The sequence below is a fragment of the Algoriphagus marincola DSM 16067 genome (assembly GCF_000429405.1).
GTDB lineage: Bacteria > Bacteroidota > Bacteroidia > Cytophagales > Cyclobacteriaceae > Algoriphagus > Algoriphagus marincola.
On sequence record NZ_AUBU01000003.1, the window covers coordinates 461,372 to 519,042 of the forward strand.

General features: G+C 41.0%; 51 protein-coding genes (1 of these 51 cut by a window edge). 33 read left to right on the forward strand and 18 right to left on the reverse strand.

Annotated features, from left to right (window positions below):
* Positions 1-58: 58 nt before the first annotated feature.
* The 14 genes from G457_RS0107785 (at position 59) to G457_RS0107855 (ending at position 17,290) form a co-directional block, all read left to right on the forward strand.
* On the forward strand, positions 59-1,126 hold the full coding sequence (locus G457_RS0107785; protein ID WP_248602833.1) for a bifunctional 3-deoxy-7-phosphoheptulonate synthase/chorismate mutase type II: 1,068 nt from the start codon (positions 59-61) through the stop codon (positions 1,124-1,126).
* A 385-nt stretch (positions 1,127-1,511) separates the two neighbouring features.
* On the forward strand, positions 1,512-2,612 hold the full coding sequence (locus tag G457_RS0107790) for a chorismate mutase (RefSeq protein WP_026945970.1): 1,101 nt from the start codon (positions 1,512-1,514) through the stop codon (positions 2,610-2,612).
* A gap of 77 nt (positions 2,613-2,689) precedes the next feature.
* Complete coding sequence (gene aroB, locus G457_RS0107795) at positions 2,690-3,724, forward strand: 3-dehydroquinate synthase (RefSeq protein ID WP_051260752.1); 1,035 nt, start codon at positions 2,690-2,692, stop codon at positions 3,722-3,724.
* A 13-nt stretch (positions 3,725-3,737) separates the two neighbouring features.
* Complete coding sequence (locus G457_RS0107800) at positions 3,738-4,961, forward strand: 3-phosphoshikimate 1-carboxyvinyltransferase (RefSeq protein ID WP_026945972.1); 1,224 nt, start codon at positions 3,738-3,740, stop codon at positions 4,959-4,961.
* Positions 4,958-5,782 carry a prephenate dehydratase gene (locus tag G457_RS0107805; protein ID WP_026945973.1) on the forward strand — a complete coding sequence of 275 codons (825 nt, stop codon included), beginning with the start codon at positions 4,958-4,960 and terminating at the stop codon, positions 5,780-5,782. The genes G457_RS0107800 and G457_RS0107805 overlap by 4 nt, the downstream gene beginning before the upstream one ends.
* Entirely contained in the window at positions 5,779-6,921 is a 1,143-nt protein-coding gene (locus G457_RS0107810; protein ID WP_026945974.1) for a pyridoxal phosphate-dependent aminotransferase, read from the forward strand. The genes G457_RS0107805 and G457_RS0107810 overlap by 4 nt, the downstream gene beginning before the upstream one ends.
* Positions 6,922-6,927: 6 nt before the next feature.
* Positions 6,928-7,779: a prephenate dehydrogenase gene (locus G457_RS0107815; protein WP_026945975.1), complete on the forward strand. Its 852-nt coding sequence runs from the start codon at positions 6,928-6,930 to the stop codon at positions 7,777-7,779.
* 242 nt (positions 7,780-8,021) lie between these two features.
* Entirely contained in the window at positions 8,022-9,017 is a 996-nt protein-coding gene (locus G457_RS21200; protein ID WP_035483407.1) for a Kelch repeat-containing protein, read from the forward strand.
* A 103-nt stretch (positions 9,018-9,120) separates the two neighbouring features.
* On the forward strand, positions 9,121-9,336 hold the full coding sequence (locus tag G457_RS0107825; protein ID WP_026945976.1) for a heavy-metal-associated domain-containing protein: 216 nt from the start codon (positions 9,121-9,123) through the stop codon (positions 9,334-9,336).
* 66 nt (positions 9,337-9,402) lie between these two features.
* A complete protein-coding gene (locus G457_RS0107835; RefSeq protein WP_155847105.1) occupies positions 9,403-9,807 on the forward strand; it encodes an HYC_CC_PP family protein in 405 nt (134 codons plus the stop codon).
* A gap of 80 nt (positions 9,808-9,887) precedes the next feature.
* Entirely contained in the window at positions 9,888-13,721 is a 3,834-nt protein-coding gene (locus G457_RS0107840) for an efflux RND transporter permease subunit (protein ID WP_026945978.1), read from the forward strand.
* A gap of 4 nt (positions 13,722-13,725) precedes the next feature.
* Positions 13,726-15,129: a TolC family protein gene (locus G457_RS22210; RefSeq protein ID WP_162142693.1), complete on the forward strand. Its 1,404-nt coding sequence runs from the start codon at positions 13,726-13,728 to the stop codon at positions 15,127-15,129.
* A gap of 10 nt (positions 15,130-15,139) precedes the next feature.
* A complete protein-coding gene (locus G457_RS0107850) occupies positions 15,140-16,828 on the forward strand; it encodes an efflux RND transporter periplasmic adaptor subunit (RefSeq protein ID WP_026945980.1) in 1,689 nt (562 codons plus the stop codon).
* A gap of 27 nt (positions 16,829-16,855) precedes the next feature.
* The gene (locus G457_RS0107855) at positions 16,856-17,290 is read left to right on the forward strand and encodes a CHY zinc finger protein (RefSeq protein ID WP_081701398.1); all 435 of its coding nucleotides are present in this window, start codon (positions 16,856-16,858) and stop codon (positions 17,288-17,290) included.
* Here G457_RS0107855 and rfbB read toward each other — a convergent pair whose 3' ends face one another.
* The 5 genes from rfbB to G457_RS0107880 form a co-directional block, all read right to left on the reverse strand.
* On the reverse strand, positions 17,291-18,343 hold the full coding sequence (gene rfbB / locus G457_RS0107860; RefSeq protein WP_026945982.1) for a dTDP-glucose 4,6-dehydratase: 1,053 nt from the start codon (positions 18,341-18,343) through the stop codon (positions 17,291-17,293).
* Positions 18,344-18,348: 5 nt separating this feature from the next.
* The gene (locus G457_RS0107865; RefSeq protein WP_026945983.1) at positions 18,349-19,401 is read right to left on the reverse strand and encodes an NAD-dependent epimerase; all 1,053 of its coding nucleotides are present in this window, start codon (positions 19,399-19,401) and stop codon (positions 18,349-18,351) included.
* Between the two features lie 125 nt (positions 19,402-19,526).
* The gene (locus tag G457_RS0107870; RefSeq protein WP_026945984.1) at positions 19,527-20,693 is read right to left on the reverse strand and encodes a glycosyltransferase family 4 protein; all 1,167 of its coding nucleotides are present in this window, start codon (positions 20,691-20,693) and stop codon (positions 19,527-19,529) included.
* A gap of 126 nt (positions 20,694-20,819) precedes the next feature.
* Positions 20,820-21,026 (reverse strand): helix-turn-helix transcriptional regulator, encoded by a 207-nt coding sequence (locus G457_RS0107875; RefSeq protein WP_026945985.1) that lies wholly within the window; start codon positions 21,024-21,026, stop codon positions 20,820-20,822.
* A 100-nt stretch (positions 21,027-21,126) separates the two neighbouring features.
* Entirely contained in the window at positions 21,127-21,546 is a 420-nt protein-coding gene (locus G457_RS0107880) for a hypothetical protein (protein WP_026945986.1), read from the reverse strand.
* Between the two features lie 180 nt (positions 21,547-21,726).
* On the opposite strand from G457_RS0107880, the gene proC reads away from it, so the two are divergent.
* Positions 21,727-22,527, forward strand: coding sequence for a pyrroline-5-carboxylate reductase (gene proC, locus G457_RS0107885; RefSeq protein WP_026945987.1), 801 nt, complete (start codon positions 21,727-21,729; stop codon positions 22,525-22,527).
* 341 nt (positions 22,528-22,868) lie between these two features.
* On the opposite strand, the gene G457_RS0107890 is transcribed toward proC, so the two are convergent.
* Complete coding sequence (locus tag G457_RS0107890) at positions 22,869-25,142, reverse strand: TonB-dependent receptor (RefSeq protein WP_026945988.1); 2,274 nt, start codon at positions 25,140-25,142, stop codon at positions 22,869-22,871.
* A 139-nt stretch (positions 25,143-25,281) separates the two neighbouring features.
* Between G457_RS0107890 and G457_RS0107895 the strand changes: the two genes are divergently transcribed.
* The gene (locus tag G457_RS0107895; RefSeq protein ID WP_026945989.1) at positions 25,282-25,941 is read left to right on the forward strand and encodes a metal-dependent transcriptional regulator; all 660 of its coding nucleotides are present in this window, start codon (positions 25,282-25,284) and stop codon (positions 25,939-25,941) included.
* A gap of 1 nt (position 25,942) precedes the next feature.
* Here the strand turns inward: G457_RS0107895 and arfB are convergent, their stop codons facing one another.
* From arfB to G457_RS0107915, 4 genes are read right to left on the reverse strand one after another with little or no spacing between them, the layout of a single operon-like run.
* The gene (arfB, locus tag G457_RS0107900) at positions 25,943-26,374 is read right to left on the reverse strand and encodes an alternative ribosome rescue aminoacyl-tRNA hydrolase ArfB (protein ID WP_026945990.1); all 432 of its coding nucleotides are present in this window, start codon (positions 26,372-26,374) and stop codon (positions 25,943-25,945) included.
* 4 nt (positions 26,375-26,378) lie between these two features.
* Positions 26,379-27,095: a LytR/AlgR family response regulator transcription factor gene (locus tag G457_RS0107905; RefSeq protein ID WP_026945991.1), complete on the reverse strand. Its 717-nt coding sequence runs from the start codon at positions 27,093-27,095 to the stop codon at positions 26,379-26,381.
* Positions 27,096-27,098: 3 nt separating this feature from the next.
* Positions 27,099-28,160, reverse strand: coding sequence for a sensor histidine kinase (locus G457_RS0107910; protein WP_162142694.1), 1,062 nt, complete (start codon positions 28,158-28,160; stop codon positions 27,099-27,101).
* A gap of 7 nt (positions 28,161-28,167) precedes the next feature.
* Positions 28,168-29,040: a TraB/GumN family protein gene (locus G457_RS0107915; RefSeq protein WP_026945993.1), complete on the reverse strand. Its 873-nt coding sequence runs from the start codon at positions 29,038-29,040 to the stop codon at positions 28,168-28,170.
* 237 nt (positions 29,041-29,277) lie between these two features.
* Here G457_RS0107915 and G457_RS0107920 point away from each other — a divergent pair, with 237 nt between their 5' ends.
* Positions 29,278-30,306 (forward strand): sugar phosphate isomerase/epimerase family protein, encoded by a 1,029-nt coding sequence (locus G457_RS0107920; RefSeq protein WP_026945994.1) that lies wholly within the window; start codon positions 29,278-29,280, stop codon positions 30,304-30,306.
* A gap of 59 nt (positions 30,307-30,365) precedes the next feature.
* Here the strand turns inward: G457_RS0107920 and G457_RS0107925 are convergent, their stop codons facing one another.
* On the reverse strand, positions 30,366-31,520 hold the full coding sequence (locus G457_RS0107925; RefSeq protein ID WP_026945995.1) for a methionine aminotransferase: 1,155 nt from the start codon (positions 31,518-31,520) through the stop codon (positions 30,366-30,368).
* An 86-nt stretch (positions 31,521-31,606) separates the two neighbouring features.
* On the opposite strand from G457_RS0107925, the gene G457_RS0107930 reads away from it, so the two are divergent.
* The 3 genes from G457_RS0107930 to G457_RS0107940 are packed head-to-tail and all read left to right on the forward strand — an operon-like array spanning position 31,607 to position 33,804.
* Positions 31,607-33,064, forward strand: a complete 1,458-nt coding sequence (locus tag G457_RS0107930; RefSeq protein WP_026945996.1) for a hypothetical protein — start codon at positions 31,607-31,609, stop codon at positions 33,062-33,064.
* Positions 33,061-33,573, forward strand: a complete 513-nt coding sequence (locus G457_RS0107935; RefSeq protein ID WP_026945997.1) for a YdeI/OmpD-associated family protein — start codon at positions 33,061-33,063, stop codon at positions 33,571-33,573. Before G457_RS0107930 ends, G457_RS0107935 begins: the two co-directional genes overlap by 4 nt.
* 6 nt (positions 33,574-33,579) lie before the next feature.
* On the forward strand, positions 33,580-33,804 hold the full coding sequence (locus G457_RS0107940) for a hypothetical protein (protein WP_026945998.1): 225 nt from the start codon (positions 33,580-33,582) through the stop codon (positions 33,802-33,804).
* Between the two features lie 30 nt (positions 33,805-33,834).
* Here G457_RS0107940 and G457_RS23155 read toward each other — a convergent pair whose 3' ends face one another.
* On the reverse strand, positions 33,835-33,963 hold the full coding sequence (locus G457_RS23155) for a 30S ribosomal protein THX (RefSeq protein WP_081701399.1): 129 nt from the start codon (positions 33,961-33,963) through the stop codon (positions 33,835-33,837).
* Positions 33,964-34,083: 120 nt separating this feature from the next.
* Here G457_RS23155 and G457_RS0107950 point away from each other — a divergent pair, with 120 nt between their 5' ends.
* Genes G457_RS0107950 through G457_RS0107960 form a run of 3 tightly spaced genes read left to right on the forward strand, consistent with a single transcriptional unit; the run spans position 34,084 to position 36,343 of the window.
* Positions 34,084-34,797: a LamB/YcsF family protein gene (locus G457_RS0107950; protein WP_035483411.1), complete on the forward strand. Its 714-nt coding sequence runs from the start codon at positions 34,084-34,086 to the stop codon at positions 34,795-34,797.
* Positions 34,791-35,483: a 5-oxoprolinase subunit PxpB gene (gene pxpB, locus G457_RS0107955; RefSeq protein ID WP_026946000.1), complete on the forward strand. Its 693-nt coding sequence runs from the start codon at positions 34,791-34,793 to the stop codon at positions 35,481-35,483. Before G457_RS0107950 ends, pxpB begins: the two co-directional genes overlap by 7 nt.
* Entirely contained in the window at positions 35,480-36,343 is an 864-nt protein-coding gene (locus G457_RS0107960) for a 5-oxoprolinase subunit C family protein (protein ID WP_026946001.1), read from the forward strand. Before pxpB ends, G457_RS0107960 begins: the two co-directional genes overlap by 4 nt.
* Before the next feature lie 15 nt (positions 36,344-36,358).
* Here the strand turns inward: G457_RS0107960 and G457_RS0107965 are convergent, their stop codons facing one another.
* The 4 genes from G457_RS0107965 to G457_RS0107980 form a co-directional block, all read right to left on the reverse strand.
* A complete protein-coding gene (locus G457_RS0107965; RefSeq protein WP_026946002.1) occupies positions 36,359-37,435 on the reverse strand; it encodes a hypothetical protein in 1,077 nt (358 codons plus the stop codon).
* Between the two features lie 405 nt (positions 37,436-37,840).
* Entirely contained in the window at positions 37,841-38,392 is a 552-nt protein-coding gene (locus tag G457_RS0107970; RefSeq protein WP_026946003.1) for a hypothetical protein, read from the reverse strand.
* A gap of 64 nt (positions 38,393-38,456) precedes the next feature.
* Positions 38,457-39,119, reverse strand: coding sequence for a hypothetical protein (locus tag G457_RS0107975; RefSeq protein ID WP_155847106.1), 663 nt, complete (start codon positions 39,117-39,119; stop codon positions 38,457-38,459).
* Between the two features lie 82 nt (positions 39,120-39,201).
* Entirely contained in the window at positions 39,202-40,032 is an 831-nt protein-coding gene (locus tag G457_RS0107980; RefSeq protein WP_035483413.1) for a hypothetical protein, read from the reverse strand.
* A 361-nt stretch (positions 40,033-40,393) separates the two neighbouring features.
* On the opposite strand from G457_RS0107980, the gene G457_RS21210 reads away from it, so the two are divergent.
* From G457_RS21210 to G457_RS0108010, 4 genes are all read left to right on the forward strand, one after another.
* Positions 40,394-41,560, forward strand: coding sequence for a histidine kinase (locus G457_RS21210; RefSeq protein ID WP_051260754.1), 1,167 nt, complete (start codon positions 40,394-40,396; stop codon positions 41,558-41,560).
* Positions 41,557-43,371: a sensor histidine kinase gene (locus tag G457_RS22215; RefSeq protein WP_051260755.1), complete on the forward strand. Its 1,815-nt coding sequence runs from the start codon at positions 41,557-41,559 to the stop codon at positions 43,369-43,371. Before G457_RS21210 ends, G457_RS22215 begins: the two co-directional genes overlap by 4 nt.
* Positions 43,368-44,123 (forward strand): LytR/AlgR family response regulator transcription factor, encoded by a 756-nt coding sequence (locus G457_RS0108005; RefSeq protein WP_026946006.1) that lies wholly within the window; start codon positions 43,368-43,370, stop codon positions 44,121-44,123. Before G457_RS22215 ends, G457_RS0108005 begins: the two co-directional genes overlap by 4 nt.
* A 96-nt stretch (positions 44,124-44,219) precedes the next feature.
* Positions 44,220-45,731 (forward strand): DUF4301 family protein, encoded by a 1,512-nt coding sequence (locus G457_RS0108010; RefSeq protein ID WP_026946007.1) that lies wholly within the window; start codon positions 44,220-44,222, stop codon positions 45,729-45,731.
* A 30-nt stretch (positions 45,732-45,761) separates the two neighbouring features.
* On the opposite strand, the gene G457_RS0108015 is transcribed toward G457_RS0108010, so the two are convergent.
* Positions 45,762-46,925 (reverse strand): THUMP domain-containing class I SAM-dependent RNA methyltransferase, encoded by a 1,164-nt coding sequence (locus tag G457_RS0108015; protein WP_026946008.1) that lies wholly within the window; start codon positions 46,923-46,925, stop codon positions 45,762-45,764.
* A gap of 160 nt (positions 46,926-47,085) precedes the next feature.
* Between G457_RS0108015 and G457_RS0108020 the strand changes: the two genes are divergently transcribed.
* The 4 genes from G457_RS0108020 to G457_RS0108035 all read left to right on the forward strand — a co-directional run bounded on the left by G457_RS0108020 (position 47,086) and on the right by G457_RS0108035 (position 54,831).
* Positions 47,086-48,471 carry a 3-keto-disaccharide hydrolase gene (locus G457_RS0108020; RefSeq protein WP_026946009.1) on the forward strand — a complete coding sequence of 462 codons (1,386 nt, stop codon included), beginning with the start codon at positions 47,086-47,088 and terminating at the stop codon, positions 48,469-48,471.
* Between the two features lie 12 nt (positions 48,472-48,483).
* Positions 48,484-49,833 (forward strand): Gfo/Idh/MocA family protein, encoded by a 1,350-nt coding sequence (locus G457_RS0108025; RefSeq protein ID WP_026946010.1) that lies wholly within the window; start codon positions 48,484-48,486, stop codon positions 49,831-49,833.
* Between the two features lie 279 nt (positions 49,834-50,112).
* Positions 50,113-53,136, forward strand: coding sequence for a SusC/RagA family TonB-linked outer membrane protein (locus G457_RS0108030; protein ID WP_026946011.1), 3,024 nt, complete (start codon positions 50,113-50,115; stop codon positions 53,134-53,136).
* Between the two features lie 18 nt (positions 53,137-53,154).
* A complete protein-coding gene (locus G457_RS0108035) occupies positions 53,155-54,831 on the forward strand; it encodes a RagB/SusD family nutrient uptake outer membrane protein (RefSeq protein WP_035483415.1) in 1,677 nt (558 codons plus the stop codon).
* Positions 54,832-54,896: 65 nt separating this feature from the next.
* On the opposite strand, the gene G457_RS0108040 is transcribed toward G457_RS0108035, so the two are convergent.
* Complete coding sequence (locus G457_RS0108040) at positions 54,897-55,919, reverse strand: LacI family DNA-binding transcriptional regulator (protein ID WP_026946013.1); 1,023 nt, start codon at positions 55,917-55,919, stop codon at positions 54,897-54,899.
* Between the two features lie 152 nt (positions 55,920-56,071).
* Here G457_RS0108040 and uxaC point away from each other — a divergent pair, with 152 nt between their 5' ends.
* Positions 56,072-57,511 (forward strand): glucuronate isomerase, encoded by a 1,440-nt coding sequence (uxaC, locus tag G457_RS0108045; protein ID WP_026946014.1) that lies wholly within the window; start codon positions 56,072-56,074, stop codon positions 57,509-57,511.
* Positions 57,512-57,513: 2 nt separating this feature from the next.
* A protein-coding gene (locus G457_RS0108050) for an SDR family oxidoreductase (RefSeq protein ID WP_035483417.1) crosses the window boundary here: on the forward strand, positions 57,514-57,671 show its 5' portion. It continues 661 nt past the right edge of the window; the window shows 158 of its 819 coding nt (coding positions 1-158); its start codon is at positions 57,514-57,516; the stop codon falls past the right edge of the window.

The window sequence follows — 57,671 nt, forward strand, 5'->3', positions numbered from 1 at the left end:
AATTGCAGGCTGAATTGAGACCAAAAAAGAGATTTAGGAATTATTGATCCATTTGATTTTGAAAAAACTCTTTAATAAAAGAAACCATAAAAATCCGCTCATTATTTCAGGGCCTTGTAGCATCGAATCACCCAATCAACTTGAGGAAACAGTAAGTCAATTGGTAGACCAGGGCATCGAAATCATCCGTGGAGGTGTATGGAAGCCCAGAACCAGACCAGGAAGTTTCGAAGGGCTCGGATCCATTGCATTACCTTGGATCCAGGAAATAAAAAGTAAATATCCTGTCAAATTTACTATTGAGGTCGCCTCAGCTGAACACGTCGAGGAAGCTTTGAAATACGACATTGATATCTTTTGGATAGGTGCAAGGTCCACGGTCAACCCATTTACGGTACAGGAGATTGCGGATAGCCTAAAAGGAACAGGAAAGCCAGTGATGATCAAAAACCCCGTCAATGCAGACCTCAGCCTTTGGATGGGCGCTGTAGAAAGATTCCAAAAAGCGGGTATTACCGACCTAGCAGTGATTCATAGAGGTTTCAGCAATTTTAGGGATACCATTCACCGCAATTCACCGCTTTGGCAGATACCGATTGAGTTTCGCACTCATTTTCCAGAGATCATGATGATCAATGACCCAAGCCATATTTCAGGAAAAAGGGAGTTAGTACCATTAATCGCACAGAAAGCATTGGACTTGAATTTTGATGGCTTGATGATAGAAAGTCATATCGATCCGGATAATGCGTGGTCGGATGCCCAGCAACAACTCACTCCAGCTGCTCTAAAAAAGATGCTTTCTGAGCTTAAAACTAGAAAGGTGAAGTTTGAAGGTCAAAAGATGAAATCCCAACTCGAGGAAATCCGTCAGCAAATTGATCAAGCCGACCATGATTTGCTGGAAGCTTTGCATAGAAGATTCGAATTGGTTGAGAAGATTGGGGAATACAAAAAGCTCAATAATGTAGCAGTCCTTCAGTTGGATCGATGGAAAGAGATTTTCGAATCTAGACCTGATTGGGGCAAACCATTGGGATTGAATAAAGACTTGATTCAGGAAATCTTCGGATTATTACATCAGGAGTCAATTCGAAAACAAACTGAGATCTTGGATTCTGAATAAATGGACTTAAGCATACACTAAAATTTTTCCTGCTTTAAAAAATATTTTTTTCAAAATTTTATTCTAAAAATTTCGATTTAATATATAATTAATTCTAAAACCTATATCAAAATTAGCTCTATTTAAAATATTTAAAAAAATTTGGCCTTCTTTTTATCAATTCAGTAAAATTTTACCAAAAAATTATTTTGCATTTAAAAAGTCTATGAATACATTTACGGCATGTTAATAACAGCAGCGATCTATTTTACTTTCTTTTACTTTTACTTTCGAATGCAAAATCGAATCGGAGCTGTGTATTGTCCAGTCAAAAACTAACAAAATATAAAAACACAAAAGCCCGATTCGAAAGAGTCGGGCTTTTTTCATTTAAACGCTCAGACGTATGAAACCACACAAACAAATCAAAGATTGGGGACTAGGATTGACCACCCCACTGATCATTGCAGGCCCTTGCTCTGCCGAAAGTCCAGAACAAATCGAAAAAATCTGCCTGGAAATGAAAGCAGAGAATGCAGTACCACAACTTTTCAGGGCTGGTATTTGGAAGCCGCGTACGCGTCCAGGTTCTTTTGAAGGAATCGGAGAAGAAGGCCTGAAGTGGATGGAAATCGTGAGACATCACTTGAATATCCCAATTACCGTAGAGGTAGGAAATGCAGCTCATGCAGAACTTGCTCTTAAGCATGGAGTAGATGTGGTTTGGGTTGGTGCCCGGACGACTGTCAATCCTTTTGCTGTTCAGGAAATTGCTGAAGCTCTCAGAGGATCTGATGTGCCAGTGATGGTGAAAAACCCCATGAACCCTGATTTGGACCTTTGGATGGGTGCATTAGAAAGAATGCATGCAGTTGGTTTGGACAAACTAGCAGCAATCCACCGTGGATTTTCAGATGCTTATGACAAAAGATTCAGAAATAAGCCAAACTGGTCCATGCCTATTCACTTGAAGCGAGTTTGGACAGGAATGGAAGTTATCAATGACCCTTCTCATATCGTAGGAAAAAGAGACGGAATCCTAGATATTTCTCAACGAGCTATGAACTTTGGTTTGGATGGACTGATGATAGAGACTCATCACGATCCAGATAATGCCTGGTCTGATGCCAAGCAGCAAGTGACTCCAAAAGCTTTGCGCGAGATACTCAACTCGATTGATTTCAAGGAGCCGCTCGAAAATATGAAGCCAGATGAGCGATTGGAAGATCTTCGCCGTGCAGTTGACCACTTGGATGATCAACTTTTGGATGTACTTCAGGAGCGTTTTGCAGTGATCGATCAGATCGGAGAGCACAAGAGACAGCATCACCTGACGGTATTCCAATCCGGAAGATGGAAGGAAGTCATGGAAAGCCGTACTCAAAAAGGTGTGAAGAAAAACCTCAGTGAGAAATTCATGAAAGAGTTACTTTATTCGATTCATGAAGAATCAGTAAAGCGTCAAGAAAAACAACTCCGGGAAGCAGACGCAGTAAAAAAAGCATAAAAGGAAATTCTGGAAAAAGGAATAGAATAATTATTCCTTTTTCTGCTTTCAGCTAACTTTATACAAAATTCAGGTTTGTGAATCCAGTCCATATTACTCAAAATATAGCTTTTGAATTACGAAGTAGGTTAGCCAATCTTTCTCACTCGTCCATATTTCTCCTAAGTGATGAAAACACTGAAAAAATGTGTTTTCCCGCCATTGCTGAGGTTTTGGGTGATGATTTCTATCACTTCACAGTACCTCAGGGTGAGAAGCATAAAACCCTTGAAACCTGCTCGTTAATCTGGAAGGAGATGACTGCAGCCGGTCTAGACCGAAAAGCCATCATGATCAACTTGGGCGGTGGAGTGATTGGTGATATGGGTGGTTTCTGTGCTAGTATCTACAAAAGAGGCATTCGTTTCATCACTATCCCTACCACCCTACTATCTCAAGTCGACGCAAGCGTAGGTGGTAAGCTTGGGGTGGATTTCCAGGGCTTGAAAAACCACCTCGGGGTGTTCAATGAACCCGAAATGGTCTTGATTGCACCTGAATTTCTTAAAACTCTTCCCGAAAGAGAACTTAGATCAGGCTTCGCTGAAGTCATCAAGCATGGACTGATTCAAGACAAGTCCTATTTTGAAAAGCTTGATTTTGAAAAATGGGAGAAAAATGATTGGAAAGCACTCATTGAGCATTCGATTCAAATCAAAAAATACGTGGTCCACACAGATCCAAAGGAGAGTGGTTTTAGAAAAATCCTAAACTTCGGGCATACCATAGGCCATGCAATGGAAACCTTCTACCTCGATTCGGAAAAGCATTTGCTTCATGGTGAAGCCATTGCAGCAGGAATGATCTGCGAGGCTTGGCTATCCCAACAGAAATGTGGCTTGAATCAGAGCGAACTTGACACTATCGTAAAGACCATTCTACAAGTCTATGGCAAGACAGAAATCCTGGATAATGAGCTAGAATCAATTGTCAATCTCTGTCTGCAGGACAAAAAAAATGAAGGAAAAACCATTCTTTTCTCCCTTCTTGACCAAATAGGTAAGTGCCAATACAATATTCCTGCGAGCCAGAAGGAGATTGCTGAGGCCCTTTCTTTTTATCAATCTCTATAACGAAAATCCCCCAATGGAAATACTCGAACTTGGGCAAAAAGCCCGCTTCGAAGCAAAGGAAATTCCCCTCCCTTCCTCAAAAAGTGAATCAAACAGAGTCTTAATTATTGACGCTTTGACCGAAGGTCAAAATCAAATTCATAATCTCGCAGAAGCTAGGGATACCCAGACTATGATCCGTCTCCTTCAGACCAATCCACCGATTTTCGATGTATTGGATGCAGGTACCACTATGAGATTCTTAACCGCTTTCGCCGCAGCGACCAACCAGAATAAAGTCATGACCGGAACTCCCAGAATGTGTCAGCGACCCATCGGTATTTTGGTTGAGGCTCTGCGAAGCATTGGAGCTGAAATCCATTATATGAATGAAGAGGGCTTTCCACCTCTCGCAATTCATGGCATGAAAGAACAAAGCCAGAATAGGGTAAAAATCCGGGGGGATGTTTCCAGTCAGTATATCTCAGCCATGCTGATGATAGCTCCCACTTTACCTTTGGGTTTGGAAATCGAATTGGAAGGGAAAGTTGGAAGTCGCACCTACATAGAAATGACACTTCAGCTGATGGAGAAATTCGGAGTATCGCACTCTTGGGAAGACAATTTGATTAGTATAAAACCTCAAAAATATCAATCTGGGACCTTTTCAGTGGAAAGCGATTGGTCAGGAGCAAGCTATTGGTTTAGTCTTTTGGCTTGTGCTGATGAAGGCACTTTTTTCCTCAAAGGACTAAAAGAAGATAGCCTACAGGGTGACTCCGAAATCGTAAGGATTATGGAGAATTTTGGCATCAAAAGCACTTTCAAAGAAGGCGGTCTTTTAATTGAAAAACAGCAGGTTAAAGGCATTTCTCATATTGATTTCACTCACTGTCCGGACCTAGCCCAAACGGTAGCGGTTACCTGTGCAATCATTGGTCAGAAGGTGAAATTTACTGGACTCGAAAGTCTTCGAATCAAGGAAACAGATCGCATTTTTGCTTTGCAGCAAGAGCTGGCAAAATTCAATGCTGAACTCAAGGAAGTAGAGCCGGATATTTTTGAAGTGATACCATCGGTCACGATGCCAAGCGAAGTTCAGATTCACACCTATGATGATCACCGAATGGCCATGGCATTCATGCCGCTTTTGACCAAAACCAAGGTCAAAATGGAGGATCCATCCGTGGTCAATAAGTCCTACCCAAGCTTCTGGGATCACTGCGAGTCTTTGGGTATTCAAATACAGAAGTCATGAAGCAAATGATTGCTATCCAGGGAATTCCAGGTTCTTTTCACCACCAAGTGGCGATTCAAGAGTATGGTAGAGAAGCTGAGATTTTAACCTTTTCAACCTTTGAGGAAGTAGCTAAAGCTGTATTCAAAGAAGAAGCTACGGTGGGTGTCATGGCTATTGAAAACTCCATTGCCGGAGCCATTCTGCCAAACTACGACCTCATAGACCGCTATGGACTGAAAATTATTGGAGAATACTACCTCTCAATTTCTCATCAATTCATGGTCCTGCCAGGTCAAAAAATAGAGGATATCCATGAGGTTCGTTCTCATCCCATGGCTTTGCTCCAATGCAAAGCTTTTCTCAACCATTATCCTGAAATCAAACGTATCGATGACATCGATACAGCTACAGTGGCGAAGCGTATTTCAGAGCAAAAGCTAAAAGGAGTAGCAGCCATAGCCAGCGAAATAGCAGCAGAAATCTACAATTTAGAGATTTTGGTGAGTGATATCCAATCGGTCAAGAGCAATTTTACCAGGTTCATTTTTCTTGGAAAAACTGCTCAACCCAAGGATCAAACGCCCAATAAGGCATCCATTAAAATCACCATTCAAAATAAGGCCGGTAGTTTGGCCAGGTTGCTCACGCATTTCAGTAATTTACATTTAGATTTGAGTAAGATTCAATCGATTCCTGTCATCGAAAAGCCTTGGGAATATGCTTTTTTTATTGATTTGGTTTTTGACAATTACCATGACTACCACGAGGCCATGCGGGTAGCGAAAGCAGAATTTGGAGAGTTGAAAATATTGGGTGAATACCATAACCGAAAAGCATGAAGGGATTTGCAAAGCGCACGGAAGAGGCTAAAGAATACTACTTTTCGGCAAAATTACGAGAGGTCAATCAGCTTATAGCTTCGGGAAAACCGATCATTAATTTAGGAATCGGAAGCCCAGATCTTTCTCCACCAAATTCAGTTATTCAAGCTTTACAAAATACAGCCAGTCATGGTAATTCCCACGGATACCAATCGTATCAGGGAATCCCAGAGTTGAGAGTTGCAATGGCTGAATACTATGAAAGGGAATTTGGAGTTTCCCTAAATCCAGATCAACAAATTCTTCCTCTCATGGGGTCCAAAGAAGGCATTATGCATGTCAGCATGGCTTTTCTGAACCCCGGTGATGAAGTATTGATTCCAAATCCTGGGTACCCTACTTATCGATCCGTAACCGAATTACTTGACTGCAAGGCAATCAGCTATCCCCTTCTATCTGATGGCTCTCCGGATTTTGATCTTTTGGAAAAGCAGGACTTAAGCAAAGTGAAGATTCTTTGGGTGAATTATCCGCACATGCCTACAGGACATAGAGGCAGTAAGGCACTCTTTCAGAAACTTGTGGACTTTGCCCAAAAACATGATCTAATTTTGATCAATGACAATCCCTACAGTCATATTCTGAATACGGAACCCATCAGCATCTTTTCGATTGAAGGTGCGGAAGAAGTTGCCTTAGAATTAAATTCACTGAGCAAAACTTTCAATATTCCTGGATGGCGTGTAGGAATGGTACTAGGTCAGGAAAATTGGATCAAAGCAATCACCCGAATCAAGTCCAATATGGATTCGGGGATGTTTTTAGGAATTCAACGCGGGGCTGTTGAGGCATTGAGACTAGGAAAAAATTGGTTTGCAGATATCAATGAGGAATATGAAAAACGAAGAAAATTAGTCTGGGACTTGGCAACGCTTCTCGATTTGGATTTCTCCAAAGATCGTTCAGGTCTTTTCGTTTGGGGAAAATTACCGGTCGACAAATCAGCTCAAGAGCTTGTAGATTGGCTTTTGTATGAAAAAAACATATTCATCACCCCTGGGGAGATTTTCGGAGAAGAAGGTGAAAATCACGTTCGAATTTCCCTTTGCCTACCTGAATTCAAAATATTGGAAGCTATTAAACGATTAAAAAATTAAAGATTTATGAACAAGATTCACATTATCGGATTGGGCCTTTTGGGAGGTTCTTTTGGCCTAGCTGCCCGTCGAAAGTTCCCTGAATTGACTATTACTGGATTCGATATTTCCGAGAAAAACCTCAAGGATGCCGAGGTTTTGGGAATCATTACCGAAGCAAAAGAAAACCCAGATTCTGATACGGATATTATTCTTTTAGCTACTCCTGCCGATAGCTTAGGAGATATTCTGGAAAAAACACTGAATGAAATCGGTGAAAATACGCTTGTAATCGATTTAGGATCCACCAAAAGTAATCTTTGCGCTCTCGCTGGAAAGCATTCGAAGCGGAGGCAATACCTTGCTGGCCACCCTATAGCAGGTACTGAGTACAGTGGACCAAAAGCAGCTTTTGCAGAATTGTTAGACGGAAAAGTCATGATTCTTTGTGAAATGGACAAAACCGATCTTCATCTGAAAGAAAAAGCCTACCAGCTTTTTGAGGCCTTGAACATGAAATTACGCTTCATGGATCCGGAAGAGCATGATCGTCATTTGGCGTTTGTCTCTCACCTGTCCCATGTGAGTTCCTTTATGCTTGGAAAGACTGTCCTTCAGAAAATGGAAGATGATCGGAATATCTTAGACATGGCGGGTTCTGGCTTTGCTTCGACTGTTCGATTGGCAAAATCCAGCCCATCCATGTGGGCTCCAATCTTGACAGAAAATAAGGAGAATATCCTCCAAGCACTTGATGGCTACATCTCCAATCTCTCCAGTATCCGTGATTTGATTGCAAATAATGATGGTGAAAAAATCCACCAAGAACTAGCAGATATCAATAAAATTCGAGACATCTTGGACTTGGGTCGAGGATAAGGAAAAATAGGCTTTAAAAACTGATTTTCAATTATTTATTCAATTTTTGAATAATCAATTATGGATATCCGCTTTCTTACCAGAATTGACAAAAAGTCGGCTTATTGTCTACTGAAAGGATCAGAATCCGGAAGCTTCGGTCTTCGGTCTTCGTTCTTCCAACCAGTCAAGCAAAGTAAATAAGGCAACTGGCATGATTGCGGATAATCATATAATCAATTCTCTACCGAAAACAAAAACCTATGAAAACCGCTCTATTCGTCCTTCTCTTATTTTCTTTTGGCTATGTTACGCTTGGTCAAGAGACCTGGAAAGAAATCCAAGCCAAAGGAGATGCCATGAAACGGCATGAAAACTCCTTTGTGGAATGCAATGGTAAATTTTATGCTTTAGGAGGCCGCGGTGATCGATCAGTGGATGAATTTGATCCTAATACCTCCACTTGGAGCCAAATAGCAGATGCCCCTATGGAAATAAGCCATTTTCAGGCGGTAAGCTTTGAAGATGAAATCTGGGTTTTGGGAGCCATGACCGGGAATTATCCTCACGAACCACCCATTACTCATGCTTGGATTTTCAATCCTGAAACGAAAAATTGGAGAAAAGGACCTGAGTTACCCGCAGGACGCATTAGAGGCTCAGCAGGGGTAGCGGTCAGAGAAGGGAAAATCTATTTAGTCGGCGGCATACAAGATGGACACTACGAGGGGTTTGTTCCTTGGTTTGATGTCTTGGATCCCGAGAAGGGTACTTGGGAAAAACTTCCCGATGCTCCTCGAGCCCGTGACCACGTCAGTGCGGCGATAGTAGGAAATAGATTATATCTTGCAGGAGGTCGAACATCCCATGCAGCTGTAGGCAAAGTTCTGGAAACCACCATCGAAGAAATCGATTACTTTGATTTTGAAACTGGAAAATGGGAGACCATTGATACCACCCTCCCTACTCCAAGAGCTGGAAATTCAAATTTGGGAATTGGCCCCTACTTGGTCATTTTGAATGGAGAAAGTGCTGCGCAGGAATCAGCTCACGCAGAAGTTGAAGTCTTGGATACTAGAAATCATACTTGGAAACTTCTCCCAAAATTGAATCAAGGTAGGCATGGCACAGGGGTGGTATTTTGGGAAGGAAAAATCTATGTAGCTGCGGGATCCGCCAATCGTGGCGGAGGCCCAGAACTCAATACTATCGAAATGATCGACTGGGAAAAAGCAATAAAGGAATCAAATCAACCCTGAATAAGGTTTTGCATTTCTTTTTTCCAAAAACTCGAACAAGTAGAACGATTGCCGGGAACAATTTCGTGACTAATGCCATTTTCTAAGCATTAAAATAATCAAAATGAAAACACTCAAATTCAAAACCAATATCAACTGTAATAACTGCCTCTCCAAAGTAAGCCCAAAGCTTGATGAGGAAACAAAAATCGAATCCTGGGAGGTAGATTTAAATAGCGATGACCGCATCCTCACTGTCAATTCCGAAAGTATTACCAATGAGGAAGTTTTCAAAACTGTGCTGAAAGCAGGTTTTATTGCCAAACCTCTTGAATCTTAAGGTTTTGAGAATATCCATTCAATTTTTTAAAAACCCTATTTCAAAAAAAGTCGTATTTTTGAATTCTTGAAAAGAATTGTATCCATAGCGCTTTCTCTTGTAGTACTTTTTTCCACCATTGGAGTGGCGAAGACTACTCACCTATGCATGGGGCATGCGGTAGAAAGTGAAATCGGTATTTCTCCGAAACATCTGGATTGTGGTATGAATATACCGAAATCATCTGAGGAGTCTTCCTCTGAAGACCCTGAAACTTGTTGCGAAAACGTAGTCGAAAAGCTTCAGGTTGAAGATGATTTTTCAATTCAAAAAGCAGACTTAAAATTTGAAATTAATTTTTTGGCCGCTCTCATACCTGTATTCCTATTAGGTCTAGACTTTTTTGAGGCTCCTTTGTCAGCTGTTGTTTATTTTGATAGTCCGCCCTTACCCACTTCCCTACACATCCTACACCAAGTTTTCTTAATCTAGAATTCATTCCTCCAGCATTTTGCTGTTCTCACAAAACCGCCGTTTTGTACACCTTTTTCTTTTTTCCAAAGGAATGAATCATGCTAAACAAAATCATCAAGTATTTTCTTGAAAATAAACTAGTTACGTTTATTTTCCTGATCATTATAATCGCCTGGGGACTCGTTGTGGCCCCTTTCAATTGGAATATCAATTTCCTTCCTCAAGACCCCGTACCTGTGGATGCGATTCCAGATATTGGGGAAAACCAACAAATCGTATTTACCGAATGGATGGGTCGATCACCTCAGGATGTGGAAGATCAAATCACCTATCCACTCACCACTTCCCTGCTAGGATTGCCGGGGGTAAAAAGTGTTCGATCTAGCTCAGCATTCGGCTTTTCGAGTATCTATATCATTTTTGAGGAGGATATCGAATTTTACTGGAGTAGGTCGAGAGTCCTCGAAAAACTAAATGCCCTCCCTGCAGGGCTTCTTCCTGAGGGTGTTCAGCCGAAACTGGGTCCAGATGCCACTGCCCTAGGGCAGGTCTTTTGGTACACACTGGAAGGTAGGGATGAAAATGGTAATCCAGCGGGCGGTTGGGACCTACATGAATTACGAAGCATACAGGATTATTTTGTTCGCTATTCGCTTTCTGCGGTTTCTGGAGTAGCGGAAGTAGCATCAGTGGGAGGCTATATCAAAGAATACCAAATAGATATTGATCCTACAGCGCTGAAAGCCTATCAGGTAAGCTTGCTCGATGTGATGAATGCAGTCCGGCAATCCAATATCGATGTCTCTGCAAATACCATCGAGGTAAATCGGGTAGATTATTTTATCAGAGGACTAGGCTATGTGGAAGAACTGAGCGATCTCGACCAAGCTGTCGTCAAAACCACAAACAATACCCCCATCCGCATTCGAGACGTGGCCAAAGTCAATATTGGTCCCCAACCAAGAAATATGGGAGGGATTTTGGACAAATCGGGGTCTGAAGCAGTTGGAGGTGTGGTCATTGCCCGTTATGGGGAGAATCCTTTGGCAGTCATCGAATCAGTAAAAGCTGAAATCGACAAACTCTCAGATGGCCTTCCCTCCAAAACGCTTGCTGATGGTGGACTTTCTAAGGTCACCATCGTCCCTTTTTACGATCGGTCAGGATTGATCTATGAAACACTCGGTACGCTTTCAGAAGCAATTTCCCTTCAAATATTGATCACCATTATCGTGGTCGTGGTGATGGTGTACAATTTACGGGCCTCGCTATTAATTTCCGCACTTCTCCCCTTAGCAGTGCTGATGTGCTTTATCATGATGAAGTACACAGGCGTTGATGCCAACATTGTGGCTCTTTCAGGTATTGCCATAGCCATAGGCACCATGGTTGATTTGGGAATTATCCTCAGTGAAAACATTCTTCAAAAACTTGATCAAGCCCCTGAGGGTGAATCTAAGCTTAAAACGATTTTCAATGCTACTACTGAAGTTTCTTCAGCAATTATTACAGCGGTCAGTACCACTATCATCAGTTTTCTTCCAGTTTTCACTCTTCAAGCTGCTGAGGGAAAATTGTTTGGACCTCTAGCCTACACCAAAACCTTTGCATTGGTTGCAGCCTTGATTTTCACTTTGCTGATTATGCCTGCCTTAGCGCATTGGGTATTTGGCAAGAATGCACTCAGCAAAAGGTGGAAGCTTTTTGGAAATGGTTTATTGATCATTTTGGGATTAAGTGTTTTGATTTGGGTATGGGCTTGGGCTGGCTGGGTTTTATTGGCCTTTGGAATAGCCAATTTATTCTTGTACTATTTCCCAAAACAACTAGAAACAAAGCGGGATTGGATTCTGATAGGCATTACAGTCCTAGCTGTTTCCTGGCTACTGACTACTTACTGGATGCCGCTGGGCGTAGGGCTTAGCTCCTTTCCTAATTTCACTTTTATTGGAGTTCTACTAATCCTTGTCGTAGGTGGATTTAGGCTGTTTATCCAGATCTATCCAAAAATTCTAAGTTGGTGTCTTTCGCACAAAAAGCAGTTTTTGATCTTTCCTGCAATTATCATCCTATTAGGAGCCAGTATTTGGTTGGGCTTTGGTCAAGTATTCGGTTTCATCCCGCGAACGTTTGACGCACTTGGCTGGAATATTCGCACGACTAATGTATGGAGTTCAATAGTTCATACTTTTCCAGGTTTAGGTAAAGAGTTTATGCCAGCATTAGACGAGGGATCGTTTTTACTTATGCCTACGTCCATGCCTCATGCTGGAGTTGAAGAAAACCTCGAAACCCTTCAGAAACTCGATATGCTAGTGACAGCTATCCCGGAAGTGGATTTGGTGGTAGGAAAGGCCGGTAGAGCAGAAACTGCCATTGATCCTGCTCCCTTATCCATGTTTGAGAACGTCATCAATTACAAAAGCGAATACTTAATTGATGAAAACGGATACAGACAAAGATTCAAGACGAATGAAAAAGGGCACTTTGTTTTGGAAAATGGTCTTAGCTATGATCCAGACTCCAATGAACCTTCTAGAATAGATTCCAAGCTATTGATCCCTGATCCAAGCGGAAAGTATTTCAGGCAATGGAGAAAGGAGATCAAAAGTCCAGATGACATTTGGAATGAAATAGTAAGGGTCACCAAACTACCAGGCGTCACATTAGCACCAAAACTTCAACCTATTGAAACCCGGCTTGTGATGCTTCAAACCGGGATGCGAGCTCCAATCGGAATCAAGGTATATGGTCCTGATTTAGAGACTATTGAATCATTTGGTCTAAAGTTAGAAAACTACCTGAAAGAGGTTCCTTCTATAAAGGCAGAGTCAGTCTTCGCAGACCGAATTGTGGGAAAACCTTACCTCGAAATTGATATAAACAGAAAGGAGATAGCCCGATATGGAATGAATGTAGCCGATGTGCAAGAATTCATCGAATCAGCCATTGGAGGTAAAATCTTAAGCACGACAGTGGAAGGTAGAGAGCGTTATCCGATTCGGGTCCGGTATGCTCGTGAGTACCGCGACAATCCGGAGGCTTTACATGAAGTATTAATTCCCACTCCATCAGGAAGTTTCATACCCCTTGAGCAATTAGCCGAAATCACTTTCCGAAAAGGACCCGATATGATCCGAGGTGAAAATAGCTTTCTCGTTGGCTATGTACTACTAGATAAAAAAACCGGGTTTGCGGAAGTCAATGTGGTAGAAGACGCTCAAAAATATTTGAAGCAAAAGATTGAATCGGGAGAATTGGTAGTTCCGTCAGGAGTTCGATTCGAATTCTCCGGAAATTATGAAAATCAGGTTCGGGCTGAAAAACGACTTTCTATCGTAGTTCCACTTTCGCTCATCTTAATCTTTTTGATTCTCTATTTCCAGTTTAGGAGAGTTTCCACTGCTTTGATGGTCTTCTCCGGCGTAGCAATGGCCTTCTCAGGTGGATTCTTGATGATTTGGTTATTCGGTCAAAATTGGTTCTTGGACCTAAATCTTGGCGATATCAATCTAAGAGATCTATTTCAGATGAAAAGCTACAATCTTTCTGTAGCCGTTTGGGTAGGTTTTATTGCCCTATTTGGAATAGCTACAGATGATGGGGTTGTCATGGCAACCTATCTGAAACAGAGTTTTGAAAGCAACCAACCCAAAGACATCAATCAGATAAGGGCTGCAGTCATCGAAGCAGGACAACGAAGAGTGCTCCCTTGCCTGATGACCACTGCAACCACTCTTTTGGCATTGATACCCATCTTCACCTCGACGGGTAAAGGCTCGGATATCATGGTGCCAATGGCCATCCCAGCCCTAGGCGGGATGATCTTAGAGCTTACGACAGTTTTTATTGTGCCGACGCTGTATTGCTTATGGGCTGAAAGAAAAATAAAACAAAACAACACGGCTTTTTTCCATGAATCAAATAATTGAAATTATGAAGAATTGGACTAAAAAGAACTTGGACTTTGGAGTTTGGAGAATCCCAAACCCAAAACTCACCCTATTGCTGACTATTTTACTTGCAGTAGTCGGCAATAAGACCATGGCACAAGGCCTGGATGATTATTTAACTCATGCTACAGAAAACAGTCCGCTGTTAAAGGCTAGTTATTCTCAATACTTGGCCAGTAAAGAACGGATCGATCAGCCAGGATTACCAGATCCCGAATTGCAAGTCGGTGTATTTCTTCAGCCTATGGAGCGCTTTATGGGGACGCAGTTAGCAGATTATCGACTCATGCAGTCCTTTCCATGGTTTGGTACTATCAAGGCTCAAAAAAGTGAGGCGGATTTTTCTTCTCAAGCCCAATATCAACTTTTCATGGAAGTTAGAAATGAATTGTTTTTCCAGATAAAGTATACATGGTTTGACTTACATCGCATTCAAGGAGAGATAGATATCACCAAAGAAATTCTCACCTACTTCCATAAATTAGAAGAACTTGCATTGACTGATTTTAAAGCTAGTACTGGTTCAAGACCTAGCCAAACCAGTAAGAATCCCTCAAATTCCAATGGAGAAATAACACAGGAAAAAATGAGCGAAAATAATTCAAGCTCAGGAGGCACAAATGGAATGGCTGAAGTAATCCAAATAAGACTTGAAATCAAGGAGTTGGAAAATCAATTGGCACTGTTGACCTCTAATCAGAATTCTCTCTTCATCAAATTCAACCAATTGATAAATCGGGATATTCAAGATAAAATTGAATTGAACGAAAAGCTCCAACCACCCTTACTTGAGCTCGATAAATATAGTTTGTTGGATAGTATCAAAGAAAAGAATCCGATGATATCCAAATATGAGAATGATGCTTTAGCATACGAACAAAGGGCTAAAATAGCCAAGCTAGAAGGTAACCCTAAGATTGGTCTGGGCATCAACTATTCTCCCTTCCTTCCCCGTGAAAATGATGGTATTGATCATTCAGATCATTCCATGGATATGTTGATGCCCATGGTGACTCTTTCATTACCCATTTTCAGAAATAAGACTGAAGGAAAAATCAATGAGGCTAAATACTTACAAGAGGTAGCAACCCAAAACCAACTTCAAACAGAAAACCTTTTAGCCATACAATGGGCTGAAGCTTTTCAAAACTGGGAAGACGCTACTAGAAGTCTTGAATTATATGACCAGCAAATCGAGTTGGTTCAACAACAAATAAATTTACTTACGACCTCTTTCAGCAATGGCTCGGTGCCGTTTTCCTCTGTTCTGAAATCACAGCTGAAAATCTTGAATTATCAGATAAAGCGGATTGAGGCCATTACCCTACAATATCAGAGCTTGTCCTTATTGGAAAAACTATCTGGAATTAACTTAATCAATACCTAATCTCCCTGTTATGAATAAGCTATTAATTAATAAAATAATATTGGTATTAACCACGCTAACATTAGGTGCTTTCATAGGTTGGTGGATTAAACCGACTGAATCAGGTTCTGTTGAAAATCATGATCATGCGCATGAGTTGGAATCAATTAGCCTATGGACCTGCTCCATGCACCCACAAGTCCAACTTACAGAACCAGGCGATTGCCCTATTTGCGGCATGGACCTGATTCCCGCTAATTCTGAAGGAAATGAAGACAATGAGTCTCCGGTACTGAAAATGACCGAATCATCTATGGCCTTAGCACAGATTCAAACCATCCAAGTGGGATCAACCGGAGGAGAGAGCAAATTAGAGTTGACGGGCAAAATTCAAGCTGACGAAAGGGAATCTGCTTCTATCACTGCAAAATTCCCTGGGAGAATCGAAAGACTTTATGTAAGCTTTACTGGGGAAAAGGTAATCAAAGGTCAAAAACTAGCTTCAATTTATTCTCCAGAGCTACTTTCCGCTCAACAGGAGCTTCTCGAAGCATCAAAAATCAAAAGTGATTTTCCGGAGATTTATCAGGCTGCTAAGCAAAAGCTTCGTCTTTGGAAACTGTCAGAAGAGCAAATTTCATCCATTGAAGTAGCAGGAAAAATACAAGAACAATTCGATGTTTTTGCGGAGCATGGGGGCATCGTGATGGGTCGAAATGTTGCTGTAGGAGACTATATCACTACAGGACAAGCCTTGTTTCAAATTGTGAATTTGGATAAGGTATGGGTAATTCTAGATGCTTATGAAAGTGATCTTGATCAAATCCAAGTGGGGACCCCGATTCAATTTACTGTCGCAGGGATTCCTAATAAGAAGTTTAGCAGTAAGGTTAGCTTTGTGGATCCTGTGATCAACCCTGAAACACGCGTTGCAGCTGTACGCGCAGAGCTTCCAAATGGCCAGGGTAAACTTCTTCCAGAGATGTTTGTAAAGGCGGAAATTTCAAAGAATAGAAATAGTCAGACGACTATATTGGTTCCTCGTACCGCTGTACTTTGGTCAGGAAAAAGATCCGTAGTATACGTCAAGGTTCCGAATCAAAGTCCTGCGGGTTTTGAAATGCGGGAAGTAGAAATCGGAGCACTACAAGGTGACAATTATTCTGTTTTATCGGGACTGGAAAATGGTGAGGAGATAGTAGTAAATGGTGCTTTCACAATTGATGCAGCCTCGCAGCTAGCTGGAAAACCAAGCTTGATGAATCGAACTTCATCGAATCAAGTTGACGTTACGGAGAATTTTTCGAAGGGTTTTAACCAATTGGCTGATTATTATTTTGAGCTCAAAAATCAACTGGCATCCGATCAATGGAAGGTGAATAACAAAATATGGGCAGGAATTCGTAATTCGTTGAAATTGATGGAAAATGAGGGGAAAACCACGATTCAACCTTCGGTATGGCTTGGGGTTTTAAGTGATCTCGAAAAAAGTAAAGGGATTAAAGAAGCAAGGGTTAATTTCAATAATCTTTCTGAATTAATCATAGAGGCCAATGAAACCTATGGATTGGCTAATCGGGTAGTCTATAAAGACTATTGCCCAATGGCTTTTGGTGATGAAGGAGCCTATTGGCTAAGTGAGAAAAAAGAAATTTTAAACCCTTATTTTGGAGCCTCTATGCTAACTTGCGGTGAGGTAAAAGAAACTTACCGAAATTAAACCTCCCCTTTCGAATTCAAATCGTTGATGAGCAGAACACTTCTATTAATCGGTTTTCTATTTTTCTCCATATACAGCTTTGGGCAGTCAAAGGTCCTTTCAGTTTTGCCCGAATCTTCTATCCGAGGAGTTCAGGTATTTGGCAAACCTGTAGACAATCAAACCCGCTGCATTCACTGGCATTCGGATTTAGATATCATTGCCATCAAATTTAAGTGTTGCGATAAATACTACCCATGCTTCAGTTGTCATGAAGAAGAGGCTGACCATGACCATCAAGTTTGGCCAAAAAGTGAGTATGATCAAAAAGCCATTCTTTGCGGAGTTTGCGGGACAGAATTAAGCATCAACGACTATATGTCCTCCAACAATTCCTGTCCAAAATGTCAATCAGCATTCAACCCAGGATGCAGCAAGCATTATCATCTTTACTTTGATGAGGAAAAGAAGGAAAAAGACTGATTACTCTGTATAGTGAGAAGCGTAATAATCCTGATAGGCACCTGAAGTGACATGATCCAACCAGTCTTGATTGGCCAAATACCAATCAATCGTTATTTCGATACCCTCTTCAAATTGTAAGCTTGGCTCCCATCCCAACTCTTTTTGGATTTTAGTAGCATCAATCGCATAGCGAAGGTCATGCCCTGCACGATCTTTCACAAATGTGATTAGTTTTTCTGAAGTACCGCTCGGGCGACCCAGCTTTTCATCCATTTTTTGACAAAGCAATCGAACGATATCAATGTTTTTCCACTCGTTAAACCCACCGATATTATAGGTCTCCCCTGCATTTCCTTTATGGAAAACAGTATCAATTGCCCGTGCATGATCCTTGACAAAAAGCCAATCCCGAACATTCTCTCCTTTTCCATAAACTGGCAAAGGTTTCATATTCTTAATATTGTTGATACAAAGCGGAATTAGCTTCTCCGGAAAATGATTGGGGCCATAGTTGTTTGAGCAGTTGGAAATGACCGTCCGCATCTTATACGTATTCGCATAGACCCTTACAAAGTGATCAGAAGCAGCTTTAGAGGCAGAATAGGGAGATTGAGGATCATAAGCGGTCGTTTCCAAGAAAAAACCTCCGTCATGCAATGATCCATAAACCTCATCGGTAGACACATGATAGAAAAGATGTTCATCCAACTTTTCAGCCCAAGCCTTTTTTGCAGCATTCAGCAAGTTAACCGTTCCAAAAACATTGGTCTTCACAAAAGCCAAAGGATCTGAGATCGAGCGATCCACGTGCGACTCTGCTGCCAGGTGGATGACATCTGTAATTTGATGCGTTTTAAAAACCTCATCTAGCTTTTCTGCATCTTGAATATCCACCTTTACAAAAGTATAATTGGGGGAATTTTCTACTTCCTTCAGGTTCTCAAGGTTACCTGCATAGGTCAGCGCATCCAGATTAATGATTTGATAATCAGGATACTTTTCCACAAAAAGTTTGACAACATGCGAACCGATAAAACCCGCTCCGCCTGTGATTAAAATATTCTTACTCATAAATTCTATTTCTTGTAATAATCTAAATACCAATCAGTAAAGGCTTTCACACCATCTTCAATAGGAGTATTGGGCTTATAGCCAGTATCTCGGATTAAATCTTCCACGTCCGCGTGAGAAGCTGGAACATCTCCGGGTTGCAGTGGAAGTAATTCCATGGTTGCCTTCTTTCCAAGCCCCTTTTCAATGGCATGAATGTAATCCATCAGTAGAACAGGTGAAGAGTTCCCAATATTGTAAACCTTATACGGTGCTTTTCCGCTTCCCGGATCTGGGTTTTGGGAGTCAAAATCAGGATTTGGACGGGCAGGTCGATCGGCTACTTTGAGTACACCCTCTACGATATCATCTACAAAGGTGAAGTCTCGTTTCATCTTCCCATAGTTGAAAACCTGAATAGGTTTATCTTCCAGAATGGCTTTGGTAAAAAGAAAAAGCGCCATATCTGGTCGTCCCCAAGGCCCATATACTGTAAAAAAGCGCAGTCCAGTTGTAGGAATCCCAAATAGATGACTGTAAGTATGAGCCATCAATTCATTGGATTTTTTCGAAGCAGCGTAAAGCGAAATAGGATGGTCGACTGGATCTGAGGTCGAAAAAGGCATTTTCTCATTCGATCCATAGACCGAACTAGAAGATGCGTAAACTAAGTGCTTGACCGGGTGAAATCTACAGCATTCGAGGATATTCAAAAATGCGATAATATTACTTTGCACATATACCTCAGGATGCGTCAAAGAATATCTAACTCCCGCTTGTGCTGCTAGATGGATGACAACATCAAATTTTTCGCTGCCAAATAAATCCATCAAAGGCTCTTTCTGAGCCAAATCCATTCTGACAAAACTAAAATTTGAAAATTTTTCTGATTCTAATTTTTGGTTGGCTTCAAGATTATTTTTTTGAATTCCCAAAAAATCCAATCGATCGAATTTCAGATTTATATCGTAGTAATCATTGATTATATCTAAGCCTACAACGGTGTCTCCGCGCTCCACAAGGGCTTTAGAGACATGAAAACCAACAAATCCGGCTGCACCGGTGACTAAATATTTCATTTTAAATTCACTTGCTAATCAAAGGTTCCATTTGGTTGAAGCATTCTTGTAGGTTCAAGATATTTTCTGATTAACCAAATATTCCAAAATCTTAAGTTTAAAGGGCTCTTTCGGTCAAATATAAACTATTCCATCTTATCAGCCTCTTGGATTAGGCGCTCATAGTTAGAAAAAATCTCTGCATGGACTTTCCTTCTGTCATAATTTGCAATCACCTCCTGATATAAAGCATCGGCCATAGCCAACATTCTATCCCGTTTTACATAGGCAAATTCCATCGCCTCTTTCAGAATTTCTATATTTCCTAACGGAAAAATCAAGCCTGTTTTTTGCTGAATGACTAAATCGGTATTACCGATAATATCGGAGCAAATAATAGGAAGTTGCATCGCAGCCGCTTCCAAAAGTACATTCGGAAAGCCTTCCCGATGAGAAGGATGAACCAAAACATCTGCCAAAGCCATATAATGAGCTACATGATCCGACCAGTCAATCTGCGTGATGCGTGGATGATCATTGATCTGCTGAATGGTATCGGGACTCAAGGGATTGAGGTCTTGTTCAAAGCTACCAAGTAATACCAGTTTGGCACGGTTGACAATCTTTGAACTTAAGAATGCTGACACCAATTCCTCTATGCCTTTATCCTTGACCAATCGACCAACAGCCAAGATGATAAAATCATCCTCACCTGGCATAATTCGCATGGTTGCGGCTACCAAATGATTCTCTTTCAGCACATTCCTGTTGTACTTTTCCAAATCAACTCCGTTGGAAGAGCCTTTAGCGATTACGCGAAGCTTTTTTGACTCACAGAGATTATTCTCCTCCACAAATTTCTTAAGCCCCAAAGAATTTGGCCATACTTCCGAAGCGTTAGAATACGTCCACTTTTCGGCATTTTCCAAAAGGCTTTTTTTGTTGCCAGTGGCAGCCATGGCAGGAATTCCTGCGAGTGTGTGAATTCGAATTTTGACTCCAGCCAGATTAGCTGCAATCATCCCAAGGAGACCTGCTTTCGGAGTATGCGTATGAACGATATCAGGTTGCTCTTTTTTGAAAAGCCTGTAAAGTTTCCAGATACAAGAAAGGTCATCGAAGGGTGTGATTCTACGGGTAAAAGGAATTACCTCATGTCTAACTCCCTCTGCCCTTTCAATATGTGGAATTTCTTTCCCGTCGGCACTGACCATTATTACCTCCCAACCCTTTTCCTTCATGTAGGCCATTTGGCCTTGAAGGAGCAGTTTGAGTGAAAGTGGTACAGTTGTAATCCGAATGAGTTTGGGCATATCCAAAAGTCTGATAAAAATGCAAATGTAAGATAATCGACAAATAAAGCGATCCAAAGTGCCATTCTTATGGCATTCGATCTTAGAGTAACGAATGAAAAAACCTAAAATTTCATTACGTCACAATCATTCAAAGTCTAAATCCTCTAATTGAAAAACCGCTTCCACTGGCAATTCAAAGACTTTGGCGATCTTGAGTGCTAAAACAGTAGAAGGGACATATTTACCTGCTTCAATTGAATTAATAGTTTGGCGGGAGACAGCCACTTTATCAGCTAAGTCTTGCTGTGTCAAATTATGGCGAGCTCTCTCAATTTTTATAGTATTTTTCATAATTCACACTTGAAAAGGCACACTATTAATTCAGCGAATGGAGATATTCCTATCCAATTGAGTTTGGAAAATCCATGAAGTGATGAAGTCTGCATGGGCATTAGTTTTCCTTTTTGGATTGATACACTTGGACCTGAAATGCAGCATAGATGTATAAATTCAAAAGGAAAAGCACCAAATAAGCTGTAAACATCTCGGATGTCAGCCTATCAAAGCGCAGGTAATTGATCAACATCAGTGCTCCTAAGCCCCAAATAAGCCAGAAAAATCCCGTCTGAAAGGCCTGCAATCGGAAGCTTTGAATCATTTCATCCTCTACCTTTTCACGGGTGAGATTTAATATCCCAAAGCCTATCGCCCAAAACCCATAAATAATTTGAGCTGCCTCGTTTGGATCTGTATCTGGATTAGAAAATGCCAAACCTATCACCAAAAGGATTGGAAGTGGGAAAAAGAGATAAGCAAACTTTTTCCAGGCAGTTGGCAAAAGCGGAACAGTGAGAAAAGATCTATTATTCATAAGTCAAATATTTTTTACCAAATGTAAAACAAACTTTACTTTTTGTCAAAATATCTTTCCTAATATTTTTAAAAAATTAAAGTTTAAATAAGATTAGCACCGAATATTTATGCTTTTTAAAAAAAAGGAGGACAAATCTTTACCTTTATTCAATCAAACAGATAAAAAATTAACGTTTTTATGATAAGCAGAACAAAAATCACAATCATAGGATGTGGCAATCTTGGGACCTCCATTGCAAGGGGCTTGCTATCCATACCAGGTTTTCCAGCGAAAAATCTGACACTCACCAAACGAAATACAAGCTCTTTAAAAGAATTTGAAAATCAGGGTGTACATACTTTATCGAATAATTTAGAAGCAGTTAAAAGCAGCCAGATTGTAATCCTGGGTGTCAAACCTTACAACATCCCTTCAATATTGCAGGAAATCAAACCGGGCCTAGATGAAATAAATCAAATGATTGTATCCCTAGCAACCGGAGTGACTTTGGATGAAATTCTAGAAAATATTAATCCAACCAGCCCGACTTTTCGAGCCATGCCTAATATCGCTGCTGATATTCAGGAATCCATTACCTGTATTTGTTCCAAGAATACGAACTCCCAGCAAGAGCAATTGGTAAAAGAACTTTTCGATTCTATCGGTCAGACTATCACGATTGATGAAAGCCTAATGGAAGCAGCTACTGTCCTTGGTGCCTGCGGAATAGCTTACGTTCTACGATTTATGCGAGCGATGATTCAAGGTGGAATACAAATCGGTTTTGATGCTAAAACAGCCAGTCAAATCGTAAATCAGACTGTAAAGGGGGCCGCCCAGCTAATGATTCAAAAAAATATGCATCCTGAGGAAGCGATTGATAAGGTCACCACTCCAAAGGGATGTACTATCGTAGGGCTAAATGAAATGGAGCATCAAGGATTCAGTTCTGCCATGGTAAGAGGTGTCTTGGCCAGTTACGAAAAAATTGAGAAATAAAAGTTTAACTGAGTTCAAAAAAATTAACGCTTTGATAATTTATTGGCTTGGAAGGGCCTGAGGCCCTTCGCAATCGATTTAAAATAAAAAAATCCAATTTTTTATTTTATAAATCATAAATATTTTATTGTAAACCAATAAGAGATTGTTTTTCTTTTAAATATTTTTACTAGTTTTGTCTCGGGTGATAAACAACTTTTGCTATTCCTTTTTGAAAGAAACGACTTTTAAAGGAAGGACTGTTTGGTACTTTTTATTCCTTCCTTTTCATATAAATTCTGCTCATTCTGGCTCCGGTTTGGTGACCGGAGTTAGTTTTTGAAGCCTGACTGATTCAATTTTTAATCGAGTATTGTAAAGCGAGCCCCTAGAAATCCTCTTATTCCTTGATTCGGAGCAAACATGTATGACGGATCAAATGTCAAAGCATTAGGGTTTCCTGGAGTAGGAATCACGCTTCCATCCTCTGCAAAGTCCACTCCCCTATCAAATGGATCAAATGCACGGGCAATACTATTGGCCGGAGGTAAAAAATTCAAAAGATTTTTTACACCGCCATAAATCTCCCATCGCTTTCCAATCGGTTTTGTGGCTTGGATGTTTTGAATACTAAACCAAGGAGAATACTCTGGACGAGGATCCAATTCTCCCAATAATGGTAATCGCATCGGGCCGTATACGTTTCCGGTGTAATCAATTTTCAAACCTATTCTTGAGAAACTATAGGCAATATTCCACACCCCAGAAAACCGCTCTGCCAAAATCTGACGCTCAGTAATTCCTTCCTCAGTAAGTGTTACGTCCAAGAATGTCGCACCAATATTTCCCTCCAACCCACTGGGTAAAGCGAAGTTTGTGGTCAAAGAAACTCCTTGGGAAACCGAATGCCCATCAAGATTTGAGTAAATGATCTGATTAGGATTGGTTTCATAATCAGGGATAATCCGATTCGTGAAATAAGTGTAAAAGGCCGAGGCATCTAGACTCAAAAAGGCTCCAGAATTAGTATAGAACTTCTTTACCAAATTCGCATTCGTATTCCAGGATCGCTCTGGCTGGAGCTCTTCTTCGAAAATCACATCTCTTGCTCCAGTCAACGCTGCATGATCTTCGGTAAACACATTTGCCACGCGGAATCCATTCCCCGCCGAAAGTCGAAATATTAAACTTTGATCAGAGGAAGATACTTTGAAATTTGCGCGAGGCGAAAATATAGGCCCATGAACCGAATTGTAATCAACGCGGGCTCCTAAAAGAAGGCTTTTATTTTTACCTACCTGAATTTCATCCTGGACAAACGCCCCTGGAAGATGAATTTCAGATGGCAAATTCTGATCTAATCCTGCACTTGCAGTAGCGGGAGTATTGTCATCGTAGTAGGTGTAGCGATAAGCAAGACCTGAAAGGAGTTGGTGATTACCTAGGGACTTGGTCCAAGTCAATTGACCAAAGGCAATTTTCTGATCCCCCAGGTAAAGCATATCTCCGTATACCGAATTTTGATTATGTCCATTGGCAGAAAACTGAAAGTTCAGATTTTCAATGGTTGGAAGTTCATAATTTCCAAAAAGCTCCCAGCGACTCGTGTAAATGCTTTCTCCGTAGATCTCGTCACCACCTCGAAATTCTGGTGTCCAATTCATTTCTCCTCCCCAGCGATCTTCATAGAGGTACCTTAAGGCTACATTAAACTCCTTTCTGTTTTTTCGATCTACGCGAAATTTTTGAAAAAGTGAAATACGCTTTGAAAGAGTCACATCTGTCATCCCGTCCTCATTGTTGTCAATTGGATTATCATACTGAAAAATATTAACCCCAGTCATAGAATGAACACGTTCACCAATCTTTGTTTTAAGACCCAGGTCCAGATTGACCTCCCCCCAACTCGTCCCAAAAGCATCTACTGAAACGATGGGCGCCAGTTCCGCGCGCTTAGTAATGATATTAATCAATCCACCCACAGCTTCTGAACCGTATAGCGTCGATGCCGGGCCTTTGACCACCTCGATTCGATCAATCAAAGATTGTGGTATTCCTGTCAAACCATAAACAGTCGCCAATCCACTCACAATCGGCATCCCATCGATCAATACCATGGTATAAGGCCCTTCCAAACCATTAATATGAATGTCTCCCGTATTACAAATATTACAATTGATCTGAGGGCGGACTCCATTAATAGTCTGAAGTGATTCAAATATGGACGGTGTTGGATTGGCTTTGAAGAATCCATCCTTGTAAACCTCAATAGGAACAGGACTATTCGATCTGGAAACTTCCTGTAGCGTTCCGCTGACTACAACTTCTTCCAGACTTGTATCTAATGCCTGAAGTGAAATCACAAGTTCTTCCTTAGAGGGAATTGTCCAATCCTCCACAGATTTCCGATAGCCCATCATAGAAACCTCTACCCGATAAGTGCCAGGGAGCAGATCATCTAACAAGAAATATCCAGCACTATCAGTCATAGTTCCCTTACCTAGCTCAGGTAGATAGACAGAAGCAAATTCAAGCGGCTTATCTGCTTGAACTACTCTCCCCGAAAGACTCCCTTGGGCGAAAGCTCCAAATGAGGAAAAAAACATAAGAACTAAGAAACTGTATAGCTTTTTCATAATTAATGCAACATTGTTGCAATTATAAGAATTTTTCGTTTTAAATCGGTAATTAGATATGCAAATATATTTTGTTAGATTATTCTAACAAATTTGATTTGAAAGTATTTTTAAAAATATTTGAGAAAAATAAGATTCCATGGCATCTATCACAGAGGAAAACTATCTAAAAGCCCTATTCAACTTATCTAATAATCAGGGAGAGGCAAGTATCTCTGATTTGGCTAATCAACTGGGCGTCAGTATGCCTACTGCTAATAGCATGGTAAAGACCCTTCAGAAACAGGGATTGTGCAAGTATGAAAAGTACAAGCCTGTGATTTTGACCGAGCAGGGAAAAAAAGCTGCCGCTTTAATCATTCGAAAGCACCGGCTTACAGAAATGTTTTTAGTCAATAAAATGGGCTTTGGCTGGGAAGAGGTCCATGAAATTGCGGAGCAAGTAGAGCATATTCATGCACCGAAATTCTTTGAGCGAATGGACGAAATGATGGGCTTTCCGACCGTAGACCCGCATGGTTCTCCTATTCCGGACAAGCAGGGAAGAATACAAGAACTGCATTTAAAAAGTCTGAGTGAAGCAGTGCCCGGCCAAGAAGCAGTAATCGCTGCTCTATCTGACTCTTCAGCGGAATTTTTGGCTTATCTTAATTCTCGCCAACTGAGTCTCGGTACAGAATTGAAGATTCTTTCAAAAGAATCCTTTGACCAGAGTATGACGGTAGCTTATGGTGAAAAGGAGCGGGAATCGCTCAGTCAGAAAGTATGCGAAAAACTTCTAATCAGGATTTTTGATTGATCTAATAATCTTTACTCCAACCCCTACCCGACTTCTTTTCAGCTTTTATCTTCTTGGCTTTCAGTCGCTTTTCGATAGCTGCCTTGCTCGGTTTTGTTGCTTTTCTAACCTTCTTTTTTGCAAAGGACTTGCGAAGTAGGTCATAAAACTTTCGAATGACCAAGTCCTTATTTTGAATTTGGGACCGCTTATCCTGTGCTGTCAGGTGAAGAATTCCTTCTTGGTCGATTTTATTTGCAGCTTTTTTGGCGAGAATTTCTTTTTCCTCCTCAGTTAGCACCTCGGATGAATTTACAGCAAAAAGCAATTCGACCTTTGTCTCTACCTTGTTGACGTTTTGACCACCAGGTCCTGAGCTTCTAGAAGTTTTAAATTGAAACTCCTTTTCAAAAACTCCTGAACTTATCCGTTGATTGAGTTTTGAATTTATCATTCCTCTAAATACCGGTCAAATCTCTAAATCTTACACTCTGTCTCTGACTCAAATCAATTTGATGTCCCGAATTCAAATGAATCATCAGCGTACTATTAAAATAAGGTTCTATTTTTTTCACGAAATCCAAATTGAAGATGAATTGCCTATTTGCTCTGAAAAAAAGATCCTCAGGGAGCCTTTCCTCTAGATATGAAAGCGATTTATGCAACAAAGGTTTCTGATCTTCGAAATGAACCCGCACATAGTTTCCGACACTTTCCAGAAGAAAAATCTTATGGACAGCCACAAAATAACAGGAGTCTCCATCCTTAATAAAAATCTTTTTGTCCAAAGAAAGTTTTTGGGAGGGACCTTGCTCCGATTCTGAGTTTAGGAGAAAACGTCTAATGGCATCCTGAAGTCTCTGTGGATTGACCGGCTTTAGCAGATAATCTAAGGCATTAATCTCGAAGGCCTTGATAGCGTATTGATCATAGGCCGTCACGAAAATCACTTGATTTACAGAGTTTAGAGATTCTAAAAACTGAAAACCATCCATCCCTGGCATATTAATATCCAAAATAATAAGGTCTGGATTTAGGTCATTACATTCTCTCACTGCCTCTTCTACACGGGCACTTTTGCCGATCACCTTCAATTCAGAAAAGGGCTTCAGCATTACCTCCATCTCCTGTAAGGCGAGCAATTCGTCATCAACTAGATAAACTGTTTTTTGCATTACTCAAATATTTGGAATCAATATTCTAGCCTCAATCTCTTCTTTAGCATTCCTGACCAATTCAAAGGAAGCATCATTACCATATAGTGCTTGTAATCGCTTAGTCACATTTTTTAAACCGATCCCAAATGTTTGCTTTCCATCCAAGCTACCAGGGTTTGTAACCATAATCCTCAAATTCCCTTTTCGCTTTTGACAGACCACCCTTACCTTACCTCCATCGGGAACCTGACTTATTCCATGCTTGATTGCATTCTCAGCAAGGGTCAAAACCATGGCAGGAGGAATTTTGAGCTCCATGGTATCCTCCTCTAGCTGGATTTCTAATTCCAACCTATCCCCAAACCTAATTTTTTCTAACTCCAAATATTTTTGAACTTCATTCATTTCATCTTGAATGGCTATCAAAGTCACCCGCTCATAGTTCAAAGAGAATCTCAAGAGCTCTGAAAGTTTGATGATTCCATCTCTGGCCTTTTCCTGATCGATCAAAACCAAAGCTTTGATGGAATTCAATGAATTGAATAAAAAGTGGGGATTAAGTTGATTTTTCAGAAGTTCAAGTTCTGCTGATTTGGCAGCATTCTCTAAGATGAGCTTTTGTTCCTTTACGTATTGATTCTGTTTCATGATGTGATACAGATAATAAATCACTACCCAACCCATCACGTACCTTCCAAGATTCATCACCTGCCCAAAAAAGCTGATCCAGAACTCCCTTTTTGAAAAGTCATCTGGATTGGTAAATACAGTCATTGGAACATATAGAAAAAAGGTCATCAAAAATGAAATTACCAAAACATCAAAAACTCCCTTGATCCAAATCCGCGATAGATCTTTTTCAAAGATTGATTTCGGTATAAACCATTTTTTGTAGAAATGAGAAACCAAAACCCCTAAACTTGCCATTACAAGAAACTGGAAAAAATATTCCCACTGAAACTGTCCAAAAATAAAAAAGGTATAATTGACCGTCTCCACAAAAACTATGGAACTCCAGCCTAGAACCTGAAACACCCAATATAATTGCGTATGGTTAAGTTTTACTGGAGTTCCTCTCAGCATATTCATTTTACTTCACAGCCTCTACTTTGTACCCAGCTTTCTCAAGTAAGCTTATCACACCGTTTTCTCCACCGAGATGTCCCGCACCTACCGCAAAAAAGGTTGCTTCTTCCTTCATGAGATTTTCCATATCATCAATCCATTCTTCATTTCTGTCATCTAGCATGATCTCCGCAAAATCCCCGGTCATAGTGCCTGATTCAGCTATCATTTTATACAATTGATCCAAATCTTCGGCCTGATAGGCTTCAATTATTTTGGCAAACTCCTTTTGTGTATAATCCTCGGTAACCATTTTACCCAACTCATCTAGCTGATAATCAATGGGGATCTGATCAAAAACCTGCATCTGAAATTCAACCGTTTCTAAGCCCAAAATCTCCTTTTGCTGTTCAGTTGCTAGATTGGTAAAAAACAGCTCATAGCTTTCAATCTGCTCACAAGGAAGCTGCTTCAGCATAATCATGCTCGAAAGCACAAATGGCTTAAGCACTCCAAACTGGGAGATATTAGCACCATAATTTTCCATCAAAAACTTATTCAGAGCCTCTTTATATTCTTCCTTGATCTGAGGTTCGAGGTTTTTCATTCCGGCATTTAGCGAAAGTTGCTGCATTTTCTGCTGCATCGTAGGATCATCCATATCGAGCTCCATCACAAGCTGATCAGTATTTTCAAAGGCCTCTTTGATTCTATCATCCATCATAAACTGATCAGGACAGATCAAATGAATGGTACCAAACAGATAAGAATCTTCAACTAGTCCATTCCCACTAATCTTCCACAGGAGACTTTTCTCCGACTGAGCATGCGTAGTTAAGCCTGCTGAAATCACCAGCAGGAGAACCAATAGCCATTGTGATAAATTAAATTTCTTCATGATTTTAAGGTTTTATTGATCCTAAGCTAGAAACAAGCGAATAAAAACCTGCAAAAAACTTTTCAATCGCATAAAATCAGCTGTTCAGCTAAGAAAAAACCTGCTGAATAACACCGACTTTCTAGACTAATTGAAAAATTAATTAAAAAATACGTAAGAAAAATTCTGAATTTCGTTTCTATTCATTTAAATTGACACAATAGAAAGCCAAACTTGCTCTCAAACCTATTATTACAAATGAAAAACAGAAGGGAATTTCTCGTAAAATCTGCAATTGGAGTGGCCTCACTTGTGGTAGCTCCGGGATTATTGAAGGGTGCACCAGCAATAATTAAAAGCTGGAACAAGCCCGATAGTCGAATCAATGGCGTACAAATCGGCTGTATCACCTATTCCTTTCGATCTCTTCCTGACCAAAGCGCAGAAGCTACTCTAAAGTATGTCGTTGACAGTGGAATTTCAGCAATCGAATTGATGGGAGATCCAGTGGAGAGTTTTGCCGGAATGCCTCAGGCTAATTTTGATCGCAGGAAAGCCTGGCAACTTGGCCGGAAAGCTAGAGCCGGAGAAAATTTGACCGAAGATGAGCAAAAAGAGTTGAAGGATATCCAATCGGAGGCAGACGCTTATTCAAAAGCTGTGGCTGATTGGAGAGCAAGTGCCGATATGGCTCCATTTGAAAAGCTTCGAAAGATGTACAAGGATGCAGGTGTAAGCATTTATGCCTTCAAGCCCAGTGCTTTCGGCCCTAATAATACCGATGCAGAAATCGCCTATGGAATGAAAGCAGCGAGAGCTTTGGGAGCTTCTCATGTCACGCTAGAGCATCCATCTAATGATGCGCATACACTCAAGCTGGGCAAAATGGGCGAGCAAAATAAATTGTCTGTAGCCTATCATGGTCATGAGCAGCAAACTTTTGACTTTTGGGACACCGCCTTGGCTCAGAGCCCAAACAATGCACTAAATCTAGATATGGGTCACTATATCGCTGCAGGACACCAAGATCTTTTTCCACTGATTGAAAAAAACCATCAGCGGATTCTCAGTATGCATACCAAGGACAGGCAGACACCTGAGCATGGTAATGGAAATGTAGCTTGGGGGACTGGAGACACTCCGATTGGAGATGTTTTGAAAATGATGCAAAAAAACAAATACAAATTTCCAGCTACGATCGAATTGGAATATCAAGTTCCTGAAAATTCAGATCCTGTCTCTGAAGTACAAAAATGTTTGGAATTTTGTAGAAAGTCTTTGGCCTGATTCCTTGAAAAACAGGAACTTAACACAGCCTGCCGGCAGCGGAAACGTTGCCGGTTTTTTTATAGAATTCGTTTCAAACCCTCCAATCTTCCTAGTGCCTCCTGCAACTCAGAATCTTCTTTTGCAAAGCAAAATCGAATAAACTTATGGTCCTGCCCATTGTGATAAAATGCCGAAACGGGGATGCAGGCAACTTTGAGCTCTTTTGTCATACGCTCCGCCAATTCCTTATCTGAGATATCTGATAGGTGACCATAGGAGGCCATCTGAAAAAAGCTTCCTTGCGCAGGACTAAATTCCAAGCCTGTTGTTTTTAATCCCTGGCAGAAAAAATCCCGCTTTTTCTGATAGAATTCAGAAACTGATTCATAATTAGATGGAGTCTTCAGGTATTCTGCCAAGGCATATTGGATTGGCGTCACCGTGCTGAAAGTGACAAATTGATGAATCTTCCGAAACTCCTCCATCAGTTCTGGTGGGGCGATGCAAAACCCTACTTTCCATCCTGTCACATGAAAGGTTTTGCCAAATGATCCGCATACGAATGACTTTTCCCTCAACTCTTCATGTCCTATGAGAGACAGATGCTTTCTCTCATCAAAAGTGATATGCTCATATACTTCGTCGCTGATCACAAAGATATTTCGATCCCTTATCAGTTGGGCCAAATGATCCAAATCCGAAGAAGACCAAACATAGCCGGAAGGATTGTGAGGAGTGTTGATTACGATTGCCTTGGTTTTAAAAGTCACGGAGGAAATAACCCTTTCCCAATCGATTGAAAAATCGCCTTTTTTCAAAGGAATATGAATGGGAATTCCACCACTGAGGAGAATTGCAGGCTCATAGCTATCATAAGCAGGCTCCAAAATCAAGACTTCGTCTCCAGGCTTAACCACCGCTGTGATCGCACAAAAAATAGCCTCGGTAGCCCCTGAAACTATACTAATTTCAGTTTCTGGATTAGGTCTATATGCATGGCAAAGTTCTGTTTTGGCTGATAGCACATCTCGGAGGGCGGGAACGCCCGACATCGGAGCATATTGATTAAACCCTTCTCTTGTGTACTTGGCTACCAACTCCAAGAGCACTGGATCGGAATCAAAGCCTGGAAAGCCTTGAGATAAATTGATAGCATTATGATCTTTGGCCATTTGAGACATGACCGTAAATATGGTGGTACCTACGTGGGGTAATTTTGATCGAAGGGGCATGAATTAAATTTATGCTACAGAAAGCATCTAAAATGAAGATTTAACTTGTAAGTATTAATTCTTAATTTGATAAAAATAACCGAGCAATGAAACCCTTTCCAATTTTTCTAACCCTATTACTACTTTCTTTCCATTCGATAGCCTTCTGCCAAGAGCCGATCAAACTCTTGCCGGAAAACCCTCACTATTTCGAATACAAGGGAAAACCATTAGCCCTAATTACTTCAGCTGAACATTATGGTGCCTTGGTGAATTTGGATTTTGACTTTGAGAAATACTTGAGGACACTACATCAAGAGGGCATGAACTATACCCGGATTTTTATGGGAAGTTATTTTGAAATAGCTTCTACCAGCTTTGGGATCAAATACAACACGCTAGCACCAGAGAAAAACCGGGTAATCACACCCTGGAATACCGTGGAGCGTGACGGAAGAATTTTGTACGACTGGTCAAGCTATAACCCCACCTATTTTGAGAGATTACATGAGTTTATGAGGCTGGCTGAGGAGCTCGACATCATCGTAGAAGTTACTTTTTTCTCTTCCATTTACACAGATGAACACTGGGAAATCAACCCCCAAAACCCTTTAAACAGAATAGATTCAGCAGCTCCACTTGAGCGAAAACTGGTACACACTACTCGAAACGGATCCTTGCTCGAACTTCAAAAGTCTTATGTCAGCAAGTTGGTGAAAGAACTCAACCCATACCCGAACTTCTTCTTTGAAATCCAAAATGAGCCTTGGTCCGACCGAGGTCGATCCATCCTAAATCTGAAAAATCAATATTCATTAGATGCTGACTGGACAGAAAAAATCGACATTGCAGACTCACTTTCCTTGGCTTGGCAAGATGAAATGGTCAAAACCATTGTAGAATCAGAAAGCGGCCTTCCCAAGAAGCACCTGATCGCCCAGAACTATTCAAACTTCTACGCACCGCTTTCCAAAATATCCGAGCATATTTCCATTCTTAATTTTCACTACAACTGGCCCCAATCTGCCACTATGAATTATCATTGGGATCGGGTAATTGGCTTTGATGAATCAGGGTTTGCCGGAAACTCCGACATGGTTTACCGAAGACAGGCTTGGGCATTTTTATTTTCTGGCGGAGGGCTTTTCAATAATTTAGATTATTCATTTTTCACCAGTAAAGAAGATGGCACACTTGTGAATGAAGCACCTGGAGGTGGTAGTGTGAGTCTTAGAAAGCAGTTGAAAATCCTCCATGACTTCTTCCATTCCTTTGACTTGAAATTCCTCACTCCTGATCAGGATGTGGTAATTGGGTCTCCTGGATTCCTAACCTATGCCATGAAAAATGGAAATCAGGGGTATGGATTCTTTGTGGTCGAGGCAGGAGAACAGTCCAGCTACCTAAAGCTGAATGTACCGCCGGGAACCTATCGAGTGGAACTACTCAATACCCTGACTGGCGAATTGAAGAATATCCGCAGCTTTCAAGTCACAGTCGAAGAGCTGATTTTAACCCTTAAGCTTAATGAAGGCGAGATCGCCGTCAAACTGATAAAAGAGTGAGACAAAAATTCCCCAGCAAACTATCAGCCTTTGACTACAATCATTGGCAGTATCACTTCCCGGTGCCGGATGAGGTAGCTATTTCAATGATTCGTGATGATAACCGGAGAGTATTGGCCTGGTTTGAGGAAGAAGGTCCTTTCCATGTTGCATTGATGAAGGCTAGGGAATATTGGTATATTCTGATAACCAAAAATCTTAGAAAAAAGCTTGGTGTAAAGGAAAGCAACGCCTGCGTCATTACGCTAGAGCAAGATCAGAGCGAGTATGGTCATGAAGTCCCTGAAGAGTTTGAGGTACTTTTGGATCAAGATGAAGAAGGTCAAAAATATTTCAACTCCCTTACTCCAGGAAAGCAGCGATCATTAATCTATTTGGTCACCAAAGTAAAAAATCCAGAAAGTCGAATGAAAAAGTCTTTGGCTATCTTGCATCACCTCAAAGTGGCCGAAGGGAAACTGGACTTCAAACAGCTAAATGAATGGATCAAGCATTACAATAACCTTTAGGAAATCATGAATCAAAAAGCTTTTGAAAAAATCCGAAAAATAGCATTTGATGCCTTGGAGCCAGTTGATCGAGAATCGCTGACTGAGTCTTGGGAAGATGCAGTTGTAAAAGAATCAGAAAATCAATTTTTTGTAACCTTCAAAACATTTGAAGATTTGATCAAGGGACCTCTGACCGTCCTGATTGACAAGAAAACAAAGGAAGTATTGATGATTCAGCCTAGAGGATAAAAAAAGGGGCCGAAGCCCCTGGTACATCAATCATTCATTTTTTTCTAAACCCAATTTCAGGCGCCTCGCTTGGCGATTCGCTTCCTTTTTGGGTCTACTTGCTCCGAAAGTTCCACGATTGATTTTTCCTCGTCTGGATTTCAAATCTCCTCTTCCCATAAGAATTTAGGTTTTTGTTTCACATACGTTAAAATTAAAAAACATAGCCATTCAAGTCAATTTTGAGACAATTGGTAATGTCGAAGGCAAAAATCATTTCTGAATTTCCTAACTTCCCTCATGCAGAAAAGCCTACAAATCAATATCGATTTAGGAGAAGGAGTTCCCCACGAAAAAAAACTGATCCCATACCTCCACGCTGCATCTGTGGCTTGCGGTGGACATTACGGAGATCGAGACAGTATTCGGGAGACGGTATTAGCCTGTGGCGAATTGGAAAAAAAAGTAGGAGCTCATCCCTCCTACCCTGACCGGAAAAATTTCGGCAGAAAATCCTACCGGATGCATCGGATGCAATTGCTGGATACCTTGCTCGAGCAGATCCATTTATTTCAAGAAGTAATTCAAGCTCAGGAAATGGATTTTGACCATATCAAATTTCATGGGGCGCTCTATAATGATGCAGCATCACAGCCAGAACTTGCCAATTGGTTGAGTGAATTTTTATACTCCGAATTTCCGGAGATCCCCGTCTTCGTACCTCCTTTTTCGGAAATGGAGCGAGCTGCAAAATTTGTGGGGCTAAAAACCAGAAAAGAGCTATTTGGAGATCGAGCTTACACGGATCAATTACTCTTACTCCCAAGAACTGAAAAAGGAGCACTTCTAACAAGTTTTGAGGAAATTGAAGCACACATTTCTCCGATGTTAAAAGAGTCAAAAATCCATACCAAAAGCGGCAAAGAGATTAAACTGTCGGCAGAAACGATCTGCTTTCACGGAGACAATCCGGGGATTCTTGATTTTCTTCCCAAAATCTTTAGTAAATGGTAGTCAAAAGACCAGAATTAAGGAAAATCACCCCAAGAATATGGGAATTGTTTTGGGAGGAAGAACCCTCAAGCAGCCTTCGCAACACTAGAATTGGCCTTAAAAAATGGCTGGAGAATCAATACCATTCAAAACTCCTTGAAATCAGACAGGGGTATCAGACTATCAGTATTGTTTGGAAAAATGAAGGTCCGGAGGATTTCTATACTTCACTTCCCAAATGCTTTAACTCAGAAGATTTAAAACCCCAAACTTGGGAAATCCCAGTCTGCTATGGAGGAAAATTCGGAAAGGATTTAGATCAGCTTTGTAAGGAGAAAGCCATTACCAAAGAAAACCTGATTCAGATTCACAGTCAGAGTGAATATGTATTGGAGTTTTATGGCTTTTTGCCGGGATTCATGTATTTATCAGGTCTGCATCCAGATTTGATATCGGCTAGAAAACGCATTCCTGATCGAAAGATTGACGCAGGATCAGTAGCTATTGGAGGGAAGCAAACAGGGATATATCCCCTAGAAAGCCCAGGAGGATGGCATATTATTGGAAAAACTCCAATTCAAATTTTCGACAAAGATCAAAACCCTCCGGTGAATCCGCAACCCGGAGACTTCATTCGATTTTATCCGATATCTGAGGAAGAATTTGATGAATTATCAGCTAGCTCCAAAACTCTAGGACAGTCATGATCAAAGACCCTGCATCTGCCAGCATTTTGAAAACTGGCCCAGGCACCAAAATCAGAGATCTGGGACGGAATGGGATGGCTGAATATGGGATCGCTCAAGCAGGTCCATTGGATCATTTAGCCTATCTATGGGTAAACCATTTACTGAGAAACCACCAAGATGACGCCGTTCTGGAAATCACCCAACCAGGTTTCTCCATTCGATTTGACGCTCCGACTCTGATTTGCCTTGCTGGTGCTAAAGCTCAAGTATTTTTGAATGGGAAGGAAGCTGGCTCATCTGGTCTTATTCCTATTTTGGAAGGGTCAAAGCTAGAAATTGGAAACTTTGAATCAGGCAGTATTCTATACCTCGGAATAAAGTGGGGCTTCCGAAGTCCCTCTTTGCTTGGTTCGAGAAGCTATTTCACAGGAATCAGTGATCAAGATTTTATAAAAAAGGGAGATTTTATCCCCTATTTTACCAATCATGAAACACCTATCATTCAGACATCTAGTCAAGCAAATTGGGACTATAAATACCTCTCGGAATCAACAATAAGAGTGTATGCAGGACCAGAATTTTACCAACTCTCTGAAAGTGAGAAGGAAGAAATTATGGGCCTTGAATTCACCATTTCAACCTTAAAAAACAGCATGGCTATCCAGCTTGAAGAATCTTTTCCTAATCAACTCTCAGAAATATACACCACGCCAGTATACCCGGGAACTGTTCAACTGACACCGGGGGGAAAACTCATTTGCTTGCTAAGCGATGCCCAAGTCACGGGAGGATACCCCCGAATACTCCAGATTCACGAAGATGATATAAGGATTTTGGCACAAAAAAAACCGAATCAAAAGATCCGGTTTTTAATCTAACAATTAACTATTTCATTAACCTCTTGCAGGATCTCTTTCTTGCTGAGCCTCCCACCATTTAGACCAAAGTAGAAGCATCTCAAATTCGAACTTTCTTCGGTTCAGCTGAATAGTAGCCCAATCCATATCACCAGAGGCATCATATTTTTCATTCACTAGACCAAAAATTGAGCCTCCTGCCCCAAAAGCCATGTATGTACCAGCTGATTTACCGAGCTCCAATCCATAAGATCTGCCTACACTCTCAATATTTATCCAATCCTTATGTTCACCATCTGCATTAGCTTGCGGAACATCTGCCTGCTTTTGTACCGCAGGAAGGAGCAATCCTATAATTATTCGCTGATCCAGTTCACCGCTTAGAATATCAAGCTGCTGAGCCAAAGCTGCTGGTTGGGCTTGAGTGCGTGCCAATACGGACAACCAATCAACTAATTTCTCGATATCAGGCTGTTTGATGGGAGGGATACTATCACACCAGGGTCCCTTTCCTTTACAATCATCTCCTGATGTAGTAGAGCTGTTTCCGACAAATTTGAAAATCGGGTATTTTTTGTCTTGTGATTCCCCTTTGTATTTTTTGTCTTGTGATTCCCCTTTAATGTCACCAATTTTTAAAAAACCTGCAAGAGTTGCTAAGGCCTCATCATCATCCTTAAATTTCCCAGCCAAAATATCATATTCTACCTCATGCTCATCTGCTACTAAAGATTGATGATTTCTTCTTGATAGCGGACTTAGGAATCTTCCACTTCGCTGAATGTTATTATCAAAAATCTCAAGAGAAGCCATAATCATTTTTTCCACGAATTGTTCACGACTTCTGCTAGTCTCATATGCTCCCTCCACCTTTTGCAAAGGCAAATAAGACGGAAACATTTGATAGGCATTTTCCATCATTCGATAATTCCTCTTAGCCTTTAGTTCAAGCTTTGGAAAATTAAACCCTCGACGATAATTTTCCCCACCTTCTTCTGAATGAATTTCCTGCTGCTCCAAATCTACAGGTACTGTGTTTTCCTGATTCATCGAATCACATCCTGAGCCGTAAAGTAATGCTCCTACACCGATTGCTAAAATGTACTTTCTCATGTTTTTATTATGTTTGATTGGTTTCGTGTTTTGAAGGGAATTTCCCTTCCGACGATTCAAACTTAGCAGCTGTAATCGATTGATTTTTAGATAATTTCACCTATCATCTCTATGATTTGACAAAAGATATATTTCAATTGATGAGGCAAAAATTCAGTGATAAAGAGATAAATTTTTGGGGCTTTTTACGATTCATCAATTCAAAAGGGCGATCGGTCAATTCTAAGGAGAGAGAGATAAAAAAACTCTCTCGATTTACGAGAGAGTAGCAAAATCAAACCTTTAAGATTCAACAAAATCGCTTAAAGACTTTTCTATTCAAATTTCAAATTCGGCCTTAAAATCGGTGATAAAATGAAATATGATCAAACTTTAGGTAGTTATGGTTTGACTTAAATTAGTAACCTATTTAAATCCGATTCCCAATCCTATACCAAGCCAACCTATATGAAAACCACTACCGCGTAGAATGAGTGGATTCCAATTAAATTGAAACATAAGGCCGGTCTCCTTAGGTTGAAACCTATATCCCATCGTAAAAAACCCCCCGACCAAGCCAAAGCCTTCCTCACGAACAAATTCATAGTCAGTCAATTCACCATCTGAGCTAAAGGTAGCGTATACCGGAAGTATCCCGGCTCCAGTAACAAATGAACTTCTTTTTTTACCAACTAAGTGGTTGAACTCAATTGGAAATGTCACCAAACCAAGATTTATTTCGGTATTTTGATCAAACCCAGTAGTTGATAATCCACCAATGCCTGCTCTAAAACCTATACCATCCATTCTTCCTTTTTTTAGTCTCATATCAAAATTCACTCCCACCAGTAAATGACTTCCCAGAAATTCTGCATATATATTTTTTTGATGAGTGCTGAATGGTGGAATTTCATTCTGACCATAGGATTTACAGCTTATAAGCACAATAAACCCTATTAATACTATTTGTTTAAGCATACTTATTTCTATTTATTTAATGATATCGAATGTTAATTATTTTGTAAACTGATAGGAAACCCTATCACTGTTTTGGAAATGTAAAAGCACTAGATGAAATATTTAATCGCATCCCTGCTCCACCTGCACCGGCCGTCTGTGTCACTGATATAGGGCTATGATAGGAATCAAGAACCCCATTTAACACATGCCCCTGACCCTGTTGAGACACTTCAATTCTCGGGACTATGGATGCTAGTGATCCTTCCCCAATTAGTATCAAATCGATTTGATTTCCCCTCCCCTGCTGGGTGAATGAGCTATAATGACGGGTTTCTGATCGATTTTCAATTTTGGCCACCAGTTGATTTTCATCCCCAGTCTGAAGCGAATAGATATTAGTATTGCTGCCGAAGACTTGTAGATTGGACTCATTGAAATTTCCAATTTGGGTAAGGGTTATCTGATTTTGAATCCCTTCTTGTTTGCTGAAATTAGAATTGGAAAAACCACTTTGACTCATTTGAAGCGTATTTTCCCCTTGCTGTTGAGCCCAGGATATATTTTGATCTCCAACTTGTACCATACGCGCCAGATTCCCTTTTTGGCGAAGAGAGGTGTGACTTTCATCTAGATAAAATGGCTCAATAGTCGCTGTTTGGAGCTCCTGGGCCATTACAACGAACGGAAAAAGGAACAGCCATACCATTCCTATAATCGGACGGAAAATTAAATTAGGATTCTTCATGGTAGTAGAACTTTTCGGGCCTTGTATGATTTAGGCGGAAAAAAACCTGGCCAGTTTTAAATTGGCCAGGCTGTGTGATTTATCAGTTTTGAGTGACTACAGAGACATTTCCGCTTCCTACCACAAATTGAGCTGAGACATGCTGAGTGCCTGTTTGAGATAAAACGGAAAGGTTTCCGTCTCCTAGAATATTGATAGAGCCGACATTGAAATTACCATCTTGATTGACAATCGAGGTATTATCATCACCCTCTTGTCTGACTCCCAAAAGATTACCATTTCCGGTTTGATTGATTTCAAGAGCAATATTTCGATCCCCTACCTGACCTAAGAATGCCCTGTTGGCATTACCAACTTGGTAGGTCTTTGCTCTATTTTCAATTCCTTCCTGGTAGATTTCGGCGAGTCCATTACTTGATAAAAGTTGGTCAACCTCCGCTATATTCAGATTTCCGAATTGTTCGATTTTCAGAGAATTTCCGGAGGAATTTTGACTTCCATATGCTTGGTTACTTATACCATCCTGAAATACATAGCCCTTATTTCCACCATCAAATGAGCGTAGATTGGCGAAATTCTCTCTACCATTCTGGACGATTTCATGAGAACTCACCAATGTACCTTGAGGTGATGCTTGTTTTTGAGAGATGGAAGCATTGTTAAAAGAACCCACCTGACGGATAAATGCCTTAGCATCATTAGAAGGGTTCGCATCCCCACCAAAGTTTCCTTGCTGAACAGCTGCCAAATTGGTTGATCCCTTTTGATCAATCACCGAGGAATTGTCTTTTCCGATTTGATTCACTACCGCACTGTTGTCGGTTCCTGTTTGCATCAATGTAGATGTGTTCTGAGCGAGAGAAAGTGATGCTGATAGTGTAATCACTCCCAAGATTAAAATTGACTTTTTCATTTGTTATAAAGTTTGATTGGTTTCGTTATTTGAAGGGAACTTCCCTTCGGACGATTCAAACATAGTGGGAGGATTTCAATCGATTTGGGCCTTTTTCACACATCCCAAATCTGCCTTGACAGAAATCACATTTCAATTGATTGGTTAAAAAATCAAGCCCAAAAGCTCAGAAATCCAGTCTTTTAAAAAAATATCAAGTCAAAAGCACAAACCGTCAATCAGAAATGGAATTTGATCAATCAAACAGTGCCCTCATTGATTAGAAGACTACTTTTGAAAGTATCTGCTATTTATTAATGGCGTCACATTACCCATTTAATTTTACATTTCTTAAATTCCAGAAGACTTGAATCTCAGGGATATGAAAACAATCCAGCCCAAGGAAATTGAAGAAATCCTTCTCCACTTTTCCAGCTCACTTCACCACCTGATGGAAGAGGAGGATGTGGTATGGGATCTAGTCAAAAATTGTATAGGGATATTGGGATTTGAAGATGCAGTCATTTATTTGGTAGAAGGAAACTATCTAGTCCAAAAAGCCGCAATAGGGCCAAAAAACCCAAATGAAAAGGAGATAATCAACCCACTTAAAATAAAAATAGGAGAAGGGATCACAGGAAAGGTAGCTTCTAAAGGACTTCCCACAATAATAAATGACACAAGAGAAGATAGCGATTACATTCCGGACGACCATTTCAGGCTTTCTGAGATAGCAGTCCCTATCCTTCTGGAAGGAAAAGTAATCGGAGTAATCGATAGTGAAAATTCGGAGGCTAATTTTTTTTCCCAGCAGCATCTCCAGATTTTGACTGCTGTAGCATCCATTTATTCCGGACAAATTGCCAGAATCAGGGCTGAAAAAAAAGCCAAAGAGGAACAACAAATCCGTCTTGAACTACAACGAAAAGGCTACCAGCTACAACTTGAAGCCCTATCTGCACAGTTAAGCCCTCATTTTGTATTTAATTCTCTGAATGCCATTCAAAACCATATTCTGTCAGAGGATAAGAGTACTTCTATTCGTTTTTTGAATATTTTCGGAAAGCTCCTCAGATATTTTTTAAGCCAATTGAAAGAAGAGTTTGCCTGGCTTGGCAAAGAAATCCAAATGGTCAAGTGGTATTTGGAGCTTCAAAAACTCCGATATGGACAAAAAATTACTTATGAGATCAAAGTATCGGAGGGTTTAAATGAGGAAAATCTCAAAATCCCCAGTATAGTCGTACAAAATCTCATAGAAAACCTGCTGGAAGAACAGATCCAAAAAGCTGATGGAGAGATTTCCATCTTTGTGAGGTTTGATCTCTGCGGAGAATTTGTAAAACTACAGGTCAGAATCAATGATTCTACACGTGCAAAAAAAGACAGAAAGAACGGAAACGGGCAAACTGTACTCCCCTGGAATTCAATTATTGACCTGATCAACCAGGTAAATACAGTAGATATTAAGGTAGAAACCAAAGAAGAACCCTGTCTGGATAAGGGGCAGCATTGCAAAATCGTCAACTTAGCACTTCCTATTTTATGAAGCCATTCTTTTTGTTTTTTTTGGCTATTTACCTTCAGACATTTTGTGCTTGGTCCCAGAGCATCTTATTCAATGAAGCTATCAAGCCCGAAATCTATAATTTCGACACTTCTGTCACTCTTTGGGATTTCCTTTATCAAATTGACTCTTTGAATCTAAAACCGTCCCCAGAGGCCGGTATCGCAGACTACCGACATGAGTATTGGTTTACTCTTGATTTTTCAGCCTACTCTGAGGCACTTTCAAAGCAAGATTCGATTTATCTCTACCCAGGCACTTTAGAATTCAGTCAGCTTTACCTGTGGAAACAGAGCCAAATTGACTCCTTGACTTTGACCCGAATCGGTAAAAATGACCTAAAACGGAATGATCTTACTTACACGACTTATGTGGCTATTTCCACCCAAGATTTATTTCCAGATTACAAATTATATCTCAAGGCCAAATTTTACAGAAGGACGCCACTCTTGGATAATAAGGTCTTTTATTTCTCTGATCAGATTTCACACAGAAGCTTTTATGGCTTCATAAGCCCTGCTTCTTTCCGGAGTCAGGTATTAGGATTTTTCTTCTTGGGGGCCGCGGCCGTATTGACAGTTTTTAATCTCATTCTCTTTTTCTACATGAGAGAAAAGCAATACATCTATTATGGCAGTTTTCTTATTCTACAGCTTGTTTACTTTTCCCAAATAAGCCCCTATCTGGCTAATGCCTTTGGCTACAAGCAGTATCACCTCTATTTCTGGTTAGGAACTATCTCTCAGCTGGGCATCAATCTGGTCTACTTGTTATTTATCAGGCATTTCCTCGATTTACCCAGAATAATGCCTCGATTTGATCTTCTTATCAAATGGATAGCAGGAGGGCTGACAGTTTTGATAATGGTCCTTTCAATTATGATCTGGCAAAATCCATATAGTATAATCCAAACACAACTGATGGATTTTCAGCGGTATTTTATGGCCAGTTTTGCATTTGGAGGAGTGATATACCTGTACTTCAAATACCCGGGAAATCTAAAATATTTTGTGATTGCGGGCACTTTGATTTTCACCACAGGAGCATTGATGACTATGTTTTTTCTTGATTTGGATTACATGATAGCCGGTTCGGCGATTGAAAGCACCATTTTTGCCTTGGGGCTGGCCTACAAAATCAAAGTAATCCACCTCGAAAAGCGTGAAGCTGAAAAATCGGCCTTTTCTACCAAAATGGGGGCCCTTCGAGCACAAATAAATCCCCATTTTATCTTCAATAGTTTAAGCTCTATCCAACATCTTATCAGCTCAGGTCAAAAGGAGGCTGCCCTCTCCTATCTGACCAAGTTCAGCAAATTTGTAAGACAAGTTTTGGAAAGTTCCATTGATGTGAATGTCAGTCTTGAAAAAGAAATCGAACTACTCAAGGTATATCTTGACCTAGAATCGCTTCGCTTTGATCATGCATTTTCGTACCAAATCATTACGCCGGACAATACTGATCTGAGCTTTTTCGAAGTGCCTATGCTCATCGTGCAGCCATTCGTGGAGAATGCTTTAAAGCATGGTCTAATGCCCAAACAAACAGGGGAAAGAAAACTCTGGATTCGTTTTATTGAAGAGGAGAACCACTTTCGATGCGAAATAGAGGATAATGGAATCGGAAGAAAAGCATCCGCCAAACTGAGGCCATTGGATCATAGACCATCCAGGGGTATCAGTATCACTGAGGAAAGACTTAAGTTGGTCAATGGAAACTCCAAAAAGACACAAATCCATCTGGAAGATCTAGAAAAAGGAACCAAAGTCATCATCAAATTACCAAAACTATGAACCCTAAAATCACAGCCCTAATCGTAGAGGATGAGTTCCACAGCAGGGAAACTCTGAAGGGATTTCTTAGGGAATATTGTCCTGAAGTCCAACTTGTCGAAGAGGCCACCAATGTAGACGATGCAGTAAATAAAATAGCTGTGCATAGACCTGAGTTGATTTTCTTAGATATTGAACTTCAGACGGGAACTGGATTTGATGTTCTTCAGCGACTAAATCATCTTAATTTTCAGTTGATTTTTACTACGGCCTTCGAGCACTATGCAATCAAAGCTATCAAGTTTAGCTCATTGGACTATCTACTAAAACCCATTGATTTGGAAGAGCTTCAAGCTGCGGTACAAAAAGCAATTGAACGAAAAGAAAGTGAAAACCGACAGGAGCTTATAGAAAATCTTCTTGGCAACCTTACCAATCCACAAAGTGAGCACCTAAAAATTTGCCTTTCTACGGCCGAAGGAGTGGAATTTATCCCCATAAAGGATATTTTGTTTTGCGAAGCAGCTGGCTCTTATACCAAGTTTTTCCTGTCTGGTGGCAAAGAGCTTCTCGTCAGTAAAAATCTCAAAGAATACGAAATAATCCTTCAAAACCAGCATTTTATGCGAACGCATAATAGTTTCTTGATCAATCTACAGGAAGTCAAGAAATACGTTCGATCTGATGGAGGCTACATAATCATGAATGGAGGCAAACAAGCAAATCTTTCGCCAAGCAAAAAAGATGAGTTTCTAAAAAGAATGGGTTTCTAAATTGAAAATTGCATTTTTTGGAAAAAAATTACTGCTTTTTTGAGCAAAGTAAGATAGACTGCTATCTTAAAGGATACTTTTCAAAAACCGAAATTCATGAACACTGAACTAATCGAACTAGTCAAAAAGCAGGGAATGGACCAAGAGACCGTTTCTCAGCAAATCGAAAATTTCAAAACGGGCTTTCCTTTTTTAGAAATCACAGGACCTGCCACTCCCAATAATGGTATTCGAATCATGTCAGATGAAGATTTGGACCATTTTCAGGAAACCTATCCAAAAAAAGCTGCTGAAATCGAAGTTGTCAAATTCGTCCCTGCCTCAGGAGCTGCATCCAGAATGTTCAAGGATCTTTTCGCCTTTTTGGATGGCGACGGTGACATAAGCAAAAGTGGTTTTGTCCAGAAGTTTATGGATAGAATCGAAAAATTCGCCTTCTATCAAGATCTTGACGAAGTCTTAAAAACCAGAGGAACAAGCATTTCAGACTGCTTGGACCGTAAAGATTATAAAGAGATTTTAGCTGCATTACTTAATGATGACGGATTGGGATATGGAAGTCTCCCAAAGGGACTCTTGAAGTTTCATAGCTATGAATCCGGGGCACGCACACCAGCTTTTGAGCACCTGATAGAGGGAAGTCAGTACGCTGTCGGGAAAGGAAAAATCGTAAAAATCCATTTTACTGTCTCTCCTGAACACGAAGAGAAGTTTAGAACTGAGATCGATAGCATTGTTCCACACCTTCAAAAGGAAACGGGCCTTAAGTTCGAGGTCAGCTATTCACAACAGAAAAAGAGCACAGACACCATTGCTGTCACCATGGATAATGAGCCTTTCCTCGAGGAAGATGGGAGTATTCTATTCCGACCTGCAGGACACGGGGCACTGCTCGAAAATCTAAATGACATCGATGCTGATCTAATCTTTATCAAAAATATCGATAACGTGGTGCCTGATCGAATCAAGCAAGCCACGGTAGAGTACAAACAAGCAATCGGTGGGCTCCTGCTGGAAGTACAAGGAAAAGTATTCGAAGCACTGGAAGAACTTGAAACCGAAATATCCCCTGCGGCCATCGATCGGGCAAAGAAAGTTTACGTGGAAGATTTGGGAGGAAAGCTTCCGGCAAGATTTGATGGAATGCCTCGCATGGAGCAGTTTAGTTTTCTCAAGGGAAAGCTGAATCGACCAATCCGAGTTTGTGGTATGGTGAAAAATACCGGAGAGCCCGGAGGAGGACCATTCTGGATAGCCGAAGAAGACGGCTCCCAATCATTGCAAATTTTGGAAACTGCCCAAATCAATTTGGAAGATCCAAACTCCGAACGGCATTTGCAGGCAGCTACTCATTTTAATCCAGTGGATTTGGTTTGCGGAACGAGAAATTACAAGGGTGAAAAATTTGATTTACTTCAGTACCGAGACATGAAGACCGGTTTTATTACGGAGAAATCAAAAAGTGGAAGGGAGCTAAAAGCGCTTGAACTTCCCGGTCTTTGGAACGGCTCGATGGCTGGATGGAATACACTCTTTGTGGAAGTTCCTTTGATCACTTTCAATCCAGTAAAAACCGTCAATGATTTACTTCGAGACGAACATCAATAACAAGAAAACCGGGCTTAACCCCGGTTTTTTTTATTCTTCTTTTTTCCCCTCGTAGAGATCGTATTTTAATAAGCGACAATCTATTGTTCCATTCCAGAATTCAATTCTTCGACTAGCCCGAAGACCTACTTTTTTGGCAAGGCTAAGATTCCCCGTAAAAATGTAGCCTCTGTAACCCGCACACTTTTGTTTTAAAAAATCACCGATTCGGCTGTAGGTTTCTGCCAACTCTTCCTCTTCTCCCAATCGCTCTCCATATTCTGGGTTGAACATGATAACACCTTTGGGCTTTTCGGGGATTTCCGTCTCTGCAAAATCACATACCTGAAAATCAATCAGATGCTCGACCTCGGCCGTTGCGGCATTTTCCTTTGCAAAAGAAATAGCCTGCAGCGAAATGTCCGAAGCTATTATTTTCACTCCTGGATTGTCTATGACCTTATCTCGGAGCTTTTTCATCTTAGCTTGATAAGCTTCCTCAGGATATCCTAAAATACTCATGAAAGCATAATGATCCCGGTAAAGCCCCGGAAAGCGCTTGCATGCCATCAAGGCAGCTTCAATGGCCAAAGTACCTGAGCCGCACATGGGATTGATGAATGGTACGCGTGTATTCCATTCGGTAGCCATGATTGTCGCTGCGGCTAGATCCTCCATCATAGGAGCTTTTCCGGGAATCTTCCTGTAGCCATGTTTGGCAAGGGTATCTCCTGTCGTATTGAGATAAATTTGCGCCTGTGTCCCTTTCCAGTACACTTGAATGACTAAACCTGAAAACTCCGAACCCGAGTCAGGTCTCCTTCCAAATTTCTCTCGAAAACGATCTACAATTGCATCTTTTACTTTGACATTGACAATTAATGGGGTGGTAACTGTGTCATTTTCTACCACCGAATTGACCGAAAAATAGCCATCTACGTCTAGATAATCTTCCCAAGGCAAGGCCTTGATTCTCCGGTAGATATCAGAAGCCTGATGTAGATAAATACTCCGAATCTCAAACAGCACATGAGAAGCAGTACGGAGATGAAGGTTCAAATCCATGCAATCCTCCAGAGAGGCTTTGAGCTCCACTCCAGTTCGGTGCACTTTCTCAGGAAAAAATCCCAACTCACGGATTTCCTTTTCCAAATAGTCAACGGACCGATCCTTACATGTGACAAAAACCGTCCGCCTTTCATTAAAATCTAGCATGCACAAAAGTAGATAATTTGAAATAGAATGCTTCAGAGAGATTTTCCGGGAGTAAAATATCTTTCAAAAATTCGCAATCGATTGCGTAACTTGAGTACGTGTTCATTTGTGCACAAGCCCTGAATTCTTCAATTTAGAATATCAAAAATCACCAAAACACATGATACGAATACGATCAATTTTCACTATCATCCTTGTTCAGTTCTTACTTTTTTCCTGTGCAAAGCAAGAAGAATCAGCAGATGATGGCTGGAGAGAACTTTTCAATGGTCAAGACCTCTCAGGCTGGAAAGCTGTCGCGGGTACCGCTGAATTTTCTGTTGAAAATGGAGAAATCGTAGGTACCGCAGTGGAAGGGTCTCCAAATACTTTTCTGATCACCGAGGAGACATTTGGAGATTTTATTCTTGAGTTGGAATTGAAAGTTGAGCATGTGTCATCCAATTCAGGGATCATGGCTCGAGGACAATTTGATCCTGAGGCTAGAGAAGGAAAGGGGCTGGTATTTGGATACCAAATCGAAGCAGATCCCACCGAAAGAGCTTGGTCAGCGGGAGTTTATGATGAAGCAAGAAGAGGCTGGCTTTACCCTTTGGATCTAAATCCCTCAGCAAAATCTGCATTCAAACTTGGAGAGTACAACAAATACCGAATAGAAGTCATTGGCGATGAAATCAAAACCTGGCTCAATGGACAAGAAGTAGCTTATGTCGTCGATGACACTGATTCAAGGGGCTTTGTCGGCCTGCAGGTACACAGCATCCGAAACCCTGAAGACGCGGGTCGAAAAACATATTTCAGAAACGTTCAAATCAAAACAGAAAACCTCGATCCTAAGCCTTTTGATTCAGAAATTTTTGTGGTGAACAACCGTAAAAACCAATTGACTGATTATGAGATTGCTCAAGGTTGGAGACTTCTCTTCAATGGGCAAAATTCTGAAGGATGGGTTGGTGCTTACAAAGATTCTTTTCCTGATTTTGGCTGGTCTGTTTCGGATGGAGTCTTGACCATTGCAGCATCTGATGGTGGGGAATCTACCAATGCCGGCGATATTGTGACCGAAGAGAAATTCAGCGCTTTTGATTTGGGCTTTGAGTTCAAACTCACCGAAGGTGCCAATAGCGGAGTGAAATATTTTGTCAAACTCTCTGAAAACAATTCCGGCTCAGCTATCGGCCTGGAGTACCAAATTCTGGATGATGAAAAACATCCTGATGCTAAAATGGGAAGAGATGGCAATCGGACTTTAGCTTCCCTTTATGATTTGATCAAAGCAGATAAGCAAAGTCGCTTTGTCAAACCCATTGGGGAATGGAATAAAGGTAGAATCGTAGTATACCCGGATAATCGAGTAGAGCACTTCCTAAATGGAGTCAAGGTAGTGGAATACGTTCGAGGATCTCAAGAATATCGGGATCTAGTCGCTATTTCCAAATATAAAGTTTGGGAAAATTTCGGAGAAGCTACCGAGGGACATATCCTCCTTCAGGACCACGGCGACGAAGTGAGCTTTAAAAACATCAAAATCAAGACCTTAAATTAACCCAGTTAAATTATGAGTAAGCAATCCAGAAGATCTTTCATCAAAAAAAGTACAGCAGCAAGCCTTGGTATTTCAGCCTTGGGAGCTGTAGGCTTTTCAGCAAAATCATACGGAAGAATACTAGGTGCCAATGACAGATTGAATGTTGCTATAGCTGGTCTTGGCAGAAGACTAGGGGCTTTTTATGAACCTATCGCTTTGAAATCATCTAATGTCAATCTTCTCTATCTCTGTGACGTGATGGATAGCCAACTCACAAGAGCTGCGGAAAACTTCTCTAAGCGGATTGACTATCGACCCAAGCAGGAAAAAAGTATCTTAAAAGTATTGGAAGATCCAGATTTGGACGTGTTAATCAATGCTACGCCGGACCATTGGCACGCGCCGGGAACTTGGATTGCTCTGGAGCATGGAAAGCATGTCTATGTCGAAAAGCCTTGCTCTCACAACCCTAGAGAAGGAGAGCTTTTGATCGCTTTACAGAAAAAATATGGCAAGGTGGTTCAAATGGGTAATCAACAAAGATCCGCACCCGAAAGTCGTGAGATCATTCAGGCCATTCATGATGGAGCTATCGGAAAGGCCTACAAGGCAGTCGCTTTTTACAGCAATTCACGAGGTGAGGTAGTCAACCCCTCACCAGCTCCCGTTCCTGAAGGTTTGGACTGGGAAATGTTCCAAGGACCTGCTCCTAGAAAACCGTATACCCATGATACCTGGAACTACAATTGGCACTGGTACGGATGGGACTATGGCACGGCAGAAACTGGCAATAATGCCACTCATGAATTGGATGTGGCGAGATGGGCCTTGCAGGTTAATTATCCGGAGAAAGTAATGGTCGACGCCGCCAAGCTCCACTTCCCAAATGATGGCTGGACCATGTACGATACCATGGAGGCTACTTTCAAATTCTCGGATAATAGCACAATCGTCTGGGATGGAAAAAGCAGAAACGGATACAATACCTATGGCTCGGACAGAGGTACGATTATTTATGGCTCAGAAGGTAGCGTTTTTGTCAATCGAGGAGGCTACAAACACTACGATAGAAGCGGCAAACTGATAAAAGATAGTTCTTCTGCTAGTAATGAAGCTGGCACTGCACTTGGAGGTGGAGGTGATATGAGTACCAGGCATGTGGTCAATTTCTTCAATGCCGTGCGCGGTACAGAAACCCAAAACTCCAATATCGAAGAAGGAGCTGTCAGTACTCTATTATGTCACTTGGCTAATATTTCCTATCGAACCGGCGAGACTCTGGAATGTGATACAAATTCTGGCCGCATCAAAAATTCCAAAAAAGCGATGGAGCTTTGGTCTCGAGAATATGAAAAAGGATGGGAGCCTCCTAAGGTTTAATTTCATTCTTACATGACTAGACAAGTCATTTTTTAATCACAAATAATTCCTCGGATTTAAAGTCTATCTAGGCAATGGCAGCATAGCTAATGCACTTAGATAGACTTTTTAGTTTTTAAATACAATAAACTGAATATCAAATACTTCAATTCGAAATCGATTCCGTAAGATGCATTTTCAAGCTATTGATTTTAGCTTGAATTGGGGGTAAATTAAAATCCTTTAGTTAGTAACTCTAACAGAATATCTATCTATCAATTTACTATAACCCAAAACAGTATGCATGTTAAAATTTACAGTCCCTACTTGATGGTGCTGTTACTGCTTTTTTCAGTAACTGTCACCTTGGCTCAAGAAAGCCAAGTGAACGGCACCGTAGTCGACGAAACAGGCACTCCCATACCGGGAGTTTCGGTTTTGCTTCAAGGTACAACCCGTGGCACAACGACGGACCTTGATGGAAAATACACAATAGAAGCTCCTTCCTCAGGAGTGTTGATTTTCTCTTTCATTGGTTATACTCCAGTAGAAGAAACGGTCGGAAATAGAAGTATCATTGATGTCAGACTCGAGCCTGACCTTTCAGACTTGGAGGAAGTCGTGGTCATTGGATATGGTACTCAGAAAAAAAGTCAGCTGACTGGTGCAATCTCTTCTGTAGGAAATAAGGAAATCCAAGAATTACCTATCACCGACGCACGTCAAGCCCTTCAAGGTCGTGCTGCCGGGGTCGATGTGACTCAGGCAGGATCCAAGCCAGGTACTGCACCTCAAGTACGGATTCGGGGAAGGCGATCCTTTAATGCATCCAATGAACCACTTTATGTAATTGATGGAATTCCTACAGTGGGTGGACTGGAAGATATCAACCCCCAAGATATTACATCAATGGAGGTTTTGAAAGATGCATCTGCTACCGCCATCTACGGTTCCAGAGGCGCAAATGGGGTAGTTTTGATCACAACCAAAAGAGGTAGCACCGGGAAAACTGTGGTATCGGTAGACTCCTATTATGGGATCAGTGAGGAACTGGGCCGAATTGAAGTGTTTGATGGGCCCGGTTTTGCAGAATATAAGCGAGAATCTAGAAGAGCTACAGGAAACTATCCAGACGGACCAGCAACACCTGATGCAGATGCTACGCTATTTGAACCAGTGGAACTTGAAAGCATAGCCTTAGGTAGAAGCACGGACTACATCGCAGGTTTGATGCGAACAGGAAGTATTCAAAGTCATCAAGTAAGTGTCAGTGGAGGAAATCAAAAGACAAGCTTCTTCGTCTCCGGAAACTATTTTAGAGATGTGGGAGTGATCAAAAATCAGGACTTTACCAGAGGTACTTTTAGAATAAACCTAGATCATCAAATCAATGATAAGCTAAGAATAGGCACCTCTACCCTAGTAACATACAGCAAACGAAATGGCGAAAACTTCAATCCATTGGGAGGTGCATTACAAGAAAATCCACTGGGTAAGCCCTTTGAGGATGATGGCACCCTTATATTTCTTCCTACCTCAGATGGATTGCGTACCAATCCATTTGCAGAAATCGTCCCCGGTGCTCAAATCGATGAAACCTTTAGAACACGAATTTTCTCCAGTATTTATTTAAATTGGGAAATCACCAAAGGACTTACCTATCGATTCAATTTTGGCCCGGATTACACTGTCAGAAGATCAGGAAGATTCACCGGATCACAGACCAATGCCAGACGGGGTGGAGATGCTACAGCCAGTGTCAGTGATCGATTTAACCTCAATTATACCCTTGAAAATATCCTGACCTACAACAAAAAGTTTGGCACAGATCACAATCTGAATGTCACCTTACTCCAATCGTTTCAGCAGGATCGCTTTGAGCGAAGTGATATAGGTGTACTTGGAATACCTGCTCCATCACAGTTATATCACCGCTTGGGAGATGCTTCCCAAATCACTAGTGCGAACACTGAGCTGATAGAATGGGCACTCCTATCCTATATGGGTAGAGTCAACTATGACTTCAAAGGAAAGTATCTATTGACCGCTACCCTGAGAGCTGATGGAAGTTCTCGATTTGGGCAGAATAACAGATTTGGATACTTCCCATCCATGGCTATAGGCTGGAATATGCATGAGGAGGGTTTTATTAAAAATTCATCTTGGATAGATCAGTTGAAGTTCCGAGTAAGTTATGGTTCTATCGGAAACCAGGCCATTCGACCTTACCAGACTCAAGCCCTACTAGGTAGAACTTCTTATGCTTGGGCAGGCGGAGGATCGGCTGCATTTGGTTACCGTCCCAATACAATCGGAAACCCAGACCTTCGATGGGAAACTTCCACCACATTTAATAGCGGAATTGATTTCGCAATTTTCAAGAATAGAATCTTTGGTGCAATTGAATATTATGTCACCAATACCTCTGACCTCTTGGCTCCGCAGCCACTACCTAATTCAACGGGATTTGGAGGTTTTATCACCAACATCGGAAAAACTCAAAACCGAGGGATAGAGCTAAGTCTATCTACACTCAATATCGAGAAAGGAGATTTCTCTTGGTCTACAGACTTGATTTTCACACGGAATAGAGAAGAAATCCTTGAGCTTCCTAATGGTGACGATATCGCTGCAGGGAGATTCATTGGCAGACCGCTTACCGTATTTTATGATTTGCGAAAAGTAGGAATCTGGCAATTAGATGAAACTGATTTAGCCAACTCCTTTGGAGATCGTCCGGGAGAAATAAAAATTGAGGACTTCAATGGAGATGGAAGAATCAATGCCAATGACCGTCAATTTCTAGGTTCGGCTGTTCCAGATTTCTCTATGGGGATGACTAACCGCTTCACCTTTAAAGATTTTGATTTCTCCTTCTTTATCTTCGGAAGATTTGGCTCTCTCATTCGCTCAGCCTTCCATGATAATTTCAATACCCTCTTTGGCAGATACAACAACTTGGCTGTAGATTATTGGACACCAACCAATCCAACCAATCTATACCCAAGACCCAATCAAAACCAAGAGCGACCAAAGTACAACACTTCCATGTCCTACTTTGACGGTACATTCATCAAAGTTAGAAATATCAACTTTGGCTACACTTTGAACGAAGGCGCATTGAAGAAGATCGGATTCAACAGTCTTCGAATCTTCTCCAGTATTCAGAATCCATTCATTTTCTCAGAATACCGAAGCGTACATAAGGGAATCGACCCTGAGACCTTTATCGATGGTGAACAAGGTGTCGAAGGTGGTGTGGTTAATGCCAATATCGCGCCTCCTGTAGTTCAGTTTACATTCGGTATCAACGCCAAGTTTTAATCAACAATTAAGAATATTATGGAAACTTTGAACATAAAAAATATATTTAAAAGGGCTGCTTCATATAGTCTGATCAGTGCTTCCCTGCTTTTGGCGAGTTCTTGCGAAAATGCTTTGCAGGAGGATGTTATATCTCAAATTGGAACTGAATATCTAAACACTCCAAAGGGAATAGAGGATGCAGTGAATGCGGCTTACAGTACGATGAGAGTATGGTATGGTACTGAGAGGGGGAATAACTTGACCGAGTTTGGAACAGATATCTATACCAATGGTGCTGATGGTTCTTGGAAATTTATGAACACCTACACTAATCAATTCGATACACAAAACGGTCATGTCCGGGAATTGTGGGATGAGCTTTACAGGGGAATCAATACTGCCAATTCAGTAATTGACCGTGCTCCTGAAGTGAGTGGACTGAATGAGGGGGTCCGTAGCCAGCGAATCGCAGAAGCGAAATTTATTCGAGCACATCATTACTTCCTTTTGGTTCAATTATTTGGTCCGGTAGAACTTCGAATGAACGAGACTGCCATTCCTACCAATGAGGTAAGCAGAACCCCGGAATCGGAGATTTATGCTGCTATCATTCAGGATTTGGAAGAAGCCATTCCCAATCTGGAAGATAAAAGCGCCTCTAGTGATTATGGAAGAGCCACCAAATATGCCGCAGAGCACCTATTGGGAAGAGTATATGTGACTAAAGCCACTTCGTCTTCCGCAGCCGGAGACGATTATTCCAAAGCTGAAAATCTATTCAAAGACGTCATCAATAATTCTGGTCTAAGGCTCCTGGATGACTTTGCTGAGGTTCATGCTTTTGGAAATGAGATCAATGATGAAATCATTTGGTCTGTTCAGTATACTCGAAGTCCCCTCACCAATGGTGGAGGAAATAATGCTCACGTCTTTTTCTTGATGGAATATGATACCCAGCCAGGAATGATTCGAGATACAGAAAATGGCCGCCCATTTAAAAGATACCGTCCTACTGTATATGCCTTGGAAACTGTATTCCAAAACCGTGAAAATGACAGCCGGTACAAAAAATCCTTCAAGGATACCTACCTCTCTAACCGACCGGGAACTTACAACACCACTTTTGATCAGACAAAAAGTAGTTTAACATTTGCTCGAGGTGATACGACCATGTTCCTCCCAGGATTTGAGATGTCCGAGGAAGAAATGGCAAAAAGACCATATCAGGTATTGGTTCCTAGCCGCTATGACGAGAAACTCTTTCCAGCACTCACCAAGCATCTCGATCCAGGAAGAGTAGACCGTACGCAGTTTCAAGGGGGAAGAAATTATTTGGCGATGAGGCTTGCGGACACCTACCTCCTACTTGCTGAAGCGCAGTTCCGTCAAGGAAAAATTGCTGAAGCAACAGAGACCATCAATTTCGTCAGAAGAAGGGCTGCCTGGCCTGGGAGAGAAGCAGAAATGGAAATCACTCCGGACCAATTCACCTTTGAGTTTCTGATGGAGGAAAGAGCAAGAGAGCTTACAGGTGAACAAACTCGATGGTTGGATCTTAAAAGATGGGGCAACCTTGTCGAAAGAGTCCGACTCTTTAACCCTCAAGGAGCTCCAAATATTCAGGACTTTCATGTGTTAAGACCAATTCCTCAAAACCAGATAGATCGGGCTCAGGGAGGGGAATCAGCCTTCCCACAAAACCCCGGGTACTAAGACCTAAAAAAGAAAAACCGCAATCAAGAGTTTGATTGCGGTTTTTTTATTTATCAATCTTCAGCTTACCTAACCATCGTCGACTCACGAATCTGAATTTGGCTGGGGATGACAATGATCTGATCTAAAAAATCAGGTTGTCTCGGACGGGTCAGTTTCTTGATCAAAAGCTTGGCACATTCCTGACCGATCGTCTCTGCAGGCTGGGTGATAGTGGTCAGAGATGGATTTAAAATTCCAGCGATACTCATATTTGAAAATGTTATGATTTTCAGGTCATAAGGGATTTTCAAATTGGTTTTTCTGACGGCCTGATAGGTGGAGATAGCCAATTTTTCAACAGAGGAGATAATTCCATCAGGGCGGTTCTCAGATTGCAATAATTTTAATATCAACTCAGTATTATCTTCATCGCTGTGCTTGCAGTAAAGGCTGAATGTGGGTTCGGGTGTAAGGTTAGCCATTTTCAAGGCATCGGAATACCCCCTGTAGCGCTCTTTTGTAATTGAAAGATCTTTGGATAATGTCAGAAAGGCTATTTTCTTACAGCCCTGCTGGATTAAATGATTGGTGCCTTTATAGGCGCTTTCATAGTCATTCGTGATGAATTTAGTAGTAGGTATTTCCCCACATATTCGATCAAAGAAGACCAAAGGCAGCCCCCGTTCGTGGATCTTGCGAAGATGCGAGATATCACTTGTCTGACTCGTCACAGACATGACTATTGCATCAGCCCGGCCATTTTGTAAAAGTGAAAGGATTTTCTTTTCTTTTTCAACATCTTCGTGCGTGTTGTACACCAAGAGATGATATCCATGCTCTTGCGCAATCTCTTCAATACCATCAATTACCTTAGCAAAAAAGTTATTGATTCGCTCAGGAATCACCACGGCAATGGTTCGGCTCTTATTTGCGCGTAAACTTCTGGCAAAAGGGTTAGGCTGATAATTTAACTTCTCGGCCATGCTGATAACCTTTTGCTTGGTAGCCTCAGAGATTTCATAGCTGTCATTCAGGGCACGCGATACGGTCGAAGGCGCAAGATTCAGAGCTGCAGCAAGCTCTTTGATGCTAATTCCGGAATTCATGGTCTAGGTATTTTGGGTTGATCTAAATTTAGAAATTCTTAAGTGAACTTCTCTTCAGATCCCTCCCAAAATACGAAAACGTTTGCGTAGTTTGATTATCAAAAGCGCCTTTAACCCAATAAATTAGAATCATCTTTTATTTAGAATTTAATATGAGCCAGGCATTCACTATCGACAAGTTCATCAATGAACATTTTCTTCTCCACAATGAATTTGCCCAACGACTATATCATCAATTTGCTGCTAATCAGCCAATCATAGATTATCACAATCACCTTCCCCCCGCTGAAATCCAAGCAAATCGGCAATTTGAAAACCTGAGTCAAATCTGGCTTGCCGGAGATCACTATAAATGGCGTGCCATGCGTACGCTCGGTATTAATGAATACTATATCACTGGAAATGCCTCGGATTGGGAAAAATTTGAAAAATGGGCTTTCACAGTACCTTACACAGCCAGGAATCCATTGTATCATTGGACGCATCTGGAATTGCAGCGCTACTTCGGAGTGGAGGAATTATTATCACAAGAGAATGCAAAATCAGTCTATGAGACTTGTAATGAGCAACTTGCTCAACCTGGATTTTCAACCCAAGGACTGCTATCCAAGATGAATGTAGAGGTGATTTGTACGACCGATGACCCTACGGACACCCTAGAATCCCACAGACAGTTTTCACTGTCCGATTCTTCCCTTCAGATGTATCCAGCTTTCAGGCCTGACAAAGCCTATTCTGTAGAAAATCCTTCAATTTACAATACTTACCTTGAGAAGCTGGAGAAGCAAGCGGGATTAAAAATTCAGTCCTACGAAGACCTTCTAGCTGCACTTCAAAACAGAATTGACTTTTTCCACGCAAATGGATGTCGGCTTTCTGACCATGGACTGGAACAATTGGTCTTCTTTCCCACAGAAAGATTTAACATTGAAAAGCTGTTTCAAAGCATTCGTTCAGGTCAAAGCATTCAGGCCGAAGAAATCCAATATTTCAAATTCAAAACGCTTCAGGCTCTTTGTAAAATGTATCATTCAAAAGGCTGGGTACAGCAGTTTCATCTTGGAGCTTTAAGAAATACGAACACCCGTCAATTAAGTACGCTAGGGCCCGATACTGGCTTTGATTCGATTGGGGATTTTGAGCAGGCAAAAACTCTGGCAGGATTCTTAAATTCCCTTGACGAGACAGACCAACTCTCGAAAACCATCCTTTATAATCTCAATCCAAGAGACAATGAAGTCTTTGCTACCATGACGGGAAATTTCAACGATGGAAAGATTAAAGGGAAATTGCAATTTGGCTCCGGTTGGTGGTATCTAGATCAGATTGACGGGATGGAAAAACAACTCAATACGCTTTCGAACATGAGTCTCCTCTCCTGCTTTATCGGTATGTTGACAGATTCTAGAAGTTTTCTCTCTTTTCCCAGACATGAATATTTCAGGAGAATTCTGTGTAACCTCATCGGAACTGATGTAGAAAAAGGTCTTCTTCCGGCAGATGAAGCTTGGTTGGGAAAAATTGTAGCGGATATCAGCTATCACAATGCTAAAAATTACTTTGATTTTTCACCGGATAATTTTCAAGTTTAGGTATGACAAAAAACCTATTTGACCTAGCAGGAAAGAAAATCGCCTTTTCGGGAGCTACTGGAGTCCTGGGAAAAAGCATGAGCCTCCACCTAGCAAACCAAGGTGCAGAAGTCTTGATCTTGGGAAGAAATCCTGAAAAAACAGAAGCACTCGTCAAGGA

Excerpts from the sequence above, each read along its gene's own strand:
- G457_RS0107790 (WP_026945970.1), top strand. The coding sequence starts at position 1,512 with ATGAAACCACACAAACAAATCAAAGATTGGGGACTAGGATTGACCACC.
- G457_RS0107800 (WP_026945972.1), top strand. The coding sequence starts at position 3,738 with ATGGAAATACTCGAACTTGGGCAAAAAGCCCGCTTCGAAGCAAAGGAA.
- G457_RS0107805 (WP_026945973.1), top strand. The coding sequence starts at position 4,958 with ATGAAGCAAATGATTGCTATCCAGGGAATTCCAGGTTCTTTTCACCAC.
- G457_RS0107810 (WP_026945974.1), top strand. The coding sequence starts at position 5,779 with ATGAAGGGATTTGCAAAGCGCACGGAAGAGGCTAAAGAATACTACTTT.
- G457_RS0107815 (WP_026945975.1), top strand. The coding sequence starts at position 6,928 with ATGAACAAGATTCACATTATCGGATTGGGCCTTTTGGGAGGTTCTTTT.
- G457_RS21200 (WP_035483407.1), top strand. The coding sequence starts at position 8,022 with ATGAAAACCGCTCTATTCGTCCTTCTCTTATTTTCTTTTGGCTATGTT.
- G457_RS0107825 (WP_026945976.1), top strand. The coding sequence starts at position 9,121 with ATGAAAACACTCAAATTCAAAACCAATATCAACTGTAATAACTGCCTC.
- G457_RS0107840 (WP_026945978.1), top strand. The coding sequence starts at position 9,888 with ATGCTAAACAAAATCATCAAGTATTTTCTTGAAAATAAACTAGTTACG.
- G457_RS22210 (WP_162142693.1), top strand. The coding sequence starts at position 13,726 with ATGAAGAATTGGACTAAAAAGAACTTGGACTTTGGAGTTTGGAGAATC.
- G457_RS0107850 (WP_026945980.1), top strand. The coding sequence starts at position 15,140 with ATGAATAAGCTATTAATTAATAAAATAATATTGGTATTAACCACGCTA.
- G457_RS0107855 (WP_081701398.1), top strand. The coding sequence starts at position 16,856 with ATGAGCAGAACACTTCTATTAATCGGTTTTCTATTTTTCTCCATATAC.
- rfbB (WP_026945982.1), bottom strand. The coding sequence starts at position 18,343 with ATGAGTAAGAATATTTTAATCACAGGCGGAGCGGGTTTTATCGGTTCG.
- G457_RS0107865 (WP_026945983.1), bottom strand. The coding sequence starts at position 19,401 with ATGAAATATTTAGTCACCGGTGCAGCCGGATTTGTTGGTTTTCATGTC.
- G457_RS0107870 (WP_026945984.1), bottom strand. The coding sequence starts at position 20,693 with ATGCCCAAACTCATTCGGATTACAACTGTACCACTTTCACTCAAACTG.
- G457_RS0107875 (WP_026945985.1), bottom strand. The coding sequence starts at position 21,026 with ATGAAAAATACTATAAAAATTGAGAGAGCTCGCCATAATTTGACACAG.
- G457_RS0107880 (WP_026945986.1), bottom strand. The coding sequence starts at position 21,546 with ATGAATAATAGATCTTTTCTCACTGTTCCGCTTTTGCCAACTGCCTGG.
- proC (WP_026945987.1), top strand. The coding sequence starts at position 21,727 with ATGATAAGCAGAACAAAAATCACAATCATAGGATGTGGCAATCTTGGG.
- G457_RS0107890 (WP_026945988.1), bottom strand. The coding sequence starts at position 25,142 with ATGAAAAAGCTATACAGTTTCTTAGTTCTTATGTTTTTTTCCTCATTT.
- G457_RS0107895 (WP_026945989.1), top strand. The coding sequence starts at position 25,282 with ATGGCATCTATCACAGAGGAAAACTATCTAAAAGCCCTATTCAACTTA.
- arfB (WP_026945990.1), bottom strand. The coding sequence starts at position 26,374 with ATGATAAATTCAAAACTCAATCAACGGATAAGTTCAGGAGTTTTTGAA.
- G457_RS0107905 (WP_026945991.1), bottom strand. The coding sequence starts at position 27,095 with ATGCAAAAAACAGTTTATCTAGTTGATGACGAATTGCTCGCCTTACAG.
- G457_RS0107910 (WP_162142694.1), bottom strand. The coding sequence starts at position 28,160 with ATGCTGAGAGGAACTCCAGTAAAACTTAACCATACGCAATTATATTGG.
- G457_RS0107915 (WP_026945993.1), bottom strand. The coding sequence starts at position 29,040 with ATGAAGAAATTTAATTTATCACAATGGCTATTGGTTCTCCTGCTGGTG.
- G457_RS0107920 (WP_026945994.1), top strand. The coding sequence starts at position 29,278 with ATGAAAAACAGAAGGGAATTTCTCGTAAAATCTGCAATTGGAGTGGCC.
- G457_RS0107925 (WP_026945995.1), bottom strand. The coding sequence starts at position 31,520 with ATGCCCCTTCGATCAAAATTACCCCACGTAGGTACCACCATATTTACG.
- G457_RS0107930 (WP_026945996.1), top strand. The coding sequence starts at position 31,607 with ATGAAACCCTTTCCAATTTTTCTAACCCTATTACTACTTTCTTTCCAT.
- G457_RS0107940 (WP_026945998.1), top strand. The coding sequence starts at position 33,580 with ATGAATCAAAAAGCTTTTGAAAAAATCCGAAAAATAGCATTTGATGCC.
- G457_RS23155 (WP_081701399.1), bottom strand. The coding sequence starts at position 33,963 with ATGGGAAGAGGAGATTTGAAATCCAGACGAGGAAAAATCAATCGTGGA.
- G457_RS0107950 (WP_035483411.1), top strand. The coding sequence starts at position 34,084 with ATGCAGAAAAGCCTACAAATCAATATCGATTTAGGAGAAGGAGTTCCC.
- pxpB (WP_026946000.1), top strand. The coding sequence starts at position 34,791 with ATGGTAGTCAAAAGACCAGAATTAAGGAAAATCACCCCAAGAATATGG.
- G457_RS0107960 (WP_026946001.1), top strand. The coding sequence starts at position 35,480 with ATGATCAAAGACCCTGCATCTGCCAGCATTTTGAAAACTGGCCCAGGC.
- G457_RS0107965 (WP_026946002.1), bottom strand. The coding sequence starts at position 37,435 with ATGAGAAAGTACATTTTAGCAATCGGTGTAGGAGCATTACTTTACGGC.
- G457_RS0107970 (WP_026946003.1), bottom strand. The coding sequence starts at position 38,392 with ATGCTTAAACAAATAGTATTAATAGGGTTTATTGTGCTTATAAGCTGT.
- G457_RS0107975 (WP_155847106.1), bottom strand. The coding sequence starts at position 39,119 with ATGAAGAATCCTAATTTAATTTTCCGTCCGATTATAGGAATGGTATGG.
- G457_RS0107980 (WP_035483413.1), bottom strand. The coding sequence starts at position 40,032 with ATGAAAAAGTCAATTTTAATCTTGGGAGTGATTACACTATCAGCATCA.
- G457_RS21210 (WP_051260754.1), top strand. The coding sequence starts at position 40,394 with ATGAAAACAATCCAGCCCAAGGAAATTGAAGAAATCCTTCTCCACTTT.
- G457_RS22215 (WP_051260755.1), top strand. The coding sequence starts at position 41,557 with ATGAAGCCATTCTTTTTGTTTTTTTTGGCTATTTACCTTCAGACATTT.
- G457_RS0108005 (WP_026946006.1), top strand. The coding sequence starts at position 43,368 with ATGAACCCTAAAATCACAGCCCTAATCGTAGAGGATGAGTTCCACAGC.
- G457_RS0108010 (WP_026946007.1), top strand. The coding sequence starts at position 44,220 with ATGAACACTGAACTAATCGAACTAGTCAAAAAGCAGGGAATGGACCAA.
- G457_RS0108015 (WP_026946008.1), bottom strand. The coding sequence starts at position 46,925 with ATGCTAGATTTTAATGAAAGGCGGACGGTTTTTGTCACATGTAAGGAT.
- G457_RS0108020 (WP_026946009.1), top strand. The coding sequence starts at position 47,086 with ATGATACGAATACGATCAATTTTCACTATCATCCTTGTTCAGTTCTTA.
- G457_RS0108025 (WP_026946010.1), top strand. The coding sequence starts at position 48,484 with ATGAGTAAGCAATCCAGAAGATCTTTCATCAAAAAAAGTACAGCAGCA.
- G457_RS0108030 (WP_026946011.1), top strand. The coding sequence starts at position 50,113 with ATGCATGTTAAAATTTACAGTCCCTACTTGATGGTGCTGTTACTGCTT.
- G457_RS0108035 (WP_035483415.1), top strand. The coding sequence starts at position 53,155 with ATGGAAACTTTGAACATAAAAAATATATTTAAAAGGGCTGCTTCATAT.
- G457_RS0108040 (WP_026946013.1), bottom strand. The coding sequence starts at position 55,919 with ATGAATTCCGGAATTAGCATCAAAGAGCTTGCTGCAGCTCTGAATCTT.
- uxaC (WP_026946014.1), top strand. The coding sequence starts at position 56,072 with ATGAGCCAGGCATTCACTATCGACAAGTTCATCAATGAACATTTTCTT.